At 58.7% G+C, this 57,028-nt stretch carries 52 protein-coding genes, 3 tRNA genes and 2 rRNA genes (1 of these 57 only partly in view); 28 read left to right on the top strand and 29 right to left on the bottom strand.

The window, feature by feature from the left end:
• Positions 1–33: 33 nt before the first annotated feature.
• The 3 genes from K3166_RS10110 to K3166_RS10100 are packed head-to-tail and all read right to left on the bottom strand — an operon-like array spanning position 34 to position 4,051.
• Positions 34–1,158, bottom strand: coding sequence for an aspartyl/asparaginyl beta-hydroxylase domain-containing protein (locus tag K3166_RS10110; protein WP_221422113.1), 1,125 nt, complete (start codon positions 1,156–1,158; stop codon positions 34–36).
• Complete coding sequence (locus tag K3166_RS10105; protein ID WP_221422112.1) at positions 1,146–2,423, bottom strand: glycosyltransferase family 4 protein; 1,278 nt, start codon at positions 2,421–2,423, stop codon at positions 1,146–1,148. Before K3166_RS10105 ends, K3166_RS10110 begins: the two co-directional genes overlap by 13 nt.
• Positions 2,420–4,051 carry a glucosamine inositolphosphorylceramide transferase family protein gene (locus K3166_RS10100; protein WP_221422111.1) on the bottom strand — a complete coding sequence of 544 codons (1,632 nt, stop codon included), beginning with the start codon at positions 4,049–4,051 and terminating at the stop codon, positions 2,420–2,422. Before K3166_RS10100 ends, K3166_RS10105 begins: the two co-directional genes overlap by 4 nt.
• 177 nt (positions 4,052–4,228) lie before the next feature.
• Between K3166_RS10100 and K3166_RS10095 the strand changes: the two genes are divergently transcribed.
• Positions 4,229–5,122, top strand: a complete 894-nt coding sequence (locus K3166_RS10095) for a glycosyltransferase family 2 protein (RefSeq protein WP_221422110.1) — start codon at positions 4,229–4,231, stop codon at positions 5,120–5,122.
• Here K3166_RS10095 and K3166_RS10090 read toward each other — a convergent pair.
• The 3 genes from K3166_RS10090 to K3166_RS10080 all read right to left on the bottom strand — a co-directional run bounded on the left by K3166_RS10090 (position 5,009) and on the right by K3166_RS10080 (position 8,464).
• Positions 5,009–6,328 carry a polysaccharide pyruvyl transferase family protein gene (locus tag K3166_RS10090; protein WP_221422109.1) on the bottom strand — a complete coding sequence of 440 codons (1,320 nt, stop codon included), beginning with the start codon at positions 6,326–6,328 and terminating at the stop codon, positions 5,009–5,011. The two genes, K3166_RS10095 and K3166_RS10090, sit on opposite strands and share 114 nt — an antisense overlap.
• A 76-nt stretch (positions 6,329–6,404) precedes the next feature.
• A complete protein-coding gene (locus tag K3166_RS10085) occupies positions 6,405–7,622 on the bottom strand; it encodes an acyltransferase family protein (RefSeq protein ID WP_221422108.1) in 1,218 nt (405 codons plus the stop codon).
• Complete coding sequence (locus K3166_RS10080; RefSeq protein WP_221422107.1) at positions 7,619–8,464, bottom strand: hypothetical protein; 846 nt, start codon at positions 8,462–8,464, stop codon at positions 7,619–7,621. Before K3166_RS10080 ends, K3166_RS10085 begins: the two co-directional genes overlap by 4 nt.
• A gap of 550 nt (positions 8,465–9,014) precedes the next feature.
• Here K3166_RS10080 and K3166_RS10075 point away from each other — a divergent pair.
• Genes K3166_RS10075 through K3166_RS10050 form a run of 6 tightly spaced genes read left to right on the top strand, consistent with a single transcriptional unit; the run spans position 9,015 to position 15,475 of the window.
• The gene (locus tag K3166_RS10075; protein ID WP_247714609.1) at positions 9,015–9,965 is read left to right on the top strand and encodes a glycosyltransferase family 2 protein; all 951 of its coding nucleotides are present in this window, start codon (positions 9,015–9,017) and stop codon (positions 9,963–9,965) included.
• A 3-nt stretch (positions 9,966–9,968) separates the two neighbouring features.
• Positions 9,969–10,850: a glucose-1-phosphate cytidylyltransferase gene (rfbF, locus tag K3166_RS10070; RefSeq protein ID WP_221422106.1), complete on the top strand. Its 882-nt coding sequence runs from the start codon at positions 9,969–9,971 to the stop codon at positions 10,848–10,850.
• The gene (locus tag K3166_RS10065; RefSeq protein ID WP_221422105.1) at positions 10,774–11,829 is read left to right on the top strand and encodes an NAD-dependent epimerase/dehydratase family protein; all 1,056 of its coding nucleotides are present in this window, start codon (positions 10,774–10,776) and stop codon (positions 11,827–11,829) included. The genes rfbF and K3166_RS10065 overlap by 77 nt, the downstream gene beginning before the upstream one ends.
• Before the next feature lie 10 nt (positions 11,830–11,839).
• Positions 11,840–13,105 (top strand): class I SAM-dependent methyltransferase, encoded by a 1,266-nt coding sequence (locus K3166_RS10060; protein ID WP_221422104.1) that lies wholly within the window; start codon positions 11,840–11,842, stop codon positions 13,103–13,105.
• The gene (locus tag K3166_RS10055; protein WP_221422103.1) at positions 13,102–14,334 is read left to right on the top strand and encodes a class I SAM-dependent methyltransferase; all 1,233 of its coding nucleotides are present in this window, start codon (positions 13,102–13,104) and stop codon (positions 14,332–14,334) included. Before K3166_RS10060 ends, K3166_RS10055 begins: the two co-directional genes overlap by 4 nt.
• Positions 14,335–14,374: 40 nt before the next feature.
• Complete coding sequence (locus K3166_RS10050) at positions 14,375–15,475, top strand: glycosyltransferase family 8 protein (RefSeq protein WP_221422102.1); 1,101 nt, start codon at positions 14,375–14,377, stop codon at positions 15,473–15,475.
• A gap of 63 nt (positions 15,476–15,538) precedes the next feature.
• Here the strand turns inward: K3166_RS10050 and K3166_RS10045 are convergent, their stop codons facing one another.
• From K3166_RS10045 to K3166_RS10020, 6 genes are all read right to left on the bottom strand, one after another.
• A complete protein-coding gene (locus tag K3166_RS10045) occupies positions 15,539–17,050 on the bottom strand; it encodes a lipopolysaccharide biosynthesis protein (protein ID WP_221422101.1) in 1,512 nt (503 codons plus the stop codon).
• On the bottom strand, positions 17,047–18,159 hold the full coding sequence (locus K3166_RS10040; RefSeq protein WP_221422100.1) for a GNAT family N-acetyltransferase: 1,113 nt from the start codon (positions 18,157–18,159) through the stop codon (positions 17,047–17,049). Before K3166_RS10040 ends, K3166_RS10045 begins: the two co-directional genes overlap by 4 nt.
• Positions 18,152–19,609 carry a glycoside hydrolase gene (locus K3166_RS10035; protein ID WP_221422099.1) on the bottom strand — a complete coding sequence of 486 codons (1,458 nt, stop codon included), beginning with the start codon at positions 19,607–19,609 and terminating at the stop codon, positions 18,152–18,154. The genes K3166_RS10040 and K3166_RS10035 overlap by 8 nt, the downstream gene beginning before the upstream one ends.
• A gap of 12 nt (positions 19,610–19,621) precedes the next feature.
• Positions 19,622–20,767 (bottom strand): glycosyltransferase, encoded by a 1,146-nt coding sequence (locus K3166_RS10030; protein ID WP_221422098.1) that lies wholly within the window; start codon positions 20,765–20,767, stop codon positions 19,622–19,624.
• Positions 20,760–22,895: a GumC family protein gene (locus tag K3166_RS10025; RefSeq protein WP_221422097.1), complete on the bottom strand. Its 2,136-nt coding sequence runs from the start codon at positions 22,893–22,895 to the stop codon at positions 20,760–20,762. The genes K3166_RS10030 and K3166_RS10025 overlap by 8 nt, the downstream gene beginning before the upstream one ends.
• Positions 22,896–22,964: 69 nt before the next feature.
• Positions 22,965–24,320, bottom strand: coding sequence for an outer membrane beta-barrel protein (locus K3166_RS10020; protein WP_221422096.1), 1,356 nt, complete (start codon positions 24,318–24,320; stop codon positions 22,965–22,967).
• A 40-nt stretch (positions 24,321–24,360) separates the two neighbouring features.
• Between K3166_RS10020 and K3166_RS10015 the strand changes: the two genes are divergently transcribed.
• Positions 24,361–24,642, top strand: a complete 282-nt coding sequence (locus K3166_RS10015) for a hypothetical protein (protein ID WP_221422095.1) — start codon at positions 24,361–24,363, stop codon at positions 24,640–24,642.
• A 19-nt stretch (positions 24,643–24,661) separates the two neighbouring features.
• Here K3166_RS10015 and K3166_RS10010 read toward each other — a convergent pair whose 3' ends face one another.
• The gene (locus tag K3166_RS10010; RefSeq protein ID WP_247714608.1) at positions 24,662–25,363 is read right to left on the bottom strand and encodes a sugar transferase; all 702 of its coding nucleotides are present in this window, start codon (positions 25,361–25,363) and stop codon (positions 24,662–24,664) included.
• A 332-nt stretch (positions 25,364–25,695) separates the two neighbouring features.
• Between K3166_RS10010 and K3166_RS10005 the strand changes: the two genes are divergently transcribed.
• From K3166_RS10005 to K3166_RS09995, 3 genes are all read left to right on the top strand, one after another.
• Positions 25,696–26,298, top strand: a complete 603-nt coding sequence (locus K3166_RS10005) for a polysaccharide biosynthesis/export family protein (protein WP_221422094.1) — start codon at positions 25,696–25,698, stop codon at positions 26,296–26,298.
• A 52-nt stretch (positions 26,299–26,350) separates the two neighbouring features.
• Positions 26,351–26,536 (top strand): hypothetical protein, encoded by a 186-nt coding sequence (locus tag K3166_RS10000; RefSeq protein WP_221422093.1) that lies wholly within the window; start codon positions 26,351–26,353, stop codon positions 26,534–26,536.
• Between the two features lie 73 nt (positions 26,537–26,609).
• On the top strand, positions 26,610–27,299 hold the full coding sequence (locus K3166_RS09995; RefSeq protein WP_221422092.1) for a LuxR C-terminal-related transcriptional regulator: 690 nt from the start codon (positions 26,610–26,612) through the stop codon (positions 27,297–27,299).
• Positions 27,300–27,332: 33 nt separating this feature from the next.
• Here the strand turns inward: K3166_RS09995 and K3166_RS09990 are convergent, their stop codons facing one another.
• The 4 genes from K3166_RS09990 to K3166_RS09975 all read right to left on the bottom strand — a co-directional run bounded on the left by K3166_RS09990 (position 27,333) and on the right by K3166_RS09975 (position 30,333).
• On the bottom strand, positions 27,333–28,475 hold the full coding sequence (locus K3166_RS09990; protein WP_221422091.1) for a cell wall hydrolase: 1,143 nt from the start codon (positions 28,473–28,475) through the stop codon (positions 27,333–27,335).
• A gap of 102 nt (positions 28,476–28,577) precedes the next feature.
• On the bottom strand, positions 28,578–28,994 hold the full coding sequence (locus K3166_RS09985; RefSeq protein WP_221422090.1) for a hypothetical protein: 417 nt from the start codon (positions 28,992–28,994) through the stop codon (positions 28,578–28,580).
• Positions 28,995–29,209: 215 nt separating this feature from the next.
• Positions 29,210–29,719 (bottom strand): PilZ domain-containing protein, encoded by a 510-nt coding sequence (locus K3166_RS09980; RefSeq protein WP_221422089.1) that lies wholly within the window; start codon positions 29,717–29,719, stop codon positions 29,210–29,212.
• A 522-nt stretch (positions 29,720–30,241) separates the two neighbouring features.
• A tRNA-Ser gene (locus tag K3166_RS09975) sits at positions 30,242–30,333 on the bottom strand.
• Positions 30,334–30,556: 223 nt separating this feature from the next.
• On the opposite strand from K3166_RS09975, the gene K3166_RS09970 reads away from it, so the two are divergent.
• The 4 genes from K3166_RS09970 to K3166_RS09955 all read left to right on the top strand — a co-directional run bounded on the left by K3166_RS09970 (position 30,557) and on the right by K3166_RS09955 (position 34,484).
• Positions 30,557–31,348, top strand: a complete 792-nt coding sequence (locus tag K3166_RS09970; protein ID WP_221422088.1) for a DUF1134 domain-containing protein — start codon at positions 30,557–30,559, stop codon at positions 31,346–31,348.
• An 87-nt stretch (positions 31,349–31,435) separates the two neighbouring features.
• Complete coding sequence (locus tag K3166_RS09965; RefSeq protein ID WP_221422087.1) at positions 31,436–32,617, top strand: amino acid aminotransferase; 1,182 nt, start codon at positions 31,436–31,438, stop codon at positions 32,615–32,617.
• A 6-nt stretch (positions 32,618–32,623) separates the two neighbouring features.
• A complete protein-coding gene (locus tag K3166_RS09960) occupies positions 32,624–33,163 on the top strand; it encodes a GNAT family N-acetyltransferase (protein ID WP_221422086.1) in 540 nt (179 codons plus the stop codon).
• A gap of 391 nt (positions 33,164–33,554) precedes the next feature.
• A complete protein-coding gene (locus K3166_RS09955) occupies positions 33,555–34,484 on the top strand; it encodes an OmpA family protein (RefSeq protein ID WP_221422085.1) in 930 nt (309 codons plus the stop codon).
• Between the two features lie 131 nt (positions 34,485–34,615).
• On the opposite strand, the gene K3166_RS09950 is transcribed toward K3166_RS09955, so the two are convergent.
• The 6 genes from K3166_RS09950 to K3166_RS09925 are packed head-to-tail and all read right to left on the bottom strand — an operon-like array spanning position 34,616 to position 38,453.
• The gene (locus K3166_RS09950; RefSeq protein WP_221422084.1) at positions 34,616–35,233 is read right to left on the bottom strand and encodes a riboflavin synthase; all 618 of its coding nucleotides are present in this window, start codon (positions 35,231–35,233) and stop codon (positions 34,616–34,618) included.
• A 3-nt stretch (positions 35,234–35,236) separates the two neighbouring features.
• Positions 35,237–36,232: a bifunctional diaminohydroxyphosphoribosylaminopyrimidine deaminase/5-amino-6-(5-phosphoribosylamino)uracil reductase RibD gene (gene ribD, locus K3166_RS09945; RefSeq protein ID WP_221422083.1), complete on the bottom strand. Its 996-nt coding sequence runs from the start codon at positions 36,230–36,232 to the stop codon at positions 35,237–35,239.
• Positions 36,204–36,674 carry a hypothetical protein gene (locus K3166_RS09940; RefSeq protein ID WP_221422082.1) on the bottom strand — a complete coding sequence of 157 codons (471 nt, stop codon included), beginning with the start codon at positions 36,672–36,674 and terminating at the stop codon, positions 36,204–36,206. The genes ribD and K3166_RS09940 overlap by 29 nt, the downstream gene beginning before the upstream one ends.
• Positions 36,675–36,706: 32 nt before the next feature.
• On the bottom strand, positions 36,707–37,429 hold the full coding sequence (locus K3166_RS09935; protein ID WP_221422081.1) for a M48 family metallopeptidase: 723 nt from the start codon (positions 37,427–37,429) through the stop codon (positions 36,707–36,709).
• Positions 37,426–37,884, bottom strand: coding sequence for a YcgN family cysteine cluster protein (locus K3166_RS09930; RefSeq protein WP_221422080.1), 459 nt, complete (start codon positions 37,882–37,884; stop codon positions 37,426–37,428). Before K3166_RS09930 ends, K3166_RS09935 begins: the two co-directional genes overlap by 4 nt.
• A complete protein-coding gene (locus K3166_RS09925; protein ID WP_247714607.1) occupies positions 37,872–38,453 on the bottom strand; it encodes an SCO family protein in 582 nt (193 codons plus the stop codon). The genes K3166_RS09930 and K3166_RS09925 overlap by 13 nt, the downstream gene beginning before the upstream one ends.
• 85 nt (positions 38,454–38,538) lie before the next feature.
• Here K3166_RS09925 and K3166_RS09920 point away from each other — a divergent pair, with 85 nt between their 5' ends.
• From K3166_RS09920 to ssb, 5 genes are all read left to right on the top strand, one after another.
• On the top strand, positions 38,539–39,150 hold the full coding sequence (locus K3166_RS09920; protein ID WP_247714606.1) for an ankyrin repeat domain-containing protein: 612 nt from the start codon (positions 38,539–38,541) through the stop codon (positions 39,148–39,150).
• Entirely contained in the window at positions 39,150–39,824 is a 675-nt protein-coding gene (locus K3166_RS09915; RefSeq protein WP_221422078.1) for a COQ9 family protein, read from the top strand. The genes K3166_RS09920 and K3166_RS09915 overlap by 1 nt, the downstream gene beginning before the upstream one ends.
• A 54-nt stretch (positions 39,825–39,878) precedes the next feature.
• A complete protein-coding gene (locus K3166_RS09910) occupies positions 39,879–40,118 on the top strand; it encodes a FeoA family protein (RefSeq protein WP_221422077.1) in 240 nt (79 codons plus the stop codon).
• Positions 40,115–41,962: a ferrous iron transporter B gene (gene feoB, locus K3166_RS09905; protein WP_221422076.1), complete on the top strand. Its 1,848-nt coding sequence runs from the start codon at positions 40,115–40,117 to the stop codon at positions 41,960–41,962. The genes K3166_RS09910 and feoB overlap by 4 nt, the downstream gene beginning before the upstream one ends.
• A gap of 88 nt (positions 41,963–42,050) precedes the next feature.
• The gene (gene ssb / locus K3166_RS09900) at positions 42,051–42,587 is read left to right on the top strand and encodes a single-stranded DNA-binding protein (RefSeq protein WP_221422075.1); all 537 of its coding nucleotides are present in this window, start codon (positions 42,051–42,053) and stop codon (positions 42,585–42,587) included.
• Positions 42,588–42,629: 42 nt separating this feature from the next.
• Here the strand turns inward: ssb and K3166_RS09895 are convergent, their stop codons facing one another.
• Positions 42,630–43,157: a YceD family protein gene (locus K3166_RS09895; protein ID WP_221422074.1), complete on the bottom strand. Its 528-nt coding sequence runs from the start codon at positions 43,155–43,157 to the stop codon at positions 42,630–42,632.
• Complete coding sequence (locus K3166_RS09890) at positions 43,154–43,672, bottom strand: ubiquinol-cytochrome C chaperone family protein (RefSeq protein WP_221422073.1); 519 nt, start codon at positions 43,670–43,672, stop codon at positions 43,154–43,156. Before K3166_RS09890 ends, K3166_RS09895 begins: the two co-directional genes overlap by 4 nt.
• A 172-nt stretch (positions 43,673–43,844) precedes the next feature.
• Here K3166_RS09890 and K3166_RS09885 point away from each other — a divergent pair, with 172 nt between their 5' ends.
• Genes K3166_RS09885 through K3166_RS09870 form a run of 4 tightly spaced genes read left to right on the top strand, consistent with a single transcriptional unit; the run spans position 43,845 to position 46,640 of the window.
• Positions 43,845–44,318 (top strand): outer membrane protein assembly factor BamE, encoded by a 474-nt coding sequence (locus K3166_RS09885; protein WP_221422072.1) that lies wholly within the window; start codon positions 43,845–43,847, stop codon positions 44,316–44,318.
• A 50-nt stretch (positions 44,319–44,368) separates the two neighbouring features.
• Positions 44,369–44,929, top strand: coding sequence for an ATP-dependent protease subunit HslV (hslV, locus tag K3166_RS09880; protein ID WP_282098798.1), 561 nt, complete (start codon positions 44,369–44,371; stop codon positions 44,927–44,929).
• An 8-nt stretch (positions 44,930–44,937) separates the two neighbouring features.
• Positions 44,938–46,236, top strand: a complete 1,299-nt coding sequence (gene hslU / locus K3166_RS09875) for an ATP-dependent protease ATPase subunit HslU (RefSeq protein ID WP_221422071.1) — start codon at positions 44,938–44,940, stop codon at positions 46,234–46,236.
• Entirely contained in the window at positions 46,233–46,640 is a 408-nt protein-coding gene (locus K3166_RS09870; protein ID WP_247714605.1) for an ACT domain-containing protein, read from the top strand. Before hslU ends, K3166_RS09870 begins: the two co-directional genes overlap by 4 nt.
• A 92-nt stretch (positions 46,641–46,732) precedes the next feature.
• On the opposite strand, the gene K3166_RS09865 is transcribed toward K3166_RS09870, so the two are convergent.
• From K3166_RS09865 to K3166_RS09850, 4 genes are all read right to left on the bottom strand, one after another.
• Complete coding sequence (locus K3166_RS09865; protein WP_221422070.1) at positions 46,733–47,092, bottom strand: hypothetical protein; 360 nt, start codon at positions 47,090–47,092, stop codon at positions 46,733–46,735.
• A gap of 84 nt (positions 47,093–47,176) precedes the next feature.
• Positions 47,177–48,682 (bottom strand): SulP family inorganic anion transporter, encoded by a 1,506-nt coding sequence (locus tag K3166_RS09860; RefSeq protein WP_221422069.1) that lies wholly within the window; start codon positions 48,680–48,682, stop codon positions 47,177–47,179.
• 113 nt (positions 48,683–48,795) lie between these two features.
• Entirely contained in the window at positions 48,796–50,610 is a 1,815-nt protein-coding gene (locus tag K3166_RS09855; RefSeq protein WP_221422068.1) for an ABCB family ABC transporter ATP-binding protein/permease, read from the bottom strand.
• A gap of 38 nt (positions 50,611–50,648) precedes the next feature.
• The gene (locus K3166_RS09850; RefSeq protein ID WP_247714604.1) at positions 50,649–51,761 is read right to left on the bottom strand and encodes an aspartyl protease family protein; all 1,113 of its coding nucleotides are present in this window, start codon (positions 51,759–51,761) and stop codon (positions 50,649–50,651) included.
• A gap of 588 nt (positions 51,762–52,349) precedes the next feature.
• On the opposite strand from K3166_RS09850, the gene K3166_RS09845 reads away from it, so the two are divergent.
• The 4 genes from K3166_RS09845 to K3166_RS09830 all read left to right on the top strand — a co-directional run.
• A 16S ribosomal RNA gene (locus tag K3166_RS09845) occupies positions 52,350–53,838 on the top strand.
• A gap of 205 nt (positions 53,839–54,043) precedes the next feature.
• Positions 54,044–54,120, top strand: a tRNA-Ile gene (locus tag K3166_RS09840).
• 17 nt (positions 54,121–54,137) lie between these two features.
• Positions 54,138–54,213 (top strand) — tRNA-Ala (locus tag K3166_RS09835).
• A 263-nt stretch (positions 54,214–54,476) separates the two neighbouring features.
• Positions 54,477–57,028, top strand: a 23S ribosomal RNA gene (locus K3166_RS09830); it runs 257 nt beyond the window's last position.
• Together the 16S and 23S rRNA genes with 2 tRNA genes alongside form the textbook arrangement of a ribosomal RNA operon.

The following is a 57,028-nucleotide window of genomic DNA, read 5'->3' as shown; positions in this document are numbered from 1 at the left end:
ATGCGCTTGCAGGTTGTCCTCCAGCTTCATCGGTTAGAGCCGCGAGGCGGTGACCCAGGCCGCCTCTTTTTCGGTCAGTTCCGGATGCAGGAAATCGACGAGCAGAACGACGCGGGGAGAATCCGCGTTATTCTGCGCCTGATGATGGTAGGAAGAATCGAAGATCATCGCTTCGCCCTTGCGCCATTCTTTTCGCAGGCCTGCGACCTCCATGAACCCGTTCCCCGGCACGATCAGGGGAAGGTGCATAGTAAGGAAAACGTTCGAAACGTCGCGGTGCGGTCTAATCACGCCTCCGCCATCTAGGATCGAAAACATGGCATCGCGGAACGAGGGGTAGTGAGGAATGGTCTTCAGGAGACTCGTCGTAATCGGGCAGAGTTCCGCGTTTTCCGTCAATTCCCTATGACGCGTTACGAACTGGAAACTCTTCCAGTGCCCGCCATCGAGACCTGCATATTTGTATTTCCGGATGCCTTCACGGTAGCGCGCGTTTACGCGCTCGAACTCCTCGGTAATCGCGTCTACTGAATTTTCGAACCCTGCAACCCAGTCGAAATCGGCTGCATCGTGCCAGGGTTTGGACGTCAAGCCTGCGAAAGTGAAACCTTGAGGGTTTGGACGGACGGTGGTTTCGCTTTCCCCAAGTTCGCTCGAGATTGACGCTTTTGCTCTCTGCAAACCAGCCGCAGAGCCTGCATTGGCGGTCATCATTCCTATGCCGTTTCGATAGGCCCTGAGGCGCCTTATGGCCGAAATGAGAAGCGCGCAGGAGATGGCGAAGGGAACGAGGAATGCGCCGACGGCGATCGTTTGCGCTACCGCGAGGGCCACTTCACTGCCTCCGCCAATTGCCAGTACTGCGGCGCAGACAAGGCATGCGATGGCACCGATGGTCAGGCTCGGATGCATCCATCGCTTGACCAGCAATTTGACGCTTGTGCCCCAGAACAGTTCGATGCTGCTCGATGCCATTGGCCAAGCCAGCCTGAGGATCATCAGGGTGAGGGCCCCGAACAACATCTCGGTGATTACAGGAAGCGATGCAGGCGCATGCCTCACAATCTCGAGCGCATGGAAGATCATTCCGGCGAGGAGCAATCCGGCCTGGGCAAGCAGGAACGCAAATATGCGCTTGAAGGCTCTTAATCCGTCCATCCCAGCTCCTGCTTGGGTGGAACCGGCTGGCGCGAGTAAGCCGCGTGCGAGGATATGAGCAGCTCTCCGTAAAGGGACAGCAATTGATCGCGCCATTGTTCCGGCGAGTTGGAAAGGTCGCGGGCCTGCGTAAACGCTACCTTGCTCGCCCGCTCAACGACATGATCCTCGTCCAATGCCCGGACAGCTGCCGCCAGTGCTTCTGGCCGTCTTTCGCTGGCGACGAATGCACAGCCCAAATCCGCTGCCTCGCGTGCCACAAAGGAATCCGCAAAGGCGATGAGCGGCACGCCGCTGTGTATTGCTTCGAGCGAGACCAGTCCGAATGGCTCAGGCAACCTGCTCGGCATGATCAAGCCCCTGGCATGAACGATAAGCTGGGCGATTTCGGCATGTGATCGCCATCCCTCCCAGACGCATTCCGGATATTGCGCCTCGAGCCGTTTCCGTTCCGACCCTTCGCCGATTACTCTGAGCCGCCGGCCTGCTGACCGTGCTGCTTGGGCCGCGAGTTCCGCGCCCTTTTCAGGCTCCAGTCGGCCGATGAAAAAGAGGTCGCTGTTCGCTTCGGCTTTTACGCGGTCAGTGCGGAAGGGCTGAACCGGATTGCGGACAACCCGAACCTGAGCATCATCAATCCCGGCGCGTGCCATCCAGTCTGTCATGAAAGGATGGATCACCGCGACCAGGGCCCGCGTATTGCCCATATCGAGAATTTGGTTCTTGATCAGCATCCTGACGGTACGAAAGGCTTTTTGCGAGGCGCTGCGCTTGTCGCAATTGGTCCTCAGGCACTGACTGCTGAGCGGCTTCAGATGGCACACTGATTCAGTTTGAAAATTGAAATAGGTTCCGTTCGGACACGCATGGAAGAAATCGTGCGCGTGAATGACGAGCCGGTCCTGGACCTTCCGCAATGGCGCCAGAATCGACGGGGAGAGCGTCTGGGCCCAGCCGTGCAGGTGATAGACCACATCGGGCGAATCCAGTTCGCTGATCACTCGGCTGACAAAGCGGCTGGCCTGGAGGTTATACAGGCCTTTGGGAATGCGCTGCCTCATGGGCAGATCAAGCAAACTCTTGCCGCCGAGCGCGGCCACATCAACCGTGTCCGGGAGGTTGTCGCGGGAGCCCTCGTCCCCGGTCACGAAGGTCACCTGGTGACCCGCGTCTGACAGGAGCTGTGCGGACTTCAGGGCCAGCGAGGTCGCCCCGCCCGTTGCATTGGTGCTGTCGTTGATGATGACGATACGGGCCGGTGTCATGATGCCCTCAAGGCTATCGGCCGCGCGCCCCAGCGGCGTGACCCGAACGCTCGCCGTGCGTCCAGGATGAACATATCATCATTGATATCGAGGTGGTGACACCCGATTGTCGCTTGCGATGCATCCGGTTCAATCCGCCTGATTTCCCTTTCGGAAAAGGCGTCCATCGAAAGCTCGGTAACCTCCATCAGGCGCAGGCCATATCCGTAGGTCCCATGGCTGTTCATTTGGGCAGGCCTGATGAGCCGGCCATCCCTTTCGAAAGGTCGGCCCGCATTGCGGGCGCTGGTCGTATCGAGCACCACCGGGTTGAGTGGGTGCGGTTCGATCAGTTCAAGGTCCGGACCATCGACCCTGTAAGCATGAAGTTCCATGCAATGCTCGATCACGCTTCCGGTGCAGAGATTGGTCAGCAACCACCACTGATCGCTGGACTTGAACATCACAGTGTCGGCGGGGGAGCGACCTTCCAGGCCTGTTGCGTGTAGCGTCCATCGTGCGGGGAATTCGGTGCACCGCCAAACTTCCACGCGCCTGTTGTGTGATGTTTCGGGGATCATGAAAATCTCGCCGTCTTCGGCGAAGACAAACGGGTACGACAGATGGCCGTCGCCAAGGTCGAGCTCGGTGATATCCACCAGCCGGTTTCCGTCGATGCGCCCAACGCAAATCTTGCCGCGACCATCGGAGTAATCGCATGACTCGAAGAACACGTAGGTCTGGCCGTCCTTCTGGAAGAGGAACGGGTCCGCCCGAAATTGCCCGTCGGGTTGCCGAAGCTCGGTGAGCTGGTCCAGCGGGGAGTTCAGGGCATCCCCTCTGCCGATCAAGAGCGACCAGGACCCCGGCCGCGCGCCGAAACGCCTGAGAACTTCGGCCGAGGTTCGGCGCAGAACCCTTCCTGCAAGTTGCACTACGTAGATGCTTAGCTCAATCAGGCTGGGCGGGCTCGCAGTGCGGGCATCATCCTGGGTAGCAGGACTTGTAACCGCCACCGGTGAAAGCCTGTGCTTGCGGTAGTGCACGAGTTCCCGCTCCGCGAACGCCGGCAGGATGGACTTGGCGAACATGGCAGTGAAAACAGCGCTGAATTTGGTCCCGATCTCGCAACTGCCGACCTCTCGGTAAGTGCCGCAGGGTAAATGCCCGAAGATTGCCATGCGCGTGACGGGCTTCTGCTCTTTGGTCTCGCGAAAGCCCAAAGCTTCCGGCATCGTCTGAGCGCCGCGATTGAAGCTGTACTCCCATACCTCGCTTGAAAGCTCTGCCCTGATCGCGCCGGGAAGACCCGGGACATGAGACAGGATCAGGTCAAGATCAGGGTGCAGCCTGTCGGCCTCGTTCCACGGTATATGCGGCACCGATCCGAGCACGTCGCTTGCCCTGCGTGAAACCCGTCCTGCGGCCATGCCGAAGATCATCGCCTCGATCGCAAGTACCGATTGCAGGGTGAAGCCGGGTTTCGCCAATCGCGATGCACCGCGGCAAACCAGAACCGCCTCAACAGATATGGCCGGATTGCCGATTAGCCGGTCGAAGAGGTCAATCTCCCATTGCTCGAAACCAAGCTCTTGGTCGATCATGAGACCAATTTTTACCAGCCTTGGTGAAGTTTCGGGTTTCGGCATCAGGGCATCTTCATACCGGTTCGAAGAGGCCGGATCATCGAATATTAAGTGGTACGATTGATGGTCAGGTCAAAACGGTTCCTGGTGACGCTATGGTAGTGTGAATAGCTTGGCTCTGACGGTTTTCCCGGGACAAAGAGGGGACGCTTCGGGAGACGGGGCCGGCTTGCAACACAGTTGTCGGAGATTATTTCGGTGCGGATTGCCGCCATTATTGCAACCTTGGGAAGGCGTGAAGCGGCACAGGACCTGGTGGGCGACCTGCGGGCGCAGACACGGCTTCCCGATCGCACGATCTTCGCGGTCACTACGCCTGATGACGCGCCGGACAGGGACCCTTTGCTCGCAAACGAAACGTTGATCTGCGACAGAAAAGGCAGCTGCGTGCAACGCAATCTGGCCATCGACATTGCTGCCGACGACTGTGACATCCTCGTATTCTTCGATGACGATTTCATACCCGATCAGCATTACCTCGAAAGATTGGAAGAGGCGTTCGAAGATGGTCCGGATATCGTCGGCGTCACGGGGTTGGTCGTGGCCGATGGTGTCAGCGGCGCCGGGATCGGTCGCGGGGAAGCTCTTCAGGCTATTCACCGACATGCGCAGGCTTACCCCGACGGTGATCCCGGGCGGGCTCAGCTCTTCGGCCTCTACGGTTGCAACATGGCAATCCGCACGTCTGCGCTGTGCCAACGCCGGTTTGATGAAAAGCTTCCGCTTTACGGATGGCTGGAGGATCTCGATTTGACCAACCAGCTGATGCAGGAAGGTCGCCTGGTACGCATAAACCGCCTGGTTGGCGCGCACCGCGGCATAAAGGCTGGGCGAACGTCGGGTGTTCGGCTGGGATATTCCCAAGTTGCAAACCCCATCTACCTGATCCGCAAAGGTACAGCGCCCAAGCGTCACATGTACGAAAACATCTTCAAATACGTCGCGGTCAATCTGCTGAAATCAGTGAGGCCCGAACCCTTTGTCGATCGCCGGGGAAGGCTGCGGGGTAACCTCGTGGGGCTGCTTGATATCCTGAGAGGCAAATCTAGCCCCGAACGCATACTCGACTTGTGATGCGGCAACCGTGTCGGAGGCAGCGAACAGGTCGCTTGCGCAGCGGGCGATTGCAGTCCTGGTCTCCGCAAGGACATCAGCGTGTGAAGCTTCGTCTATGCCTTCCTCAATCGATTGCTTGATAAGAGCCGCGACTTGACCCGGATCATGTGTGAGCGTGTCTGCTACGAATTGCGGCCTGCCCACCGACCCGAAGAATGCAGATACTTTCGGATCCCACGAAAGCCCTACGTGCGGCACCCGAAACGAATATGCGAGGATATTGGCATGGAGGCGGTGGGCGACGATGGCATCCATTCCGGACACGGTATCGGCAAGTTGCCGCGGCACCCTTGGACGCGGAGCCTTTTCAGTCATGGTATCCTGCAATTCGGCATGAACGCTATCGAGGAATTCCTCGTCATCGGCAGGCCCGTTCGTGAACAGCCTGATGCGGTATCCCATTGCCAGCAGCCTTCGGCAAAGCTGTTCCCAAAACTCGCGCGCTGCCTGGATAGAGCTTAACTCCACCTCCTCGGAATGCAGCGCGAGGGTCCTGGGGTCGACAATTCCGACCCCGATCATTGGCGGCGCGCCATCGCTGAGCCTTTCGGTCACGGTGTACAGTTCATGGGCCAGAAGTCCCGGGTCCCGGCAGGGCGCTGCATTGGGCAGATCATAGCCTGCGAAATGCCGATCCCAGCTGGCTATGGACGCATCGTCGCGGACAGCCACATGGACCGGCGGAGCAGCGCGGAAGGCCTTTTTAAATAACCGCTTAGCAGGGACAGAGAGCTGGTCTGATACTCCGACGCCGAACACTGCAAAGGAGGCATTCAGCCGCGCGACTTCTTGCAGGATCGCCTCGATCTTCAGCGGAAAATTCAGGTCTGCATCGGCAATCAGTTGCCCGCCGCCCAAGATTATTCCGGAAACGCCCCTCATCTGGCTTTGCCACCTTTTGCGATACCGCAATTCGATGAGTACCCTGAGAGCGGTGGCGGCTGCGATTGTCCGGGCTGGCCCGGGCAGGCTGTTCAAGATGCGAATTGCCCGTCCACGCGCTTTTTCAGGCCCGTTTCCAAAGCCGTCACGCCCGGCCAGATCGATCGAGGAGATGTCCCAATCAGGGTGCAGCCTCGCCAGTTCGTATTCGAGGCATTCAGCAATCACCCCGTCGCCCAGATTGGGGCTGTATTTCACATTGAGCAGCGCAATTCGGGTCATGATACGATCGCTGCGCGTCCCAACGAATATTGCGCGCAGGGAAAAACAGGGTGATCTGTAATTAGGAAACCCGTCATCAGCCCACTGCTTTCGCATCCTGAAGCGGGCGAGGCGGCTTGTCCTTCAGCATCACTTTTTTCAACCTGCTCTGGATCATGCGCTCAGGATATTGCGCCATGATCCAAGCGTTGGCGAGCAGCACGGCCAGCAGGACTGCTGCAAGTACAGCCGAGTTGGAAATCCACCAACCGAACACCGGCAACAGAGATTGGCCGAGGATGAAGTGATTGAGGTAAAGCGGGTAGGTCATCAACCCGATGGGGCGCATGATGTGGCGCACGTCCGTCTTGATAAGCCGGTCGCCATATTTCGCGCCAAAAAAAATGAGTGCAGCTGCTGAAGCCCAGATCATCACCGGCGCCAATGCGGTCCGATCATCAGGAACCTGATTGCCGATCTGTAGCATGCAGATCAGGCTGATACCGATCATCAACGCGGCATCCCGGCGCTCCGCACCGGCCTGCACTGCCTCGTACATCAGCATTCCCAAGGCGAAGAAAACGCCGTGGCGGAGCAGCGAAACATCGAACATGAAAGAGCTCAGCCTATCGGCTAACCCGGACGCAGCGAGTGTTTGCGACGCTCCGAGCGATGCCCAGAACACAACCGTGAATGCCGCGCTGGCACCTGCGAGCAGCAGCGCATACGTGCGCAGCGTGCGCTGTGTTCCGCCGAACCATGGAGCTACCAGTATCGCCGCAGTCGTTCCGAGGTAGAAGGCCGCTTCGACTACCAGGGTCCATACCACGCCATCGATGTATGGACCCTTGGGCGAAAGGACCAGAGTCTTCAGGAAGGCGGGGAGGAGCAGCTGTAGCGGTTCGCCCCATAACAACCTTGCGATCAGTGCGATTGTCGCTGCGATCCAGAGCGCCGGCAAAAGCCGGATTGCCCGCTTTCTAAGGAACGTGCCCGCGTTCGATCCGCGCGCGCTTGCGGCAATTACGAAACCGGAAAGAACAAAGAATATCTGCACGCCGACCCACCCCATCCAGGCAATGGGTGCAAGCCAACTGAAAGGAGCATCGCCTGGCTCGGCGGGCCAGAGGGGCGCATCACCGCCAAATGCAACAAAATGGAAAAGGACCACCATTAAGGCGGAACCGAACCTGACCAGATCAAGGCCCCAGAAATAGCGTGCAGGGCCCGAATTGGGCCGAGTTTGCGCAGTCGGATTGCCGCTCGACATGTCGGCCGACCAGAGATTTTCAGTCGCTGGGGCGGTGCCAGTCATAACTTCTTGTTTCGGATCACCATAACAGGCGAATCATCGGCGTCGTTCGGTACAATGGGCTTTTCGGGCATGATGGTTTCGACATGTACCGCGCTGCCGTTTGGAACGTGGCTGGTTTGCGCCTGCGCGCTAAGCTTGATCCAGTAATCGGAACCGGCAATTTCTTCCCAGTCGAAGCCGATCTTGCGCATGGCGACTTGAGCGGCCTGAACCGGTGTCAGAGACTTTCCATCCAGTTGCACCAAACCATTGCCGAGCGCGGTACATGAAATCGAAGGCTCGTTGGCAAAATAGAGGATCGTGCCGGGTTTGGCGTTCAGCGCCTGCATATTGAGGTCTTCGTTGGCTGCCCTGAGCTGGTCCATCTGCGCGCGTTTCTGCGGCGAGATGCCAAGTTCTTTGTCGCTCAGCTCGATGGCATTGATGACCGAGGGTTCGATCGCGGCTCTCAGGAGGTCGGGATTGATTGTCAGATATGCCTGATCATCGGCATCATAGTGCTTGGAAAACAGGAACCGAAGACTGCGCTCCAGCGCCTTCCAGTCCGCCACCTCGGCTGCAAAGTAGAGCCGGAACGGGACCGGTAGCGCAGATTTATTGGTTTTGGCGATCTTGGCGGCCGCATCGTCACCGGACGTAAATTCCAGCCGAACAAAGCGAGGCATGGCATCGTTCACCAAAATGAAGACGGTTCCACTGAGGTTGCTCATTCCATCAATCTCCGTAACTTCCTTGCAGGATCGAGAGCATGGTCGCGCGTGACCGCTCAAATGTTTCCGGATCGCACCCCAATGCAGCCAAGCATTTGCAATTCTTCGATGAATTCTTGTACGGCTGATCAATTCCCACAGCGAAGGTTATCTTGGACTAGTTCGATTTTGACTTCGGGCGACCGCCAGTTCGACCGCATCAAAGACCGCTGGAATGGACACCCGGGATGGCGCGTCTTTTTCTAAACATGTGAGGCGCCAAGCCGGCCTTTGCCCTCCGCATGCGGCCGCTTGGGATTTGATTTTTCGTGCTTCCGGCCAGCGTCCGCAGCGGCCTTCGGCTTGCCCCTCCCGCAGGCGCTGCGAGGCAATTTCGGGGGTTCGCGAACAGGTGCAAGCTGTCCCGAACGAGTTGGGATCATTCCCTCTCCGGCCAAATCATCGCCATTCGCGGAATAAATTTGCCCATTAGGATTAGCCGCTTGCCCCTTCGGTCTAAGCACAGTGCGCGTCTCCCTATCGCCTCGCCATGCAGGTAAACATTTGTTCAGCAGTGCCGGTTTTTCGATGCCGCACGGTTCTGGATCAGCGGTGGAAACCCAAGTGTCCGCGCAAGAGCCAGGCCAATGATCGAACCGGCAGGTGCGCAGTCCGAACGTGGAACCGCAAATAGGAAGAGATCTTGCCTCAGTCGAAACCCAAAGTGACCTTGGCGATGCCCGTCTACAATGGGTCGAATTACATCAGGGATGCGCTGGATTCGATACTGGCGCAAAGCTTCGAAGATTTTGAACTGATCGTCACCGACAACGCGTCGAGTGACGATACCTGCGCGATTATCAGGGAGTATGCGGCACGCGACAGCCGGATCGAACTGATCCGCAACCCGCGCAACATCGGAGCTTCGGCGAACTACAACCTGGGATACGAGCATGGCCGGGGCCAGTACCTGAAATGGTGCGCCCACGATGACACGCTGAGCCCGAACTTCCTGGAAGAGTGCGTCCGCGTGCTTGATGCAGATGCGAGTGTGGCACTGGCTTTCGGGTCGACCAAGGGGATCAGCCCCAGTGGCGCAATTATCGAACCGGTCGGAGAGGAAACGCCTTCGCTTGAAAGCGACGATCCGGCAGTCCGGTTCAAGCAGGCGATCGAGATGTCGGGCACGTGTTTCCCGATATTCGGCCTGTTCAGACGGAATAACCTGGCGCGCTCGACCCTTCACCGGCCCTATTACGGTTCAGATCGGGCTGTGCTCGCCGAAGCGGCATTGATGGGCAAATTCAGGCGCATCGAAGAGGCAGTCTTCTTCAACCGCGAACATGAGCAGCGTTCGATCAACATCGATGACAAGATCCAGCGCAGCCTGTGGCAGACCGGCACGAAAAGCCGCGGCGCTGCCGCAGAGCATTCGCAGCTTTCCCTGCATCTTTTCGAGATTGCATCCCGCCACGGTGATCTGGTGTCGCCGTGGCGTCTCCGCGCCATGCTGGTTTGGCGCAGTTTGAAGCCCATCCAATTGGGCCGTTACTGCCTCGAGCTTGCCAGCATGGTCTCCCCTTCGATCGCACGCGCAGCAAAACAGATTTTCATCCGACCGGTACGAAAACAGGAAACGAGCGAGGTGGTTTAGAACATGTCACGTTATGACCTTTCCGATGTCAAAGTGGGTATCCTCGCCGGCGGCCTGGGGTCTCGTCTTTCCGAAGAAACCGAGATGCGCCCGAAGCCGATGGTCGAAATCGGCGGGATGCCGATCCTGTGGCATATCATGAAGATATACGCGCATTACGGCTTCAACGATTTCAGCATCGCGCTGGGATACAAAGGCGAATACATCAAGCGCTGGTTCCGCGAATATTTCCGCGTTTCCGGGTCGATTTCGATCAGTACGCGCAAAGGCGAACTCGTCCGCCATTCCCCGGAATGCATCCCTGACTGGAATGTCGACCTGGTGGAAACGGGCACCAACGCCGGGACCGGTGGCCGGATCAAGAAACTCTCTAGCTGGCTGGGTGACCGCACCATGATGGTGACCTGGGGCGACGGCGTGGCCGACATCGACATCGGCGAACTGCTGGCCTTTCACAAGTCGCACGGAAAGCTTGCCACGCTCACCGCGGTTCGCCCGCCTGCGCGTTACGGCCATCTCCAATTCGACGGCGAGATGATCACGGATTTTACCGAGAAACCCCAGATCGGCGAAGGCTGGATCAACGGCGCATTCTTCGTGCTCGAACCGGGTGTGATGGATTACATCGACAACGAGGAAACCATGTTCGAACAGGCGCCGCTTTCACGGCTGGCCGAAGACGGACAGCTGATGGCGTATCGCCACAATTCCTTTTGGCAATGCATGGACACGATGCGCGAGAAGCAGATCCTCAACGAGTTCTGGTCGTCCGGGCACGCGCCGTGGAAATTATGGAAGGACGAAAGCAGTGAAAGTTCTATTGACTGGACATCGAGGCTACATCGGAACGGTGCTGGCGCCGCGCTTGCTCGAGCGCAATCATGATGTCGTAGGTCTCGACAGCAATCTTTTCGAAGACTGCAATTTCCTGCCCGACACTGCCGATATCCGCTCCATCGGAGGGGATGTACGGGAATTCGTGCGCGACCCTGCATCGAAAGAAAAGCTTGGCGGACTTGATGCTGTTATCCACCTTGCCGGACTTTCGAACGACCCGTTGGGCGACTACCGTCCGGGCCTGACGCAAGAGATCAACGCCCAGGCTTCGATCGATCTTGCGCGCCTTGCGAAATCCGCTGGCGTGAAACGGTTCGTCTATGCCTCTTCGTGTTCCAATTACGGGGCATCGGGCGATGATTTCATCGACGAAGGCGGTGATCTCAATCCTGTCACACCTTATGGCGTGTCGAAAGTCGAAGCCGAAAAAGCCATAACCGCGATCGCGGACGATGGCTTCAGTCCGACGTTCCTGCGAGCGTCCACGGCTTATGGCCTGTCGCCCATGCTGCGGTTTGATCTGGTTGTGAACAATTTGACGGCGTGGGCGTGCACCACTGGCGAAGTTCATCTCAAGAGCGACGGTTCGCCGTGGCGCCCGATCGTGCACGTCGAGGATATCGCACTGGCCTATATCGCGACGATCGAAGCCGATCGCAGCGACGTGCACCGAGAGGTCTTCAATGTCGGGCAGACCACGGAGAACTACCAGATCCGCGAGATCGCCGAGCTCGTGCGCGACGTCGTACCCGGTTCGAAAGTCGGGTTTTCCCACGATGCCAGCCCGGACGTGCGCAACTACCGGGTCGACTGCAATTACATCGCCCGCAAGCTCCATGGCTTCAAGCCGCAATGGACCTGCCGGCGCGGCATCGAGCAGCTGTATGAGGCATTCGTGCACAGCGGCCTGACCCTGGATGATTTCGAAGGGCCGCGCTTCAAGCGGATCGCTCACATCAAGCAGAACATCGAGGCAGGATCGGTCAGCGAAGACCTTTATCCCGTCCGCGAATTGGAAAACGCGTGAAAGGCAGAACATGAACCAGATCGTTCTTGAACAACCGGGCAAATACTCGCGCACTGAAACCTGCTGCAGATCATGCGAGGGCACTTCGCTCGAGCGGTTTCTCGATCTCGGCTATACGCCGCTTACCGACAGGCTGCTCACCACCGAAGGGCTCAGCGAGCCTGAGCTGGTTTTTCCGCTGGAGGTGGCATTCTGCCCGGATTGCTCGCTGGTACAAATCCTCGAAACAGTCTCGCCCGATGTGCTGTTTGCGGACGCCTATCCGTACTATTCTTCCTTCTCGCCCGCGCTGATGGAGCATTCGCGCAGGAACGTCCTTGCAAGGCTGGAAGAGCGCAATCTGGGTTCGGACAGCCTCGTGATCGAACTGGCGAGCAACGATGGCTATCTGCTGCGCAATTATGTCGAGAAGGGCATTCCGGTGCTGGGTATCGATCCGGCAGACGGGCCTGCCGCAGCAGCAAGAAAAGTCGGCGTCAAAACGATGTGCGGTTTCTTTACCGAGCAATTGGCCAGCGACCTGGCCGAAGCGCGCGGCAAAGCCGACATCATTCATGCCAACAACGTGCTCGCGCATGTCGCGGACACCAACGGCTTCGTTGCCGGCATCGCCACGATCCTCAAGCCCACGGGGGTGGCGGTGATCGAAATGCCGTACCTATTGCCGCTGATCGAACAGGCCGAGTTCGACACGATCTATCACGAGCACCTGTGCTATTTCTCGCTCACCGCGCTCGACAAGCTTTTCCGTCGCCATGGATTGTTCGTTAATCGGGTAGAGGAGCTTTCCATCCATGGCGGTTCGCTGCGAATTTTCGTGGAGCAAAGCGAAGCCGTCGATGCCAGCGTCACCGACATGCTCGCCAACGAACGCGCAATCGGGCTCGACCGGTCCGAGTTCTTTGCCGAGTTTTCTGCGCGGGTCGACACGCTGCGCAGTGAGCTGCTTGCTCTCATCAACGGCCTGAAAGCCAAGGGCCATTCGATTGCTGCATATGGCGCTGCTGCAAAGGGCGCGACGCTGCTCAATTACTGCGGCCTCGACACCACCCAGATCGACTTCGTGGTCGATCGCAACGTCAACAAGCAGGGCAAGTTCATGCCGGGCGCAAAGCTGCCGATCCTCGAACCGGAGGCGCTAGTCGAACGGCAGCCTGATTTCACCCTCATGCTTGCCTGGAATTTTGCCGAAGAGATCATTGCACAGCAGGAACAGTACCTCGCGCAAGGCGGCCGCTTCATCGTCCCGGTTCCCGAGCCGAGGATCGTGCAATGAACATGGTCGAGGCACCGCCGGTCGCAGATACCAAGATCGAACTCAACGATCTTGGCCACGTCACGACATGTCCGACCTGCGGTTCCGGGAAGACCAAGCTATTCTATGAGGTCGAGGACGTACCCACCAATTCGTGCATCCTGTTCGACACCCGCGAGGACGCGGTGGGATGCGACAAGGGTTCGATTGCGCTGCGTTTCTGTCAAACCTGCGGCTTCATTTACAACTCCGCATTCCGCCAGGATTTGACCGAATATTCCGGGCGTTACGAAGAAACTCAGGGATTCTCACCGACGTTCTCGAAGTTTCACCGCGATCTTGCCCAGCAGATGATCGATCGCCACGGACTGACCGGCAAGCGGGTGATGGAAATCGGCTGCGGCAAGGGTGAATTCCTACTGCTGCTTTCACAACTGGGCGAAAACGAGGGCGTGGGCATTGATCCCAGCGCGCTTCCCGAACGGCTGGAAGGTGTGGCCGGTGCGGAGCGGGTAACGTTGATCCCCGAATATTTCGAGCCGTATCACTGCGACGATCAGCCCGATTTCCTGTGCTGCAAGATGACGCTCGAGCATATCACGCAGACGTCTGACTTCATCTCGACGATCCGAGCGGGCCTTGATCCGGACAAGCAGACAGTGGTGTTTTTCCAGGTTCCCGAAGCGGACCGTATCATCAGGCACTGCGCCTTCGAGGATATCTACCACGAGCATTGTTCGTACTTCACCGAAAGCTCGCTGCGGCACCTGTTTTCGAGCAATGGCTTCAAGGTGACGCGCACGGCGATCGAATATGACGATCAATATCTGACGATCGAGGCGTTGCCGAACCGCAGCCCCGACGCGGTGCACGACGCAGAAGCCTTCGATGCACTCGCGCAGCTTGTCGAAACCTTCCCCGACCGGCTTGAAGAGCACAAGAAACACTGGCGCGGCACCGTCGCCAAGGCGAAGGCCGATGGAAAGACCGTGGTACTCTGGGGGTCGGGTTCAAAGGCCGTCTCGTTCCTGACTTTGCCTGATATCGCACAAGCCGTGGACTTTGTGACCGACATCAATCCCAATCGGCAGGGCCACTTCATGCCCGGGACCGGACACCCCATTATTGCTCCAGACCAGCTCAAGGACATCGATCCCGGCCTGGTGGTCGTGATGAACCGGATTTACGAAGACGAAATCTCGCAGTCCTTGGCCGACATGGGCATCGACTGCGCGGTGGAGTGCCTGTGACCCACGGAATTGCACCTGCCCTGTTGAAGGCCATGACGCCATGAAAACAGCAATAACGACAGCGACCGACAGCGGGTACTTGCCGGCTGCATGTTGCCAGCTGAAGTCCGTCGCGGACCATTTGCCCGGCGGCTACGACATCGATCTCTATCTGATTTGCTGCGATGTAAGCGACGAAGATCTGGAAGCTGCGCGCGCTTTCTTTGCCAGCAAAAAGGTCGATGTTCAGATCATCGTTCCCGACTTCGTTGAAGAGAAGATAAAGCCGATCAACGAACGTTGGCCGCGTGCTGCATATTTGCGCTTGTACTTCGACATGATCTTTGGGCCGGAGATCGATCGCCTGATCTATCTTGATGCCGATACGCGCATCATGGCTTCGGTCGAGCCGCTTGTTACCTTCGACCTCGAAGGACATCCTGCCGGGGCGGTGCATGATTTCGTCTATTATCTCAGCGGCAATATCCGCAGGCGGCGCAAGGACCTGTTCCTCTCGGAAGATGCCCCGTACTTGCAGTCCGGCGTGATGGTTTTCGACTGGCCCAAAATGCTCCAGCAAGGGGTGCTGGCCAAGGCGCGGCAATTCCTGGTCGAGCATCCCGAGGGCTGCATGGAAGCGCCCGATCAGGACGCGCTCAACCATGCGCTCGAAGACAGGTGGATTCCGCTCGACCCGCGCTGGAACCTGCACGAAACCTATCTCAATTTCGGGGGTTCGCTGACCCCGTATCTCGAACATTATACATCCACCAAGCCGTGGTCCCGCCGGCGGCCTCCGCGCTGGTCGAATGCGGCTGCGTGGTACCGGAGCGAGCTTAAGGACACGATCTGGGCGGATTTCATCCCGAGCCAGAATGCAAGCGACAAGGTCGGCGCACAGGTTGATTTCCTGCGCTTCCGATATGCCCCGAGGATCCGCAATGCTCTCGCATCCTACGCACCGTTCGTACTGGACCTGATGAAGGTCCCGCGGCAGCGGTCCGACAATGCGGAATTGCCTTGGGCTCCCCGGAGCCGCAAAGATGTCGAGGACATGGCGAAAGCGCTCGTTTCAGAAGCGCGCGGCGAACGCGAGTTCATCCGGCCGCCCGAAGCGGTGCTCGATGGCTATGGCAAAGGAAAGCCGATCGGCCTGGCTTGAGCCTGGTGCATTAGCCTCGCCGCCGTTCTGGCTTCACCCAATCTACCAACTTGATGCATGCCCCTATGGCTGCGGCCGTTCTACGGGCAGAGTGGTCGTGCGCCGGTTCTTGCGGCGATTAGCGAGACGCCCGATCGCGGTATGCAGTTCGGTCACGGGACCCTCGGGGCGCCCGAACGCAAGCCAGGCGAAAATGATTGCGATGGCGTAGGACACCCCTCCGGCCACCACCTTCAGAATCAGCTCGGCAAGGGTGCTCAGCGCAGCTTGGGCCAAGGCCGTATCCGCCACGTATACGCCGAGCGACATTGCCAGCAGGCCGCAAATCGTGAGCGCGTGGCGCCGAAGCTGTTCCGGCACCGAAACGCCGAGCAAATGGCGCAGGAAAAGGAATTCTATCATGACGGTAATCAGTTCGCTGGCGAAACGTCCGAGTGCTGCGCCAATCAGACCCCCGCTTAGCAAGCCGCCGATGATCAAAGGGACCTTCACAAACACCGCGATGACCTGGCGAATGAACAGCAATTTCGTTTTCGCCAGGGCCATCGCAACTGGCTGCAGTCCCACGGTGAAAGTCCCAAGCGCGTAATAGACTGCACAAATTTTCACAAAGGGGATGGCGGCCAGCCACTTGTCCCCCAAGGCAATTCGTACCGCAGGTTCAGCTACCAGTGCCAGGCCAATCCCAAGCGGCGCGATTGCCATCGCGATTGTCGATTGCGCGAGCAAATGCGAGCGGGTCAGCCTGCCAACATCATTAGAAAGATTGGCAAGGCCGGGGAACAGGGCATGCCTGATCGGCTGGATCGTTTCGCGGGTCGGGATGACCGCGATATTGTCAGCCATCGCATAGATGCCAAGCTGGCCCTTGGGTACGACCAATCCGATGATCAGCTGGTCGATCCGCCAGTTGATTGTTTCAAGCAGCTGGTTGAAAAACATCCAGCTGGAAAATGACCAGATTGCCCTGACGTGCTTCAATGAAATGCGCGGCCGGTAAGGGACCAGAATGTAGCTTAGCAGTGCAGCCGAAAAGGCACCCAGCGCATTGCCGGCGATGATTGCCCAGTATGACTGGAAAACCATCGCAATGCCGATGGCAAAGGGGATCGCAACCGCTTTCTGGGACAGCTGGACAAATGCTAGCGCCATGAAGTTCATGCTTTTGGTCGCCAGCCAGATCCGCGGATTTTGCAATCCGATCATGGCACCCGTCACGCCCGACACGATGAACACCAGTACCAGGTCGGGGTTGGAGTATATGAGCGATAGCGGCCAGGCGGCGAGAGCGAAGAACACGCAGATGATGCCGGACCGGATCAGCGCCATCGTCCACGCTGTGTCGATGTGGGTCTGATCGATATCATCGCGCTGGATAAGCGCGTTGTTGAGCGAAAGTTCAGTGCTCGACTGGACGATCGTGAGGATCGCGGTGGCAATGGCGACGATGCCAAAGTCCTCCGGCGTAAGCAGCCGCGCCAGGATCAGGATCGCCACCGCGCCCAAAAGGTTGGAAACAAGCCGCGCGCTGCCCAGCGACAAGGCGCCTTTCATGACGCCGCCCCGCAAGTTCATTGGGTGCTCCGCTCTGACAGGCTTTCCGTTATTTTTGGCAGGGTGACACCGGTCACGAATTTGGCAGCGGCGCGGCGCGGGTATGTCCGATATCGGCCAAGCGGCAGATGTTCCGCTGCCGCGACAAATGTGTGCGCTCCGCGCCTGACAAGATTGGCCAGACTTCCGGTGCGGGATATTGCGCCTTCGCACAGCTCGACATGGCGATCTGCGAACAGCAATTTGAATGCCCCATCGCCCCGGCCGAAGTCGATCAGCGAGATGCCTTGGTCCTTTGCTGCCATGGCGCATTGGTCGACCAGATTGATGCCCGGCCCCAATTTGTAGGCCGCCAGATCATAGGCAGGGAACCACCAATGCCATACATTCCGGGTCCTCAACCCGAAGTGCGATGCAAGCAGCCTGTCGCCGGCGTGGATCGTGGTCGTTACAGCCGCGAAGTCGGAATCATCGCTGTTGCGCAGGACGTCGAGCGTGCGGCCCAGCCAATCCGATTTCACCCGAAGCCGCGAACCGGCGCGGTCGAGCAGGGCATTCTTCATCTCCATATGACGCTGGAAAGTCGCGTCGCAGCGGTCATCGAAGGTGAACCGGATCGGCCCGATATCCTTCTCCGTCTTTCGGTAGCGCCTGCGAATCTCCCGCTTCGCCTTGGTCCAGCGCGACCCCTTGCGCGCGACAAAGGCATCGTAACCTTCGGACAGATCCATCTGCGGGGAGATCGAAAAACTGCGGGCTTCCCTTGCCAAACCCGTAAAAGCGACCGGAAGGTGATTGAAATCGTAAGACGAGATATCGGCAGCACCAAGGATCGCCTCCGGGGTGATTTTGGCTCCCGGCGCAAGGATCGGGCCCTGATAGTCGTTCAATTGACCACCGATTGGCTTTCCAATTCCGCTCTTGGTCAGATGAAATGGAAGGAACCCGGCGATCTCGCCGCGCTCCTCGAGGATCGCGATGCGCACGTCAGGCCGGACCTGCGCCACCGCTTGAGTGAAATGGGGCGAGTAGAATGGACTGGAATAGATCGGATCACGCCTGCAAAACTCTTGCCAGAGGGCAATCAGATCTGGCGACAGATCGCGCGCGTGGAGAACCCGTTTACGCATGCCGGCCCCGCAGCTGGTGCGGAGAAATTCGCCCGCGTGGCGCTTCGTTTGCCTGGCGGTCCGGGGTCGCCGATTGTGAGGCTGAAAGGCACCGTAATGCAATTGCTGCACTCGCCATGATCGAAAACAGCGCCGAGGGGACTGCATGCGGGGAAGAAATCGCGGCCGGCACCAGGCTGAACACGGCCGCAGTCCCAAGCGCGCCAGCGAGTGATTGCTCGAACGTGTACCCTGCGCCCCAGGCCGAACGCTTGGACCCCTCGAACACCTGCTTCAGATGTAATCCGAAGGTTATAAGTCCGATCAGCCCCATCGACCCCATGATGGCGGTGATGATGCTGGACGACCTGAAGCTGCCTGGGCCGACCCCCAAGCCATATGAACTCAGGAACGCGTGCCATCCCTGCATGGCCCAGAACAGGCGCTGCTGCCCGGAATCGCTCGCCGGCTTGCCGACGGTCATATCCATGATCAATTCGTAGACCGCGAATGGCAGGCGCGGGATGATCGCAAGGAGAATGCAAAGCGCGACGAGAATGCCAAAACCGAGAAACGCGGCCCTGAACAATTTGCCGCTCGGCGCTGCATTTGGAAACAGGATCGCCCGCATTAGGAAGAAAATGCCAAATGCTGCCAGCGCGACGTAGGCGGTCGAGGCCGTGCTGAAAAAAAGTATCAGCGCCAGCATGGAGGCCAGCAGGCCGGTCGCGCGCGGATTGATCGAGCGGTACCACATCTCCGCGTTCGCCACGAAAAGGGCGAAGCCAAGGCCCGCATATGAAGAGGCTTCGGGCAAAACGCCCCTGATCCGGACGAAACCGGCGATCGAATTGTCCAGCGCGCTGTAATTACTGTTGCGAAACACCGACAGCAGGCTTTCCATTCCGGTGCCGCGCGTGAGGATGTCAGCCAGTCCGGTGAGAATATGCAGCCAGCTTATCAGGACGAGCGCTTTCACCAGCGCTGCCGGAGCATTTGGCACACGGCAGAAAATGTAACTTGTGATTGCCAGCATGAATGCGCCGAACAGATAAAGCCCGGCAGTCAGGTTTTGCGGCGTCGGACTAAGGGGGACGGTGCCAAAAGGACCCAGCGACGGGTCGGGCTGCATGGGGAACACATTGATCGCGCCGCCGAACATGCGCGGCCCCAGATATGCCGTGGCCATGCCGTAGATAGCGAACAGGACGTACCACTTGTTGTCTGCAATGGCGGACGGGAGAAGGGCGACATACCCTCCTTTGGGCGCCAGAATCCTCAAGGTCGTGAAGAACAGTGCGAATTGCACCGGGGGAATTGATGAGCCGCCCAGTGATGGCAGGACGATCGCCGCCGAACCTTCGAAAAGAGCACTCACGAGCAAGAAGATGAGTGCGCTTCGGACACTGCCGAAAAACACCACGAGGATGCCGATTACGACCTGGATCATGCCGATGAAGGTCAGTTCCATCGTCCTGCCTCCTCAGATGGCCCGAACCAGGCGCATGATCTTCCGGTCAAAATGTTCGGGCGCGAAGAGTGCTGCCCGGTCGATCGAGCTGCGCGGATCGAACTCTTTCAGGAAGACTTCCATCCTCTCGACCGCTTCTATCAGGGATGCGGCATCCTGGGTGTCGAAGAACAGGCCCGTTTCGCCGGGAACCACGGTATCTTTTGCACCACCTCTTCCGAAGGCGATGACCGGGCGACCTGATGCCATGCATTCGACTGGAGTGATCCCGAAGTCCTCTTCCGCCGTCATCACAAATGCGCGGCACCGCGCATAGGCGCGTTTGAGCGATGCGAAATCGAGGTGCGAAATGAAAGTAATGTTCGGTTTGGCAATCGAGCGTAGTTTCTTCAGCATGCTTCCCGTGCCGACCATGGTGAGCGGCAGTCCGTTCGCATTGAAAGCTTCCACGGCAAGGTCTGGCCGTTTGTAGGGGACCATCTGGCCCACCCAGAGATAGTTTTCGTCAATCTCGGCAGACTGTTTGAAGAGCGCGCAATCGACAGGGGGGTGGATCACTTCGGATTCGCGACGCCAGAACTTGCGGATGCGCTGCTCGATAAAAGTGGAATTGGCGATGAATTGGTCGACCCGGGCGCTCGAGGAAACGTCCCACATCCGCAGTTGGTGATACATCAGTGACATCGCGCCCCGCGCCAGTGGCGGAGCCTCCGAGCGATATTGATGATAGTGATCCCACAGGTAACGCATGGGCGAATGGCAATAACAGAAATGCGCCGCATCCGGCCTGGTGATGACGCCCTTCGCTGGTCCGGATTCGCTGCTGATCACCAGATCGTACTGACTGAGATCCAGCCCCTCCAATGCCATCGGCATCATCGGGAGGTAATATTGGTAGAGGCGGTTTGCGAAGGGCAACCGGTCGACGAAACCCGCCCTGACGTTCGCATTGTTGATCGCCGCCGAAGTGCGCGCGGGATCATATACGTTGGTGAAGATATCCGCATCGGGGAATAGCCGGAGCAGGCGTTCCACCACGCGCTCTCCGCCTCTCATTCCAACAAGCCAGTAATGTACAATCGCGACCCGAGGTTCGGAAAATGCGGGGCGTGACGCAGGGTGCTGCCGTATTGTCGCGACCGGCGCAGGGCTATGCATAATAGGATTCGTATTTCGAATAATAGAAATACGGATCGTGGGGGTCGAGGAACGAGCGTTTGTTCATGTCGACCCCGCTCAACACGATTCCCAGCACGTTGACCTGCTCGGGTGGCAGACGCCTGAGCGCCGCTCTCACCGCGAACTTCGACGTGTCGCGCCACTTCGTCGCAAAGATCGTCGCATCGGCCCTGCTAGCGAGAATTCTCGTCGCGGCAATTGGAAGAACCGGGGGCAGGTCCAGAATGATCCTGTCGAAATGCCCGCGGAGCTTGTCGAGCAGGTCGACGAACTCCTGGCCTCTCAAAAGATGTTCAGGTTCCTCCCGGTTGGGCGAAAGGGGCAGGACGCAAAAGACGTTGTCGTCGTCGTATTGCTCCAGATCGAGCGGAGCTGTGCCGTTGAGCACGTCGACGAGGCCCTTCTGGCCGGCCTGCATATTAAGCAGCCGGCTAATGCCTTGTCGGCGCAAGTCGCAATCGACAAGCATCGTCCTTTGCCCGCCAGTAGCCAGGACGCTGGCAAGGCAGCACGACATGACCGTCTTGCCTTCATTAGGCAGGGCCGATGTCACCGCGATAACCTGGGCCTGGCCTTGCGTCGCAATGTCGATGGCTGCCCCCAGCGAACGGAACGACTCGGTAAATGCGGATTTCGGAGAATCCTGGATGGCTGTAGCCGGGTGGTCGCTCCCTTTGTCGATCGAGGACAGGAGCGGAACCGACGCCAGACAGGGCAGGCCCAGGTCGTGCTCGGCTTCATCTGGCGTCGAGATGCCGTGGAAAAGCGATTCCTTGATGTATGCCGCGAGAACACCAATCCCGAGCCCGATGATCAGCGCGAGTGCCATGTTCAGAGGGATATTCGGGGAATGCGGGAATAGGGGTGCCTCCGCATTGGTCAGGATGCGGGCATTGGGCTTCTCGCTTCCTTCGGCCGCGATCAGTTCCTTGAAGCGGTTGAGATACGTCTCGTAGATACCCTGCGAAGCCTCGGCCGCCCGCTCGACTTCGCTAAGTCCGACCATGGCATCGTTATTCTGGGACAGCTTTGCGCGTGCGCCCGCAAGGCTGGTGTTGAGCGATGCGAGACGCTGGGCCGAAACTGCCTGTTTCGCTCTCAGGTTCGAGATTACCCGGCCGATCTCGTCCTGGATGCGGCGCTGAACTTCGGCAAGCTGGCTGCGCGAGCGAATGAGCTGCGGGTGGTTAGGGCCGTATTTGGCTGAAAGATCGGCTACCTCTGTCGCCACTACCGCCTCTTGGGATCGGAGCGAGGTAATCACTGGCGAGCCTAGTGCTTCGCCCACGTCATCACCAACCGAGCCGGATCTCAGCTGTGCCAGAGCAGTGTTGAGCCGCGCCTGATCTTCTGCCGCTGCCGCGCGTGCTGTCGTCACCTCCTGATTGTAGGTCGAAATTTCCTGCTCGGTCAGCGATGCGCCCGACGTGCTGAGGAGGTTATTGCGAATGCGGTATTCCTGCAGCGCGCGCGTGTCGGATTGCGCCTGATCGCGCAGTTCCGCCAGCCTCTCCTCCACGATTGCCCGCGCATCAGCATTTCGCGCCTGATCGGCGTTCAGCTCCCAATTGACGAATTGGCGAGCAAACTCGTTTGCAATTTGTGCCGCTTCTGCGGCTTTCTCCGCTTGGTACGAGATGGTCAGCGCATAGCTTTCACCAGCACGGCCGGCAGCCACGTTCGAGCGCAATTCCTCAACAATCTCGCGTTGTTCCTCGCCAGTAAGGCCCGAGGTAAGACCCAGCGAATTCCCAACCATCTGCGCCATTTCCTGCGAGGTGATGATCTGCATCTGGGTGTCGACGAATTCGCTGCTTATCGGCGTTTGAGGCAGGCCGGCGGAGGTGGACTGGGCAATGATAACGGCATCATTGGTCAGCATCACCGTCGCTTCCGCGCGGTAGGTCCTGCCCACCAGCAGGGATATGATGATCCCGGCCACAACTGCGAGCGCCGTGACCCCCAGAATAAGCTTGAGGTGCCGGCGGAAGAAGCTGGCGCTTTCGGACAGGTCCATTCGATCAACCGGGGCGGGCGGATATGCGCCATACGCCGCAATCGAGGAATTGGATCTTTCAACTCTCACGAGATTTCTGGCTTCGTTCATGGTCGATCTCCGCGTGCCTTGGATAAGACACGCCCTCTTCTTGCTCGGTGCCCCTGGTTCATCGCGCCCTCACCATGACGCTCTCACGCCTATCGAAGCTGCAAAGCCGTCGTAGCTCCGGCCAAAGTCGCCGCCGGACTGATCACGATATCCAGCCGATGCGAACACACCGACTTGATCGGTGAGGCGGTAAATTGCCGATCCGGAAACGAAGGCCAGCTTGTCCTGCCGGGGCGAGGCGCGGTAGCTCTCTTCGAGATATCCGGCCTCGGCGCCGAGCAGCAGACGGTCGCCCACGGCGCGTTCGACCTCGAGTTTGAATTCGCTGGCGATGATTGCCGGAGATTCCTGCACACGGCTCGGATCGACGCTGCGCGTGGCGCTCGCCGTCAAACGCCAGACCGGTTTCGGAGTCCAGCTGGCCGAGAAACGATAATTGAATTCGTTGGCCGGGCTCAGACCCGGCTCGTCAAATTCCTGACGGATGTAACCGACACCGGCCTCGACTTCGACCAATGCGCTCAATTCATGGGTCACCCCGACAAGTGCCGAATACCCGTGGGAATCGCGCCGAGGTGTGGTCGAAATTTCATAATCGATATCGTTGGCACCAACCTCGACAAAGAGTTCGGTCTTGTCGCTGACACCTAGATCTGCCCGCATTCTGCCAGTGAGGATCTTCACGTCCCTGAATTCGAGGTCGATGGGGACACCTCCAAGGCTCGTATCCTGGTAATCCCTCTTCAGAACATCCGCTGCAGCGCTGAGGCGCAGTTTCGTGCCGGCCCTTGAAAGTTCGAATCCGGCAGTCTTGTCATGGAACACCACCGGCTGGTCGCTCAGAAAGGCGTCTCCGGCTGTCCCGCGCCTTTCGATGCCCCGCGAGAAGCCTGCGTAAGATTCAAAGTCGATCGCATTTCCCAGCTCAAGTAGCGCCGAGCCTCTGACGCGATACTGCTCGCTGTTCTCGTCCTGAATGTCGAAATAGCGGCGAATTTCGCCTCCGGCTTCGAAGCGCAGGCCGTGGCGCGCAAAGTCCGATGCAAGGACAAGGCTCGGCCTTACGGAAACGAAGACGTCGTCGATCTCGTTATCTTGCCGGTTGAAGATATTGGTGTCGTAGGTGAATTCTGTTGTCGCTTGCGGGTAGAGGATGAAGCCGGGTGCAATCCTCACGCCATCGCCGGAATCGGGATCGAACATTTCAATCGGTGTCAGCACTTCGGCAGGCTGAGCAGTGGCAACACGCGGCCCCAGCAGGGCCAGGCTGAGCGATCCCGCAAGCCGCAGAGGCCAACGATTGCGCCTTCTGGCGCGGCGACGTGACCTTGCGGCGATAACGCGCCTCGCCTTGGGTGCCTTTGCCCCACCCGGTGCGGCCAGCAGCCAGAGAATATAGAATGCATCCCGGAATCCGGAGATCAACGCGCTGCGTGCTCGGCGAGAACGACGTGCCGCTAAGGGATTGTTGCTGCTGTGGTTTATGCCGAAATTGCCCGAGATGGACCCGCGTGAAGCGGTCGTGCGCAGCATGACACCCGTGCTGAGCGCTTGTTTTTTACTATCCAAAGGGAGTAGATCGCTAATCATTATGAATAGGGCGAGCAAACCGAAAGGGACTTCTGCTTCACCAGAGGTTTTCAAGCCGATCGAGGAATCGGCGCGCTGGCCAAGCTTTGCCCGCGGCTTCCTGCTTGCGCTTCCAGTAGCCCTGGCGCTGTGGGCGCTGGCTTTCTGGTTGATCTGACGGGACCCGGTCAGAACCATCAGCAAGACCCCCGGCCTGTCAACACCGCTGGGACGGTCAATGCGATAATTTTCATGTCGAGCCACAGGCTGTGTGAACGCGCGTAAATAACGTCCGCCGCCACTCTTCTCGCATAGGTGGAATCGTTGCGGCCCGTCACCTGCCAGATCCCGGTAAGCCCAGGCTTGACCGAAAAATAGCTGAGGATGTGGCGGCCGTATTTCGGCACCTCGGAGGGCACGATCGGGCGCGGCCCAACCAGGCTCATATCGCCGCGGATGACGTTGATGAGCTGCGGCAATTCATCGATGCTGGAAATGCGAAGAAACGCCCCCAGTCTCGTTATGCGCGGATCACGTTGCAGCTTCTGGTTGCATTCCCATTCGCGCAGGAGTTCGGGCCGTTCCTTGAACAAGGTGATGAGCCGGTGCTCGGCATCAACGCGCATGCTGCGAAACTTCAGGCACGCGAAGCTGCGGCCCCTGCATCCTACGCGTTCTTGCTTGAAGAGGATCGGGCCAGGACTGGTGATCGCCACCGCAAGTGCTGTGAGCAGCATGACCGGGAGCATCAGGATAAGCATGAATGTTGCCAGGCTGATGTCGAGTACCCGCTTGGCCAGCTTTCCTTCGCTGGACGGTTTTTGGGCCAGGACGGACGCGACCGTGATGAGATCCTGATCCGAAAGCGCGGGAGCCATTGTAAATACAGTCCGATCCACGGCGCCTTTCGGCTCCTTCAGGGCGCTGTCCTGTTTCGTGGTTCGCATCGGTTCGCTTGCTCGATCAATGGTTCGGTCGCCGCCCTCCAAGCACTCTGAAGCCCGAGTGAAGCTGACCGCGTGACTGACCAAAGTTTCGACCAGAACGGCCGTGCGAACAATCGCGCATCGGGTGTAAGCCGAATCCAGCCAAAGGGGCTAAGGAGGTATGCAAAGAAGCGCGCCGGCACCCCCCAAATGGTAATATTATCTGCGCCCGCCTTGGCATATTCTCTCGTGGATCAAGGACGCCTCGCTGGCAGTCCGGGGAATACCAAGCCGAGGAAATAGCGATGTTCAAAATAACGAACAGGAGTGGGATCGACGCTTTCAGGGCAGTAGTACTCGCCGCACTATGCGGGCTCGCCGCTGCCTGTGCATCAAGCGACCTTCCCCTGATCAGCGCAGCGCAGGCCAATAGCGAATTGACTTCCGGCTACCGCATCGATGCTGGCGAGAAGCTCAAGGTCACGGTCTTTGATGAAGAAACGCTGACCGGTGAATATGACGTCGGCTTCGGCGGCGTCCTATCGCTCCCGCTGCTCGAACCGATTGTGGTGAAGGATAAGGATACCACCGAGGTCGCACGGCTGATCGAGGCGCGCCTGGCGGATGGCGGCTATGTCCTTGATCCCAGAGTGTCGATCGAGATTGTCGACCATCGTTCGTTCTTCATTCTCGGCGAGGTCACGACCCCGGGAGAATATGCGCACAACGGCGAACTCACCCTTGAACAGGCGGTGGCGAAGGCTGGAGGCTTCACCCCAAGGGCTGACAAACACAAGGTCATCCTCAAGCGCCAGACATGGGAAGCGGGACGACTAATTGATTTGGATCAGATGGCCCTGCAAGTGGCGCCTGGCGATACAATTACAATACGCGAGTCGTTCTTCTAAGTATCGGTTCCAAAAGAAATAACTGGCTACCATTCGAAAAGAATGGATGGCCGTGGATCGACTGATCCAAGATGTGCATCGCTACGCCAAGGCCGAGCGCTTTGGTATTGGTAACATGGCCCTTTTCGGGCATTTAAAAACAACGCTGGCCACGGTTAAAAAAGATCGTTGCTTTATCGTTAATAGTGAAGCATCATTCGCTCAGCCGTTCGGAGTCGCTGCCACGGCAACAAACTGACAGAAAATCGGTGCTGTGGTCGTCATCAACTTAACGACAGCACTGTATCTGTCGGTCTGTACTGGAACTCGTAATGAGCAGCGACATTTGCCTGATTAGTCAAAATGACATCTCCCGCGAGGGGCTGCACCACATCCTTTCCGCCGACAATTTCAACGTGATCATGTCGTGTGGACATGCGAAACGGGTCGCGGAATCGACTCTGGATGCAGACTTCTCGGCGGTGATTGATCTCCCGGATCAAGCTGCCCGAATGGAGGCCATCGACGAGATCGCTCTCGCATATCCCTCCGCGAAGACTGTGGTTCTGGTAGATGAATTCGACATGGCCAGGTTGGTCGAATGTTTCGATGCCGGCGTGGACGGTTACATCGTCAAATCGATGAATTCACAGCCGCTGATTGCAGCGCTACGCCTTGTCACACTGGGACAGAAAGTGCTCCCGTCCGAACTGGCCGACGTCCTGAGCAAGGTCAATCTGGACCACGCAGTGCCAAGCGGCGATCTCGAACACGAGATGGAAGACGCAAAGCTATCTTCACGCGAGAGAGACGTGCTCTGCTGCTTGATGGCGGGCTGCTCGAACAAGGTCATCGCGCGCGAACTCGACGTCTGCGAAGCGACCGTGAAAGTCCACGTAAAGGCCATTCTGCGGAAGCTGGATGTCAGCAACCGGACGCAGGCCGCAATGTGGGCCAGCACCCGCGGCTTCTCCAATTACCACCTCTCGTTGCAGCAGCATGCCGATCATGCCGACGCCTGACGGGTCCGGCAGTTCAAGATTGTGATTGCGGTGCTACTCGGCCGTTGTCCGATCCCGCATCAATCTGGATACGGCTGCCGCGCTATCGGGAAGGCACTGACTTGCCCTGTCGCGCTGGACTGATTGGCAGTCCCAGAGCGCCAATTCCATACCTGATGCGGGGTCTCTCACGAACATGAACAGTGGCCTGGCACGCTGGTTTGCAGCAGCTGCCCTGTTGTCTTCGGCGGCTGCTTTGCTTCCGTAAGCCACGACCTGGCAGGCTCCGCGCCCCTTGCACGTTTGCATGGCACTTAGCGCCCAGCGACCGCTTGGCTGCGAGGTCTCGACCGCAACGAAGAACAAGTTGGGCGATTGCGGTGGGCGAGCGGCGATTGCGGGAGCAGAAGAAACCCCGGCCGCAACCGAAAGCTCCGCCGAGGGTGTCGCAACAGAAGCATTACCCGGAACAGTGCCATGAGAATTGGATCCGCGCACTAAGTCGGCGTAATCGGCTTCCGCGCCCAGGCTGACACGGTTCCGCAGTCCGCCTGCTCCGCGCCACTTGTAGAAGATGTGCGGCCCCACCGCAGTGAGCCGCTCAAGCTTGCTGCTCCACCAAGGAACTACGTAGTTGGCATGATAATGGGTCGCCTCGCCGATACTTTGATCGACGTTCCCGTTTAATGCCTCCCGGGCGAGCTTGAGCGCGCGCTCACGCGCAGCCGTCGACGGTCGGCGGCGCTGCAATGAACCGTCGCAGGTGAAGGTAAACTGGCAACCGGTCGATCGATGCGAGCCTTCGAACACAACGCCGCAGACCGAGTCGGGAAAGGCGGGATGCTTGACCCGGTTGATGACGGTTTGAATGACCGCACTTTGTCCCACTGGATCGTCGCCCGCTTCGTACCATGCGGCAGCAGCGAGACATTCAGCTGCGCGTCCAGTCTGGGAAGCATCACCTGAGTAATGGAACGGTGCCGAGGAAACCAAGGACATCGCGAGGATATGTTCGCCCGTTGCCGCCTGGAGATCGCGGTTTCCCTCGAAAGGCCCACTTGCGAAATCACGCGGCTGTCCACTGGCGCCAGTATCCTGTGCGCCGGCCGAACTGGCGGACGGGGGCGCGAAGCTGGCAAGCGGTAGGATCGCAGCAAAGCCGCCCAATATCGCAATGGCGGCATAGGCTGGCTTCATGTTGCAGACCTACCGAGCGGACACGGCTCGATGCCGGTCCCGAAGGCCTCATCATGGCGGGACATTCCCGTTAGTGGTTTAATTGCAGGCACCGGGCCCACACTAATTTCTGGGACTGGCGACAACCTTGAGGACCGGATCGCTGGCGTCACTTTCCCTCAAGCGATCGAACCCCCTTGCTGCAGCCTTTGCGGTCGATCCCGAGGTCAGGTTCTCGCTAGACAGCGCCGCCTTGGACCCTCGGGCTAGGATATCTCTTGAATTCAGTTCCAACGGCTGTTCACTGGCTGCAGGACCGGAATTCCAGTGGGTGCCCGGGATACTGTATTGCCGCAATTGACCAACCGCATGGTCCATTTCCGACTGATGCCTGTTGATTGCCTCGATGGCAGCACGCCGATCATTCTCCGCCTCGATGTAGCGTGCGTCAGCATCGGCATACGCCTGCTCGGCTTCGCGAAGATCGCTTTCGATCCCGGCAAGACAACGTCCGTTTCGCGCCGTAATTCCTTCAGTCATGGCTGTCACCTCAATGGTTACGGTGGTCGCGGCAGCGCAGGATCAAACAGATAGGCGCCGCATCGGACCGAATAGGTCTGTAACGATGGTCAATTGACCAACGCGCAAAGACTACCACGACCGAGCAGCGCGTTGATATAATCCAAAAGAGTTGGTGCGTAGGGGATTTGGCTAACCGCCAGAGCCAACCCATCGGCCGGCGGCAAAAATCCCCGTCAGTTGACCCTGTTCACGATTGCGATCGTCACACCTTCAGCGGTCTGCCGAAAACCAACCAGGGTATAACCCTTCTTGCCCTTCGTCTGCTCGAACCCGACTTTCCACTCGGTGATCGCTTCGAGACTTGGATTTACCCCTATAGGAATTTCTTCGACCGCGGCATCCGGATTTGGCTCGCCGCCATCACCGTAGGAGCGCAATAACGCAGCGCTCAGGATGTCTTGTGAAACAGGCTCGAGGAACTGGCAGCCGTAGAAGTCATCCTCATGCCAGATAATCCGTGCCTCCATCATTCCGATGAATGGCAGGTCGACATTCACCAAGTCCGATACTTCGAGCCTCGCAACCGTCTCGAACCGCAAACCTGTTTCCGACAGATCATGGATGAGCACGTTTTGAGATTCTGACTTGGTAGAAGCGCTTGCACTCAGGCGCAGGATCGAGCGCCCGGCGTAGCGGCTATCCGATTGGAACTCAGCATGCAGTGGCCTTTTGAATTTTCCCATTGCGATGAGGGATCCCGTTCCGCTGAAATGACTCAGGCGTAAAGTTTTGCATGGCCACTATGTCATCTGCAAACCCCTGCGAGGGAGCTTGCCGCTTCGATGGCACATTTTGTCACTCAGCAGTGGACAGAGCAACGATCCTTAAGAGTGATAGCAGCGAGAAATTTTGGCGATCGTTTCTTAAATTTCCCCGAACTAATTACCTCAATGCACCAATTTTTACCGCCGAAGGCGAGCGTTTCGAGAGACGGACTGGCCAGAAGGCTAGCTAGCGATGGAAAAAGAGGCGATGTCGGTGCGGCAATTGTGGGGAGGCGCAGGAAATCCGGCCAAGCCATCGCAATCGCCCGGAGCCGCTCCAGATTCGGTATGGAGCCTTCGCTTATTCTGGCCAGTTCCAAACTGGTGACGGGGACGAAAGGCTGAGGCCTGACCGGGGACGGGATGTCGACACCGGACGCATCTCGCTGCCCAATCTGAGCGAGGGCCTGAAGCATTCCCGGGAAAGCCCGGAAAGCAAAATGGCGGAGACGGAGGGATTCGAACCCTCGATACCCGTTACCAGGTATGGCTCCTTAGCAGGGAGCTGGTTTCAGCCACTCACCCACGTCTCCGCATCGCAACCCTCGGCTGCGAGGGGCGCGCTATAGCTACGGGTTGGGTTGCCATCAAGGGTGAATCACTCACGATCTGTCCACCGCGCGATGGACTCACTTCGCCGCGAATCGGATTCGGTTCATCGCCGTTTCATTGCCCTGCTGCTTCAAAGCGATTCTCCTGCCGCGTGCAGCCCTGCGGGCGCCGATTAGCGAGCAGGGCATTAGAAGGAATTTCGCGATGAATACCGCACGCAGCATCCTCGTCAGCCTTGCGGCTGGACTTGGCCTCTTGGCATCGCCTCTTGCCGCACAGGTCGAGACGGTCGATCCGGACGATGCATACTCAGCGCCTATCGATGGTGATCTTGAAGAAGTTCCAAGCGAACTCCCGGCGGCGGGCGAAATGGCTCAGCAGCCGACCATCGTGTTGCCGGAATTCGAAGAAGAAGACGCTGCCCAAGACGGGGCACCTCCGGTCTGGTCGGAACAGAGCGCCGAGGCTGCGGCATCAGCAGCGGTTGATAGTGCCAATGTCGACGACCCGGCCACAACCTACCGAGAAGATGACCTGATCGGTGCCGCAGAAGGCGTGTTTGGCAAAGGCGCCGAGGGCGTCGCCCAGATGATTCAGAACTTGCTGAAGGAGCAAGGCGAACCGAACGGCTATATTGTCGGACGCGAAGCCGGCGGCGCCTTCGTGGTCGGCGCGCGCTATGGTTCGGGCACGCTGTTTCACAAGGTGGAAGGCGAGATGCCGGTCTATTGGACGGGGCCATCCATCGGCTTTGATGCGGGCGCGAATGCAGGCAGTACCTTTGTGCTCGTCTACAATCTCTATGACACCGAAGAGCTGTATGAACGCTTCCCGGCAGCAGAGGGCCAGGCCTATATCGTCGGCGGACTGACTGCGAGCTACGTCCGCAAGGGCGATGTTGTCCTCATTCCCATTCGCATGGGTGCCGGGCTGCGGCTTGGAGTCAACGCCGGCTATCTGCGCTTTTCCAAGAAACAGCGCTGGCTTCCGTTCTAGGCCTAATCGCACTGGCTTAGGGCAACTTGATGTGCTGCAACCGTATTTCGGTTGCGGCCCTTCGCTTGTTGCGCGAAAGGGTTCGCCATGCTCGACAAACTAGAAGCCCAGCCGGCAGATGCCCTCCTCGCCCTGATCAAGATGTACGCCGCCGACGAGCGTGCGGACAAGATCGACCTCGGGGTCGGCGTCTACCGCACGAACGACGGCGCAACGCCTGTTTTCCGCGCAATCAAGCAGGCCGAACAGCGGCTGATCGATGAGCAGGACAGCAAGTCTTACCTCGGTCCCGAAGGCGACACTGGCTTTGTCGAAGTTCTCCAGCCCTATATCTTCGGCGAGAGCAGCCCGTTGCTGCCGCGGATCGAAGGGATGCAGACCCCCGGCGGCACCGGTGCAGTACGGCTCGCCGTGGCCCTGGCGGCCAAGGCAGGCGTGACGCGTATTCATCTCGGTACGCCAAGCTGGCCCAACCATGCCCAGATCCTGGGCGATGTGGGGGTCGAGACGGTCACCTTCAGTCACGCGACCAGCGGCGGCGAGGCCGATATCGATGCCGTGCTGGGTGCTATTCGAAGCGCCGGCCCGAGCGATGCAGTTCTGCTGCACGGCTGCTGTCACAACCCAACCGGTATCGATTACACTGCGGATCAGTGGAATGCGATCGCAGCCGCCTTTGCGGAAACCGGTGTCCTGCCGATCCTCGATATCGCATATCAGGGGCTTGGATTGGGGATGGACGAAGACGTGGCCGGTGTGCGCAACGTCCTCGAGGCCGTTCCCGAAGCGTTGATCGCCTATAGCTGTGACAAGAACTTCGGCCTCTACCGCGACCGCGTGGGCGCATTCTACATGATGGCGAAAGAACCCGGCCAGCTCGGCGCGATTGCCTCGAATGCCAATGCCCTGGCCCGCGCCAACTGGTCCATGCCGCCCGATCACGGCGGTGCTGCCGTTCGGATCGCATTGTCGGATGAAGGCATGACCAAGGTCTGGCAGGACGAGCTCGATGATATGCGCTCGCGTATGCGCCGTGTTCGCGATCGGTTGGCGGCTGCCGACAATGAGGCGCCTGGCCTGGGGCTGTCGGCTCTGGCCAGTCAGAACGGTCTGTTCGCGATGCTTCCGCTCAGCAAGGAACAGATCGTGAGCCTGCGCGAAGACCATGCAATCTACATGGCCGGTTCGGGCCGCATCAATGTGGCTGGACTGCACGCGGGCAATACTGAAAAGTTCATCGCCGCATTGGCAGATGTGACCAAAGGCTGAGGCCGCATGGACCGTCAGCCGACCCTCGAGACCGAGCGGTTGCTGGTGCGGCCGCTGAAGGAAGACGATCGCGAAGCGCTCTATGAAGTAGCCTCCGATCCGATGGTCTGGGAGCAGCATCCCATCCATGACCGGTGGCGGCGCGAGGTGTTCGACCCCTTTTTCGATGAAGGGCTAGCCAGCGGCGGCGCCCTTGCGGTGATCCGCAAGGACCAGGACCGCATCGTGGGATCGACCCGCTATGACAAGTACGATCCGCAAGAAGGCGGCGTCGTCGAAATCGGCTGGACCTTTCTGGAGCGGGCGTGCTGGGGGAAGGGCTACAATACCGAACTAAAGCGCGCGGCGCTTGCTCATGCATTCGATCAGGTCGCCCTGGTGGAATTCCGCGTGGGCGACACGAATTACCGTTCCCGCAATGCTCTGGAAGCCATCGGTGCGGTGCGTTCGGAACGATACGAACTGGAGCGCTATCAAGGCAAGCGCGTGGTCCATCTTGTTTACGAAATCACCCGCGAAGGCTTCACGCAGGGGCCGCTTACATAACGTTTGAAGCCGCGGCGCAGGCGGACTTCAGGCACCCGCAAGGCAGGTTGCAGCCGAGTCGCAAGGGTTACAATTGGCGCTTTTCGGCCATTTTTGACCGCCGGTTTCCGACGCGTTTACGTGATCTGTAAGCGCCAAATTAAACGGTTCATCGCACCCTCTGACCGAATTGCCCCCTCCTGCTGGGGACTCGCCCGCAATGTTCACCTGACAGAAAGGTGCTGCTGAACAGTGGGCTACATCCATGGCGTTGACGGGCGGCACAATGACCGCGCAACGTGTACATCGAAATAAATGGATTTCCGATAGCCGGGAACGCCACAACCGGGGCGCACGGACGATATGTGGTGATCGCGCGGGGCCGGCTATTTAAGTTTGAAGGAGTACTAAAATGACTACCATTTCCAAGCAGCCCAAAGGTCTGTTAATTCTTGCTGCGTTGTCGATGACTACGTCCGGCAGCCTTTCGGCTCAGGAACTGCGTCCGGTTGGGGAAGCCCCCGAGCAGGCAGCAGAAGAAGATGTCCTGACCACCGTCGTCGGCGCCGCGCCGAGCGATTTCTCGGAAATGCCTGAAGGCCCGGAACTCGAAGGCTTCATTTCGGCCCGTAACGGCAACCGTATGCAGGTTACCACGGTCGACGGGTCCAACACCGTTGTTGTCGTAAGCCCGGGCACGGAAATCCGCAGCACTGGCGGCTTTCTTGGTCTGAGCAGCAAGGAACTGGGTGCGGAATCGCTCCTGAACGGTCTGCCGGTAACGGTCGAGACGGTCCAGTGGGGTAACCGCGGTCTTCTGGCGACGGACATCAAGCTGAAGAGCAAGAACCTCGAAACCGCCGCGATGATCCGCAACGGAACCTCGCAGCAGTTCGCCGAACAGCGCACCGATATCGATGCCAACGCAGAACTCGCAGAATCTCTGCGCGGCCGCATGGGCGATATCGACAAGTACAACATCAAGGGCACCACGAACGTCTATTTCGACACTGCCAAGTGGAACCTCTCGCCGTCTGCAGAGCGTGAACTGTGCGAAGCGGCGAGCGATGCCAACGCGATGGACAACGCCCTTCTGCTGGTTGTCGGTTACACCGATTCCGACGGCAGCCAGGATTACAACCAGACGCTGAGCGAAAAGCGTGCTGGCCGCGTGGTCAACTTCCTCCAGCAGCAGTGCAAGTGGGAACCGTGGCGTATGCTGACCCCGACGGGTATGGCCGAATCTGATCCGCTGGCAGACAACAGCACCGCTGCAGGCAAGGCACAGAACCGCCGCGTGTCGGTCAATATCCTCGTCAGCAAGAGCGTCGACGGCATCTAAGACCAGCCGCACGACGGGAGAATTGAAAGCGGGGCGGGCCGAAGGGCCTGCCCCGCTTTTTTTGTTGTATGTATCCGGGAGAGCGAGCGGGCTCCCAGCTTAGCTGAGTTGATCTCGCGTTTGCGCTGGCCTTAGCCCTGCAGGCTCTGCATGCGCTTGAGATAGCGTGCCAGCACATCGATCTCGAGATTGACGGTGTCGCCTTCTTTCAGGCTGCCCAGCGTTGTCACCTCGCCCGTGTGTGGGATGATGTTGAGCGCGAAGTCGCACGAACCGTCAGTGCGGTCGCGCACATCGTTGACCGTGAGCGAAACACCGTCGACCGTAATCGAGCCCTTTTCGGCCACGAACGGAGCAAATTCGCGCGAGATGCGGATAGCGAGCATGGTGGATCCGCCGACATTGCGAGCAGCTACGACTTCTCCGACCGTATCGACGTGCCCTGTCACGAGATGCCCGCCAAGTTCGTCGCCGAGGCGCAGGGCTGGTTCCAGGTTGAGCCTGCGCCCCTCGCTCCACATGGCTCGCACCGTGCGCTGGAGGGTTTCGTCCGAGACGTCGAACCCAATGCGCGCCGCGCCAGCTTCCCCCGCCAGCTCCACGACAGTGAGGCACACGCCGGAGCAAGCGATCGAGGCGCCAATATCGATCCCGTCAGGGTCGAATGGGCAGGCCACAGTGACCCGCGTATCCTGCCGCTTCTCGACATTCTCGATGGTCCCGATGGCCGTGACGATACCGGTGAACATGCCTTATCCTTCTTCGTTTCGCGTGCGGCGATAGGCGGTGAAGCGGTCGCTGCCAAGTTGGCGGTTTTCCACCTCTTCCCAGCGCCCGTGAGCGCGGGCCAGCGATGCCAGGCCGATGTCGCCGAGAGCCGGCTTTCCGCCGCCAATCACGATGGGCGCCCGGTAAATCTCGAGCCGGTCGACAAGGTCATCGGAAAGGAAGCTGGCCGCGGTCTGTGCGCCGCCTTCGACATAGAGGTACTGGAGGTCGTCGAAGCGAGAGATTTGAGACGGCTGATTGATGATGGTCACGCCGTCCGGGGCAACGCCGCGGGTCAGGACGATGCGGCGCGGGCTGCGATTCTCAAGCCCCGGTAACCTGACGTCGAGGCGGGGCTGATCCGCTCTCCAGGTGCCTCCGCCGACAAGGATTGCGTCCTGCATCGCGCGGCGTGAATGGACGTGCGCGCGTGCTTCTTCGCCGGTGATCCATTGGCTCTCACCATTGGCCAGCGCGATGCATCCATCCAGCGAAAGCGCCAGCTTGAGCGTTACGAATGGCCGGGAATAACGAGCGCGGGTCAGGTACCCGATCAGGCTCGCATCGACCTCTTTCGAAGCCAGCACTTGCGTCTCAATGCCGGCTGATTTGAGCCGTTCGATGCCGCTGCCGGCAGTTCGCGGATCGGGGTCTTGGCTGCCGATAACGACGCGCGCAATTTTCGCCCCGACCAGCAAGTCAGCACATGATGGGCCCCGCGGCGAGGTGTGTGCACATGGCTCGAGCGTCACATAGGCGGTGGCGCCCCTGGCGCGCTCACCCGCCTGGACCAAAGCGGCTGCCTCGGCATGCGGCCTCCCGCCCACATCGGTCCAGCCGCGCCCGACGACCACACCGTCTTTCACGATGATGCAGCCGACCGCAGGGTTGGGGCGCGACATCGGCCTGCCCCGCGCAGCGAGGCGCGCTGCGGCAGCGAGCCAGTCCGCGTCAGTCGGCCTGGCTTGCAACCGGACCATCCGTTGATTGGGCCTGTTCGCCGAAGAGGCGTTCCAGCCGCTCCCGCTCTGCCTGTTCGGCAGCGGCGCGCTCGGCTTCGGCCTCGGCTTCGGCCGCGCTCGTGTCGATGCCTGTCGCAGCACCTACCCGGCGGTACAGGTCGCGCTTATCCTGCTCGAATTTCTCGATTATCGCCTGGCGCTCTTCCTTGCGGCGCTGGTTCTCGATGTTGGACTGGCGAATTTCTTCGTCCGTCCGGTCTTCGGGAAATGTACGGATGTATTCGACTTCAGGCGGTTCGGGCGTGGTGAAACCCTGCTCATGCGTCAGGATCGAAATCAGCCCCACGCACGACAAGATCGACGCTGCGAGAAATGCGAAGCGATAGGGCTGGGGCTGGCGGATATAGTCCCAGAAATCGGAAATCCCGCCAACCGGGTTTACTCGTCGGAAATAGCGCATGGGCAAGAGATAGTAGCGGGCGCGGCTTTGCGCTAGCCGAAGCTGGCGTAAAGTGTTCGGCCATGCTGCGAAAGCCAGCGGTTCGGCCTGCCGATATCGCCTTCGTACAAGCGATCCAGCAGATCGTGGAAGGCCGGGCTATGGTCGAAATGGACCAGATGCGCGACTTCGTGGGCGACAACCGATCGGCGGACGAAATCGGGTGCCATGATCAGACGCCAGTTGAGGCGCAGGACGCCCTCGCTCGAACAACTCCCCCATCTCCGCTTGGCCCGGGTGAGCTTGACGGAAGCTGCGGGCAAGCGGGCACGCTCACAATAGAATGCCGCATCACCTTCGAAGTGCTGCTGAGCCTCGTTTTCCAGCCAACGGATCAGACGCTTTTCAAGAGTGTCCTGCGGGCCGCCGATTGTCAGGGTATCTGCTGCGAGTTTTGGCTTGCGCGGGGCATCCTCGCGCCAGTCGATCGCAAGGTCTCTGCCGAGAAATGGCAGCTCTCCGCTGGTGACGGGGTTCCGGATCTGCGGGACCTTGGCGAGCTGGGCCTCGAGCCAGGCAGTGCGCGTGTGCGCAAATGCGATCGCTTCTTTCGTGGCGGACCATTTCGGCATTGTGATGCGCACGGCGCTGCCGTCTGGGGCAAGGCGCAGCGTCAGCCGCTTGGCTTTCGGGTGCCGCTTGACCTCGATCGGAACCGGACGTCCGGACAGTTCGATTTGCGGCGACTGTGCTTCCTTGCGCAGCCATTCAATCACGCCGGTTCCTCCTCGCCGTCGCTCCAGTCGACGATGTGGTGTTCCAGAGGGCCTGCATCGTCTTCGCTTATGACGCGGCCTGCGACCGACACACCAGCGTGGATCACTGCTTCGCGGTCACCTGATATGAGGTAATGCCAATCCCGGAGCGGCTGCCCTTCGGCGCGGAGGCGGTAGGCGCAGCTGTCCGGAAGCCATGGCACCGTATCGACCAGCTTGAGCGTCAGACGCAGGCAGTCAGGCACGAAAGCTTTGCGGTTTTTGTAATCGCGGCATTGCGCGGTCTGGCAATCGAGCAATGTGCAGGCGACATTCGTTTCTTCGATATCGCCGGTATCTTCATACTCGACCTTGTGCAGGCAGCACCTGCCGCATCCGTCGCACAGCGCTTCCCATTCTTCCTGCTTCAGCTTCGCGAGGGGAAGCTCCCAGAATCGGTCCCTCAGCGAACCCATTTTTCCAGTTCCGCCTCGACGGCTTCTGGCCCCTGATCGGTGGGCAGCATCGCCAGTGGCTGGCCATCGGGGGCGAAGAGGAAGGTGATATTGGTGTGATCCATCAGATAGCCGCCCGCCTCGCTATCTTCTCCGCGCGAGAAGTAGACTGCGAACTTGTCAGCAACCGCTTTGACGTCTTCTTCCGAGCCGGTGAGCCCGATCAGGCGCGGATGAAACGCATCTGTAAATTCGCCCACGACTTCAGGTGTGTCGCGTGCCGGGTCAATGGTGACAAACAGCGGCTGGATCTTCGCCGCCAACTCGGGAGCGCTTTGTTCAAAGAGTTTCAGGCCGGCCATCGCGCGCTGGACATCTGTCGGGCAAACGTCGGGGCAGAACGCATAGCCGAAATATATCGTGCGATATTGCCCATCGAAATCGCTCCAGCTGACCTTGGTATTATCTTCGCTGGTGAGGGTAAATTCGCCTCCGATTGCCGCGCCTGCCAGTGGCGGTTGCTCCGCCGGGCCAGGGTCACAGGCAGTCAAAAGGAGGGCAGCCATCAAGGCGGAAATTTTGTAGGGCATGACAGAGCGGTTCATGGTCTGCTAAGCGCCTGCATTCAAGGGCAGTCAGACTGTTCTCAGACGAATTTTCGGGAGTTCTCCAAAGGTGCGTGTAAATCCGGTCGCTCGTTTCCTGACCCTCGCCATGGGTATCGCGGCAATGCTGGCAAGCCCGCTTGCCGCTCAGCAGCAATCCGACGGCTGGAAGTTCATCAAGGCCGTGCGCGACCGTGATGGCGATGTCGCGACAAAGCTTTTGGATGAGCCGGGCAGCACTATCGTCAATGCGCGCGATATCGGTACCGGCGAAACTGCACTGCACGCCGTGGTTCAGCGCCGCGATATCACCTGGGTGCGGTTCCTGCTGCAGCGCGGCGCGAATCCGAACATTGCGGACAAGAACGGTACCACGCCACTTCAGATCGCCTCGCAGCTCGGATTTATCGAAGGTGTCGAACGCCTGATCAAGGCCGGCGCGGAGATCGACGTTTCGAATGTGGCAGGCGAAACGCCGCTGATGAGCGCGATCCACCGCCGCGACCTGGCGATGATCGAACTCTTCGTCGAAAACGGCGCCAATCTGGAAAAGACTGATAACTCGGGCCGGACCGCGCGCGATTACGCGATGCTCATGGGGCCTGATAGCAAGGTGATGGCCGCCATCGAAAAGGCCGAGAGCGCCAAGGCCGATGAGCCAGAAACATACGGGCCCAGCTGATGGCTGATGCCGTGGCACCCGATATCGCTGACCTGACGCTCGACGAATTGCGGCTCGCGCTTGCGCCCGCGATTGCGGATGCTGCGATCTTCGACGGGTGGAGCGATGCGGCGCTGGAAATGGCGGCCGACCAGATGGGCGCAGATATCGACGTGGCGCGGCTGGCATTCAAAGGCGGCGCCCTCGACATGGTGTTCGCCTGGATCGAGGCAGTCGACATGGCCATGGCAGCGGCTTTCCCGGAAGAGAAAGTAGCGCAGATGAAAATCCGCGAACGGATCCGCAGCCTGGTCCAGTTCCGGCTCGATGCAGTCGCCGGCCAGGAAGAAGCTCTGCGCCGGGCCATTGCGATCATGGCAATGCCGCAAAACGCGCCTTCTTCGGCCAAGCGCGGTTGGCAGACTGCGGATTTGATGTGGCGGCTCGCCGGGGATACGGCGACCGACTATAATCACTATACCAAGCGCGCCATACTCGCTTCGCTATACGGGGCGACTTTGGCGGTTTTCGTGGAAGACGAAAGCGAGGGCAAGGCGGAAACCCGGGCCTTCCTCGACCGGCGAATCGAAGGCGTCATGAAGTTCGAGAAGGTGAAGGCCAAATGGCTGAACCCCGACCGAGAAACTTTCAGCGTGTCGCGCTTCCTTGGCCGATTGCGTTACCCTGCACGCTAAAACGCTATTGATAACCAGTTGCAATTAGCTGTTTGCTCTGACAGGGCTGGCAGCATGACTTTGGACGCCTTTGACAGCGGAAAACCGGCGCGTATTCTCGCCGTGGATTGGGACAGTCTTGCCGAAGATGAAGGCAAGCGGCTGAAGGCCCTTGGCGTGGACGAGGGCGCTGAAATCGCCGTCATCCACCGCGGTGTGTTCGGCGGACGCGACCCACTTGCCCTGCGGCTTGGCGCGATGACAATCGCCCTGCGGCGCGTTCATGCCCGCGCGATCGAGGTTGAGGCGCTATGAGCCGGAAGCGGACTGCAGCGCTCGTCGGTAATCCCAATTCGGGTAAATCCGCACTGTTCAACGCACTGACCGGCGCGCGTCAGAAGATCGCGAATTACGCCGGTGTCACGGTAGAGCGAAAAGCTGGCCGCTTGACCTTGCCCAACGGCGAGCCTGTCGAACTGCTCGATCTTCCGGGCTCTTACAGCTTCGACGCTGCCAGCCCTGACGAAGCGGTCACCCGCGACGTCGTGCAGGGTGCGTTCGAAAGTGAAGACGCGCCCGACGTCCTGATCCTCGTGCTGGACGCTGCCAATCTGGAGCAGCACCTGGTCTTCGCGCAGGAAGTGCTCGAACTCGGGCGGCCTACGGTAGTTGCTCTCAACATGATCGATCTGGCCGAGCGTGATGGATTGACGCTTGATCCGGAGGCGCTTTCCGAAGCGCTTGGCGTGCCGGTGGTTCCGACGGTGGCTGTGCGGCGCCGGGGCCTTGTGGAATTGAGCGAGGCGATCGCCGAAGCTGAAACCCATGCCGATGAAGAAACGCGTAAGCGCTGGCATCTGACGCTGCCCGAACGCCGTCTGACTGCCAAGCACATCACACGCGGGGCAGTATTGTCGAAATCGACGCGCCACACGGTCGAGAACGGTGTCGACCGCGTACTTCTCAATCCGTGGATCGGGCCGATTATCCTGTTCGGCTTGCTGTTCATCGTATTTCAGGCCGTGTTTGCATGGGCCACTCCCTTCGCTGATGCGCTGGAGGGCGGCGTTGCTGTACTTTCGCAAGGCGTCGCTGACACCTTGCCCGCTGGATTGCTTAGGGACTTCCTTACCGAAGGCGTCCTTGCGGGCGTTGGATCGGTGGTCGTGTTCCTCCCGCAAATCGTGATCCTGTTCTTCTTCATCCTGGTGATGGAGGCGAGCGGATATATGGCACGCGCCGCGTTCCTGATGGACCGCCTGATGGCGCTGGTCGGGCTTTCGGGCCGCAGCTTCATCCCTCTGCTGTCGAGCTTCGCGTGTGCCATTCCCGGCATCATGGCGACCCGCTCGATTTCCGATCCCAAGGACAGGCTGACGACGATCCTGATCGCGCCCCTGATGACCTGTTCGGCCCGCCTTCCGGTCTATGCGGTCGTTATCGCTGCGGTCATCCCCCAGACCAGTGTCGGCCCAGGCATTGGCTTGCAAGGCCTCGTCCTCTTTGCGCTCTATGTTGCGGGCATCGTGGGGGCCATGGTCGTCGCACTGGTGCTGCGCAGCACGGTGACGAAGGGTGCGGCGTCGGGCTTCATCATGGAGCTGCCGCGCTACCAATTGCCGCGTATCAAGGATCTGGCCATCGGCCTGTGGCAGCGCGCATGGGTGTTCCTGCGCCGCGCCGGTACGATCATTTTCGTCGCCACCATCGCCCTTTGGGTCCTGCTGTCCTTTCCCACGGCGGAACCAGGTGAAAGCCAGCTCGATGCAAGTCTCGCTGGCGCAGTTGCGGATACGCTACATCCGGTTCTCGAACCGGTCGGTTTCAACCGCGAAATGAGCCTTGCGATCATCCCGGCTCTCGCCGCTCGTGAAGTCGCGGTTTCGGCGCTGGCAACCACCTATGCCGTCGATGCCGAGGACGAAGATCTCGCGGCCGAGGGTGTCACTGCCAAAATCGCCGCATTGTGGAGTTTGCCGACTGCATTGGCCTTCCTCGCGTGGTTCGTGTTTGCGCCTCAGTGCCTTTCGACCATCGCAGTCGCCCGACGAGAGACCAATGGATGGAAATGGCCCATCGTAATGGTCGTCTATCTCTTCGCGCTGGCATGGATATCAGCCGGGCTGACCTATTGGATTGCAGTTTCGGCCGGACTCTAGTTACGCGTGTGGACACGGATGGTTATCCTCTGGAACGCCTCGCGCCCATCCGATAGGCCACCTGCAACACTTACTAAGGAACGATTCGATGGCCGGTAGCCTCAATAAAGTCATGTTGATCGGAAACCTGGGCGCAGACCCTGAAATCCGCAGCTTCCAGAACGGCGGCAAGGTCGCAAACCTGCGCATCGCCACGAGCGAAACGTGGAAAGACAAGAACACGGGTGAACGCCAGGAGCGTACCGAATGGCACACGGTCGCCATTTTCTCGGAAGGCCTCGTAGGCGTCGTTGAACGCTTCCTGCGCAAGGGTTCGAAAGTCTACGTCGAAGGCCAGCTCCAGACCCGTAAATGGCAGGACCAGTCCGGCAATGACCGCTATTCGACCGAAGTCGTGATCCGCGGCATGAACGGCTCGCTCACCATGCTCGACGGCGCATCAGGCGGCGGCGGCGGTGGCGGCGGAAATCGCGGCGGCGGAAGCTATGACCAAAGCGGCGGTGCGTCCGGTGGATCAGGCGGCGGAGGCGGCTGGAACCAGGGCGGCGGTTCATCGTCAGGCGGCGCTTCGCAAGGCGGCGGCGGATCCAACTATGACGATCTCGACGACGATATCCCGTTCTGATCGGAACATCTCCAACCACAAAGGGCCGCCATTGAGCGGCCCTTATTTTTTGAGCTTCGCCAACGCCTCGGCCAGCGGCCCGCTCGGCGCTTGTTCTTCGTCGCTTTCGATACTCTTCTCTGCGCGGATGCGATCTGCATTGGGGCCTTCACGATAGGGGTCGACTGCCAGGCCGAGGGTCTGGGCAATGGCCTCGCCGATATCGAACGCGTCGCCGTCGTATTCAATTGTGTCGAGGTCTTCGAGGCTCAGCTCGAATTCTTCGTCCGGCGCGTGCACGGTCTCTGGACCTTCCGGCACGAAGCGCAGATCAAATTCTTCGTGAGCTTCATAGGTGATATCGTCACGGCTCACGGCGCATGGCTGTTCGATGACAGCATCGAGGTGGCCCTTGGCGACAACCGCGCCCTCTTTTTCGCCAAATGAAACACTGGCAGTGAGGGAAGGCAGGGAAGTCACTCCGAAACGCTTCGCCAGTGCCTCGCGTTCGGTTTCACTAGCCTCGATAAGCAACGGGCCAGTCGGAAGCGCCTTGGGCTTGATCATGCGTGACAGTTCGGGCGCGCTCATCCTTCGAATTCTCCGGCACGCAGCTGATCCGCGCTCGTGCGCGAAAGGCGTTTGTCGAGCCTGATCATCCGTTCTCCCAAGGCTTCGGCCTCATCTTCCTGCGCCATGGTGACATTGCGCTTCAGGGCAGCAGCCAACGCGACGCGGTCTTCATCGGCGAGGGCTGAGCGATAGGCACCCAGCCGGCCGCCCATGGTGCTCATGAGGTTGCCGATTTTCTTGCCGACAGTGGGATCGCCGATGCCTGCTTCGCGCAGTTGGCCTTCCATATCCTCGACGAAAAGCTCGGTCAGCAAGGCTGTGTCGGGGGCTAGCTCTTCGTCCTTTTCCATGCGCAGAAGGACAAGGCTGAGCATAAGGGTGACCATATCGAACCGCCCTTCAACTGTGTCGGCGACGCCGCACATCCGGTACCAGTCGGGATCGCGCGCTTCTTCCACTATGCGGTGCCAGAGGGATCGCCACTCTTCTCGCGGGTCTTGCTGGGTGCCGAACAGGCGGGAGAAAAAGGACATGGATCAGGGCGCTTTCTTTATTGTTGTTCAGCGGCAATTAAAGCCGCCATCCCCACCGCTTCGCGACACGCACGTTGCAAGGCAGGCTTTGCCGGTTTAGGGCGTGGACCGCATATAGGATGCGCTGGCGAAGAGGCCAAGCGCGCCGCAAGGATGGAGACACGCTGTTCCCATGAACAGGTCCAAGATTTTCGGTATCGCTGCAATCCTCGCAGCGGGCCTTTCAACCACTGCCTGCACCTCGATTCGGGAGCCGCGGGGGTACATCGTCGACAATATCCTGCTGAACACGGTCCAGCCGGGCATAGATAACGAGCGCAGCGTTGCCGCAACGCTGGGCCGTCCGACTTTCACCAGCCAATTCGGTGATCCGACGTGGTATTACGTGTCGAGCACGAGCGGCCGCAAGCCGTTCGTGCGCCCGCGCATCCAGGAACACCAGGTGCTCGCGGTCAAATTCGATGCTTCGGGCAATGTGGTCTCTGCTGATCGCAGCGGTCTTGACCAGGTGGTCTACCTGACCCCCGATGGTGACGAAACGCCCACCTTGGGCCGGGAGCGCAGCTTCCTCGAAGACCTGTTCGGCAATATCGGAACCGTCGGACAGCCAGGCCTTGGCGGGCAGGGCGGCGGTCCCGGCGGCTAGGGTCTCGGCACCGGCTTGATCCGCCAGTAGCACACCCCATATCGCGCCGTATGAGTGATCAAGATAATCGCCACGGCCTGGTCCAGTGGCACGGCACCACCATTATCGGCGTCCGCAAGGCCGGCCGCACCGTAATTGCCGGGGACGGCCAAGTCTCCATGGGCAATACGGTGATGAAACCCAATGCACGGAAGGTTCGCCGGATCGGCGAAGGCGGCAAGGTCGTTGCCGGGTTCGCCGGTGCAACGGCCGATGCCTTCACCCTGTTCGAGCGGCTCGAAAAGAAGCTTGAACAGTATAACGGCCAATTGCTACGCGCCGCGGTCGAACTGACCAAGGATTGGCGCACCGACAAATATCTGCGCAACCTCGAAGCCCTGATGATCGTCGCCGATGAAGAGAACCTGTTGGTGCTCACTGGGAATGGTGACGTGCTGGAACCCGAAGGCGGCATCACGGCGATCGGGTCGGGCGGCAATTACGCACTGGCTGCTGCCAAGGCGATCGCGGAATATGAAGAAGACCCCGAAGTAATCGCGCGCAAAGCCATGCAGGTGGCCGCGGACATCTGTGTCTTCACCAATGGTAATGTAACCGTCGAGACGGTTTGAGAGAGTTCATGGACAATTTGACCCCCAAGGCGATCGTCGCGTCGCTCGACGAGCACATCATCGGCCAGAAAGATGCCAAGCGCGCGGTTGCCGTAGCCTTGCGCAATCGCTGGCGCCGCCAGCGGCTCGACGCGGATCTGCGTGACGAGGTCACGCCCAAGAATATCCTAATGATCGGCCCCACGGGGTGCGGTAAGACCGAAATCAGCCGCCGCCTGGCGAAGCTGGCAGAGGCCCCGTTCGTGAAGATCGAGGCGACCAAGTTCACCGAAGTCGGCTATGTTGGCCGCGATGTGGAACAGATCGCGCGCGACCTGGTGGAAGAAGCAATCCGGTTGGAGAAAGAGCGCCGCCGCGAGGCTGTGCGCGAAACGGCCAGCCAAGCCGCGATGGACCGGCTGCTCAATGCGCTTGTCGGAGAAAACGCAAGCGAAGCGACGCGCGAGGCTTTCCGCGAGCGGATCGTCCAGAATGCGATGAACGACACCGAAGTCGAAATCGACGTGAAGGACCAGCCGACCAGCAATATGGAAATTCCCGGGATGCCGGGCAATGTCGGCATGATCGACCTGTCCGATATGCTGGGCAAGGCGATGGGCAGGGCCCCGACCAAACGCCGCAAGCTCAAGGTTCCCGACGCTTGGGACAAGCTGGTCGAAGAAGAAGCCGAACGACGCATGGACCAGGACGACGTGAACCGCGTTGCGCTGGAAAATGCCGAAACCAATGGCATCGTATTCCTCGACGAGATCGACAAGATCGCAGTCAGCGATGTTCGCGGCGGGTCAGTCAGCCGTGAAGGCGTGCAGCGCGATTTGCTGCCGCTGATCGAAGGCACCACCATTGCGACCAAATACGGTCCGATGAAAACCGATCACGTGCTCTTCATCGCGAGCGGCGCGTTCCATGTCGCCAAGCCGTCCGACATGCTCCCCGAACTGCAGGGCCGCCTGCCGATCCGCGTCGAGTTGCGCGCCCTGACCGAAGAAGACTTCGTGCGCATCCTCACCGAAACCCGCGCCAACCTTGTACAGCAGTACAAGGCGCTGATTGGGACCGAGGACGTCACACTCGACATCACTGATGATGCCATCAGGCAGGTCGCGAAGATCGCGGCGCAGGTGAACGAGAGTGTCGAGAATATCGGCGCCCGCCGCCTGCAGACCGTGATGGAGCGCTTGCTCGAAGACATCAGCTTCGAGGCGGAAGACCATAAAGGTGAGACGATTACCGTGGATGCCGCCTATGTCAGCGAACGCCTCGACGATCTGGCGGGCGACAGCGACCTCAGCAAGTATATCCTGTGAGCCGTGATACGGTCCGTGACCTGGCCGCGATGCTTGAACAGCTATCGCCGCGGCTGGACCCGGACCGGTATCGCTATGTGCAGATAGAGCCTTCGAACGCGCCGCAATTGCTTGGCGCGGCGATAGCGACATTCCGGGAAGACGAGGGCGTGTCGGCCATTGTCCCTGCGGCAATTGCCGATCAGGCCGATGTCGGCGGCCCCGATATGGCCCGCATTACCCTCGAGGTTTATTCCGACCTGGAAGGGGTAGGGCTGACCGCCGCCGTGGCAAGTGCGCTGGCCGAGGCCGGTATCGCCTGCAACATGGTCGCCGCCTTGCACCACGACCACGCCTTCGTGCCTGCCAGGAAGGGTGAGGAGGCGCTTGATGTCTTGCAAGAGCTTTCGGCGTCCGCGACTTGACTTGCGAGAATCAGTCGTCTCCCAAAAGCGGACATTAGTGTACGGCGGCTAACGACCCGATTGCGGACATTCAACGACCGCACCTCCGAGATTTAAGCATACCCCAAGTCCATCATAACTTTGCGCAAACTGGCGTCTGGGTCGTTGGCCCAGTCAACATCGTCAAGAGCCAAGTAGATACGATCAAATTCCGCCGGTGCTGTCTTTGCGTCGCTCTCGCACCATGCCGCGTATAGGTTGTTCACTGCCCAACTGAAAAAGTCTGCATCTTCCAAACCGGATAGAAAGGCGCCGACCAAACCCTCTCCCAACTGATCTAGGAAATCGATCTGACCTAGGCCGAAATCGTTGCGCCAGAACTCGACAAATTCTTTACCTGGATCGCCTCCCCAACCACACTTCGAGAACTCGAAGCGATACATCGCCTGAAGGTCTTCTATGACTTTCTTCATCGTAGTGACTGTAGCCATCGCTACGTCGGAGGGAATAGCAAATTCTAGAGTTGTCAGCTTTCCACCCAAAAGCTGCCTGTCCGCTTACGGATGAGGCGCGAGCCCGATTTCGACGCCGGTTTTGTCGGTCAGCGCGAACTTGTCGACCAAGTCGCTGCTCGCCCGATTGAGCCCGCGCACCTGCACGCTGCGGCCATTGCGGCGCATCCGCTCCACAACCTTGTCCAAAGCAGCGATGGCCGAGATATCCCAGAAATGCGCCTTGCGGACATCGATGATCACATGATCAGCCGGGTCGGGCATAATGCTTTCAGGGCCAAGTGCCGCCTCGAAACGTTCGACACTGGCGTAGAAGATCTGGCCCTTGGCGCGGTATACCGCAGTATCGCCTTTGCGCTCGCGGACCACTTCGAACATGTTCATCACCTTGTGAGTGAAGAAGGCGCCCGAAAGGATCACTCCGGCCAGCACGCCCAGCGCGAGATTATGTGTTGCCACCACGACGACGACGGTCGCGAGCATGACAACGCTCGACTGCCAGGGATGCTTCCCAATGTTGGGAATCGAGTTCCATGAGAAGGTGCCGATCGAGACCATGATCATGATCGCCACCAGCGCCGGCATCGGTACCTGACCAACCAGATCGCCAAGCGCGGCCAGCAGGATCAGCAGGGAAAGGCCAGCCGTAAAGGTCGAAAGCCGTCCGCGCCCGCCGCTGGTCACGTTGATGACCGACTGGCCGATCATCGCACAGCCGCCCATGCCGCCAAACATCGCGGCAACCACATTGGCAATGCCTTGGCCCGCACTTTCGCGGCGCTTGTTCGAACCGGTGTGCGTCATGTCGTCCACGATCTGCGCAGTCAGCAGCGATTCCAGCAGGCCGACCGCTGCCATGGTGGCGGCATAGGGCGCAATGATCCGCAAAGTTTCCCACGTCAGCGGCACATCGGGCAGCACGAAGTAGGGCAGGCCTTCGGGTAGCTCGCCCATATCGGAAACAGTGTTCACCGGCGCATCCAGCCAGATTGTCAGGATGGTCAGCACGATGATTGCGATCAGCGGGCTCGGGATGGCGGTAGTGAACCTTGGAATGATGTAGATCATCGCCAAACCGGCAATGACCATGGCATAGGTCATCCAGCCGATGCCGGCTGCAGTCGGATCGAGCTGAGGCAGCTGCGCCATGAAGATCAGGATCGCCAGTGCATTAACGAAACCGGTGATGACCGAGCGCGAGACAAATTGCATCAGCAGGTCGAGGCGAAGGAGTGCAGCGATGCCCTGGAAAATCCCCATGAGGATCGTTGCGGCAAACAGGTATTCGACACCGTGATCGCGTACCAATGGCACCACGACGACAGCAACTGCAGCTGTGGCCGCAGAGATCATGCCCGGACGTCCGCCGGTAAAGGCAATGACCATCGCGATGGCAACCGAGGCATAGAGGCCGACACGCGGGTCTACACCTGCGATGATCGAAAATCCGATCGCTTCAGGGATAAGGGCCAGCGCCACGACGATCCCGGCTAGGATGTCGGCGCGGATGTTGGAGAACCAGTCGCGTTTGATGGCGCTGCGGTCGAGCATGCGGTCTATCCGTTCTTAGAATGGAAAAGGCACAAGAACGCTCGCGCCTCAGATTTGCCTCTTCCATTGGCCCATGCTGCAATGCAACACAACCCCTCCGCCCTGACTGGTGATTAGGCGGGCGCTTCTTCCTGTCGCTCCTCAGCCTGCCGCGCCCACATTTCTGCGTAGAGCCCCCTGGCTGCCTGCAATTCGCTATGTGTCCCGCTTTCCGCCAGCTGGCCGTGATCGAGGACCAGGATCTGGTCGGCCTTGGCGATGGTCGAGAGGCGATGCGCAATTGCCAGCGTCGTGCGGTCCTTGCTCACCCGGTTGAGTGTGCGAAGGATATCCTGTTCGGTGCGGGTATCAAGCGCACTGGTCGCCTCGTCGAGCAGCAGGATCGGCGGGTTCTTTACCAGCGTGCGTGCAATGGCGACCCGCTGCTTCTCGCCTCCCGAAAGCTTGAGCCCGCGCTCACCGACTTCGGTGTCAAAGCCGTCGGGCAAGCGCTTGATGAAGGGAAGGATCGCCGAATCCCTGGCGGCTTCCAGAATTTCCTCTTCGCTCGCACCTTCGCGGCCATAGGAGATGTTGTAGCCAATGGTGTCGTTGAACAGCACGCTGTCTTGCGGGACGATACCGATCTTAGCGCGCAGACTTTCCTGGGTGACCTCGGCAATATCCTGGCCGTCGATCAGGATGCGGCCACCTTGGGGATCATAGAAACGGAACAGCAATCTTGCGATCGTACTCTTGCCTGCTCCGGATGGACCGACGATCGCGACATGACTTCCGGCGGGAACCTCGAACGACAGATTGCGCAGGATAGTGCGCTCCTTGTCGTATCCGAAATCGACATTCTCGAAGACGATGGAGGGGCGGTCCACGATCAACGCCGGCGCGCCCGGTTTGTCCGCTACCTCTACATTGGTGTCGATCAGATCGAACATGGCGGCCATGTCGACCAGGCCCTGCCGGATCGTGCGGTAGACCCAGCCCAACAGATCGAGCGGACGGAAGAGCTGCATCAGATAGGTGTTCACGAACACCAGATCGCCCACCGTCAGCTCGCCTTTGCTCCAACCCCATACTGTATAGGCCATCGCGCCGGCCATCAGCGCATTCGTAATGAAGGACTGCGCGATATTGAGCATGCCTAGCGAACCGTCGGACTTGATGGCGGCTTCGCTATATGCGCGTGCAGCCTTGGCATAGCGCGCTTCTTCGCGGCGCTCTGCGCCGAAGTATTTGACGGTTTCGTAATTCAGCAGGCTGTCGACCGCGCGGGACAGGGCAAGGCCGTCGAGATCGTTCATGTCGCGGCGCAGCTTCGTGCGCCATTCGGTGATCTGGCGCGTCACCACTATATAGGCAACGACGGTGAAGGCCGTTGCGGCGACGAGCCCCCATCCGAAATTGATGTAGAAGATGATCCCGACCGCGATCAGTTCGAGCACTGTCGGAGCAATGTTGAAGAGCAAGAAATAGAGCATGGAATCGATGCTCTTGGTTCCGCGCTCGATAATTTTGGTTACCTCGCCCGTGCGGCGCGACAGGTGGAAGCGCAGAGACAGGCGGTGCAGGCGGCGGAAGACATCTTCGGCCAAGTGACGGGTGGCTTCCTGACCGACGCGCTCGAAAACGATATTGCGAAGATTGTCGAAGGCAGTGCCGGCAAATCGTCCCAGACCATAAGCCAGCACAAGTGCCATAGCGACCATCGCCGCCTCGTTGGCCGGGCTGGACATTGCATCCACGGCGTTCTTGTAAGCGAAGGGGAGGGCTAACACCGTGCCCTTGGCCAGCAGCACCAGAAACATTGCGATCACGATCCGGCGCCGGAGCAGCGGATTATTCTTCGGCCATAAATAGGGGAGGAAACGCTTGAGCGTCGCCCAGCTATCGGCGTCCTGCTTCTGGTCGGATGTAATCGTGTCGGGAGGCATGGCGCGTTATGTGGTGCGCGCCATGCCTCTCGGCAAGCTTAGCCTCCGAAGCGGGACGGGAAGAAACGCTTCTGCAATAACGAGCTGGAGCTGGCGTCGGGTGGCAGATCGAACAGGATACGCCTGCTGGAAAAATCGATCGCGACCCGCTCGAACAACGACAGGTTTTGCATACCGAGGATCAGGGCAGGCTTATCGGTATACCCCAGCGCATGAAACGCGGGGCTGTCGGCAAAGCCGATCTGGGCCTCGGTTATGGTTGCACCGCCGATCACGATCTCGCGAGCGCGTGACAGGTTGCTGCGCATCATCTGCCCATGCACGTCAGATGTGAGTAGCTCGTTACGGTCACGCATCCGCAGACGTCGCTCCATACGTTTGAGAAGAGCGGGGTTGCCGAACGAGTACTGAGCGCCAGTATCGATGATGACCGCCGTCCGGATGCCATCGACTTTCGCATCGGCGATAATCATGCGGCCCAGCTTGTTCCGTGCCCGTACGATAATGTCGTAGCCCTTGTTACCGCCCAGCGCCTCTGCGTCGGCGACCGCGATCCGGTCTTCCTTGAAGTCCATGGCAACCCGCAAATCCTGCAAGCTGTCGAGACCGAGAATTCCATCGGCCCCTATATGCTGGCTTCGAAGCAGGGGTGTCACGAGGCCGTTGAAGGACCTGTCTGCAAACTCGAGCCCATCGAGTTCGACAGTTTCCACTGTGCGGCTGGAGCCCATCGCTACCAATGTCGCGCTGCCATTGGGTTTAAGCTGCAGCGCATCAGTCACCGAGTTCGTAACAACCGTGGATTGCGAGCCGGTATCTATGAAGAAGCGGAACGGCCCCTTGCCATCGATCATGACCGCGACGGTCAGCCGTTCATAGCGATCGCGGTCGAGCTGGAATTCATCGACCGGGATTTCCTCGCTGTCTGGGGCATCCGGCGCAGGCGCTTCGGTGAACTGCAATCCCTGATCGGCTTGCAGCGGTGAAGCGCCCGCCAGAAGCAGGGCTGAGGGTAGGGCGAAGTATCCGGCCATGGCCAATCTCCATTTCAGACATATCTTTACCACGCGCGAGCGGATGGACCAAAGTCGCTGGTAGATATCGCCCGACTTCCAGGCAGGATCAGAATCGCCGGTCATGCGATCACGCATGGATGACTCCCGGCATGCACCGGAAAGCAGGCCTGATTTTGCCGTGGGATAGGCAGTCCTCGCCTGGCTTTGCCAAGCCGCCCTTGAATTCACCTCCCTGAGCCCCATATTCAGTTCAGCTGATGAAGCGTGGAAGCCCGCAGATTTACGCCGTTTTGCAAAGAACTTGAAATAAAATTGCAAAAGGGTGTTGACCGAATCTCGGCCTCCGCCTATTTGGCCCTCACCGACGCGGCGATGACGGCATTCACCGTCAGCTGCATTGGTCGCCAACATAAACGGACAGCCGGTTCCCTCGGTGTAAATCGGGGAACCAATCGCTGTCCGCTAAGACTGTCTGGTGGTTCTTTGACATTGTTAGTTTTTGATGAAGGGACATGTGGGCGACGGCGCCCGGTCCGGGGACCTCAAGGCTCCGGATACCGGTTAATTTATGCCGATTGCCACATCTTTGTCGGGCACCACGCCTGGCATTGGTGATGCATGTTCATTCGTATCCATTACGTTTGACAGCAGGTTATCGGCTCCTTGAAGCTCATGCCAAGCAGGTCAGCGGGGTTTTCCCCGTGCTTGTTTAGTATGTGACACAAACTTGAGAGTTTGATCCTGGCTCAGAACGAACGCTGGCGGCATGCCTAACACATGCAAGTCGAACGAACCCTTCGGGGTTAGTGGCGCACGGGTGCGTAACGCGTGGGAACCTGCCTTTAGGTTCGGAATAACAGTTAGAAATGACTGCTAATACCGGATAATGTCTTCGGACCAAAGATTTATCGCCTTTAGATGGGCCCGCGTTAGATTAGATAGTTGGTGGGGTAATGGCCTACCAAGTCGACGATCTATAGCTGGTCTGAGAGGATGATCAGCCACACTGGGACTGAGACACGGCCCAGACTCCTACGGGAGGCAGCAGTGGGGAATATTGGACAATGGGCGAAAGCCTGATCCAGCAATGCCGCGTGAGTGATGAAGGCCTTAGGGTTGTAAAGCTCTTTTACCAGGGATGATAATGACAGTACCTGGAGAATAAGCTCCGGCTAACTCCGTGCCAGCAGCCGCGGTAATACGGAGGGAGCTAGCGTTGTTCGGAATTACTGGGCGTAAAGCGCGCGTAGGCGGCTTTTTAAGTCAGAGGTGAAATCCCAGGGCTCAACCCTGGAACTGCCTTTGAAACTGGAAAGCTAGAATATTGGAGAGGTAAGTGGAATTCCGAGTGTAGAGGTGAAATTCGTAGATATTCGGAAGAACACCAGTGGCGAAGGCGACTTACTGGACAATTATTGACGCTGAGGTGCGAAAGCGTGGGGAGCAAACAGGATTAGATACCCTGGTAGTCCACGCCGTAAACGATGATAACTAGCTGTCCGGGCTCATAGAGCTTGGGTGGCGCAGCTAACGCATTAAGTTATCCGCCTGGGGAGTACGGTCGCAAGATTAAAACTCAAAGGAATTGACGGGGGCCTGCACAAGCGGTGGAGCATGTGGTTTAATTCGAAGCAACGCGCAGAACCTTACCAGCCTTTGACATCCTAGGACGACTTCTGGAGACAGATTTCTTCCCTTCGGGGACCTAGTGACAGGTGCTGCATGGCTGTCGTCAGCTCGTGTCGTGAGATGTTGGGTTAAGTCCCGCAACGAGCGCAACCCTCATCCTTAGTTGCCATCATTTAGTTGGGCACTTTAAGGAAACTGCCGGTGATAAGCCGGAGGAAGGTGGGGATGACGTCAAGTCCTCATGGCCCTTACAGGCTGGGCTACACACGTGCTACAATGGTATCTACAGTGAGCAGCGATCCCGCGAGGGTTAGCTAATCTCCAAAAGATATCTCAGTTCGGATTGTTCTCTGCAACTCGAGAGCATGAAGGCGGAATCGCTAGTAATCGCGGATCAGCATGCCGCGGTGAATACGTTCCCAGGCCTTGTACACACCGCCCGTCACACCATGGGAGTTGGATTCACCCGAAGGTGGTGCGCTAACCAGTTTACTGGAGGCAGCCAACCACGGTGGGTTCAGCGACTGGGGTGAAGTCGTAACAAGGTAGCCGTAGGGGAACCTGCGGCTGGATCACCTCCTTTCTAAGGATTGGTACGAAAGCGCCAGCGCTAGCCGTTGGAATGCTTCGCACCTTTTCAAAGAACACTGCCGTCGTCCTCATGTCCTTTCATCAATCGGATACAGCCTCACAGGCTAGTCTTGTGAGTTGCTGTTTGCCTGAGCTGGCTTACGCCGCCCGCGGCCGTGCCTTTTCTTTATTGGGAAAGGAGGCCCGCGCTGGCGCATAGGCCCGTAGCTCAGTTGGTTAGAGCGCACCCCTGATAAGGGTGAGGTCGGTGGTTCAAATCCACTCGGGCCTACCATGTTTACCTGGTCTTACGGGGCCTTAGCTCAGCTGGGAGAGCACCTGCTTTGCAAGCAGGGGGTCATCGGTTCGATCCCGATAGGCTCCACCAGGTATAAGCAATCCGATAGATGAAACGAAAACGAATACCGCGTTTGGCGGTTAGGTGACTTCGGTCGCCGCTCTTTGACATTGTGAATGGGTTTTTAAATCGATGCCGTGGCGCATGGATTGCAAGGTTTGCCTTCGGGCAGATCAGCGCGATTTATGCATCACAACAAGATCAATCAAAATGATTATCTGGCTGAGATATCTTCCTCACTATCGTTAGACTTCAAACTTTTATGCAGGTTTGTCGTTGATGGTGTGGATTCTCAAGCGTGAGGTAAGAGCATTTGGTGGATGCCTTGGCATGTGCAGGCGATGAAGGACGTGGCACGCTGCGATAAGCGTCGGGGAGATGTGAGCAATCTTTGATCCGGCGATTTCCGAATGGGGAAACCCACCCTCACCATTTCCTTTCGTATCAGCCCAATCTTCGGATTGGACCTGGTTCGGAAAGAGGTGGATAGGGTATCACCGAGTTGAATAAAATAGACTTGGTGAAGCGAACCCGGGGAACTGAAACATCTCAGTACCCGGAGGAAAAGACATCAACAGAGATTCCCGTAGTAGTGGCGAGCGAACCGGGACCAGGCCAGTGCTTCTTCGTAAATTAGCGGAACACTTTGGAAAGAGTGGCCATAGCGGGTGACAGCCCCGTACGTAAAAATGATCGAAGAAGACTTGAGTAGGGCGGGACACGTGAAATCCTGTCTGAACATGGGGGGACCACCCTCCAAGCCTAAATACTCGCACATGACCGATAGCGAACACAGTACCGTGAGGGAAAGGTGAAAAGCACCCCGATTAGGGGAGTGAAACAGTACCTGAAACCGGATGCTTACAAGCAGTTGGAGCCCCATAGGGGGTGACAGCGTACCTCTTGCATAATGGGTCAGTGACTTAATCTACCATGCAAGCTTAAGCCGTTAGGTGTAGGCGCAGCGAAAGCGAGTCTGAATAGGGCGACTGAGTATGATGGATTAGACCCGAACCCCGGCGATCTAGGCATGGCCAGGTTGAAGGTGCAGTAACATGCACTGGAGGACCGAACCGGTGAATGTTGAAAAATTCTCGGATGAGCTGTGTTTAGGGGTGAAAGGCCAATCAAGCCGGGAAATAGCTGGTTCTCCGCGAAATCTATTGAGGTAGAGCGTTGGATGTATGCCGATGGGGGTAGAGCACTGGATGGGCTAGGGCTGCGCGAGCGGTACCAAACCTAACCAAACTCCGAATACCATCGAGTCTTGTCCAGCAGACAGACGGCGGGTGCTAAGGTCCGTCGTCAAAAGGGAAACAGCCCTAACCTACAGCTAAGGTCCCCAAGTCATATCTAAGTGGGAAAGCATGTGGGAATCCCAAAACAACCAGGAGGTTGGCTTAGAAGCAGCCATCCTTTAAAGAAAGCGTAACAGCTCACTGGTCTAAATAAGGGTTCCTGCGGCGAAGATGTAACGGGGCTAAAGATATGCACCGAAGCTTAGGGTTCAGAATTTATTCTGAGCGGTAGCGGAGCGTTCCGTAAGCGAGTGAAGGAGAAGGGTAACCGACTCTGGACGTATCGGAAGTGCGAATGCTGACATGAGTAGCGACAAACAGGGTGAGATACCCTGTCGCCGAAAGACCAAGGGTTCCTACGCAATGCTAATCAGCGTAGGGTTAGCCGGCCCCTAAGACGAGCCCGAAGGGGGTAGTCGATGGGAACCACGTAAATATTCGTGGGCCTGAAGATGTGTGACGGATGGTGGAAGTTGTTCTCTCTTATTGGATTGAGAGGGCAGCCAAGCTGTTCCAGGAAATAGCCTCTTCAATATAGACCGTACCCGAAACCGACACAGGTGGTCAGGTAGAGTATACCAAGGCGCTTGAGAGAAGTATCCTGAAGGAACTCGGCAAATTGCCTCCGTACCTTCGGAAGAAGGAGGCCCTCTCATTACGCAAGTAGTGTGGAGGGGGCACAGGCCAGGGGGTAGCGACTGTTTAGCAAAAACACAGCACTCTGCTAAGTCGGCTTCAAGACGACGTATAGGGTGTGACGCCTGCCCGGTGCTCGAAGGTTAAGAGGAGGAGTGCAAGCTCCGAATTGAAGCCCGAGTAAACGGCGGCCGTAACTATAACGGTCCTAAGGTAGCGAAATTCCTTGTCGGGTAAGTTCCGACCTGCACGAATGGCGTAACGACTTCCCCACTGTCTCCAGGATATGCTCAGCGAAATTGAATTCTCCGTGAAGATGCGGAGTACCCGCGGTTAGACGGAAAGACCCCGTGCACCTTTACTGCAGCTTTAGAGTGGCATTAGGAAAGAATTGTGTAGAATAGGTGGGAGGCTTTGAAACTTGGGCGCCAGTCCTTGTGGAGCCAACCTGTGAAATACCACCCTGTTGTTTTCTGATGTCTAACCTAGATCCGTTATCCGGATCAGGGACCCTCTATGGCGGGTAGTTTGACTGGGGCGGTCGCCTCCTAAAGAGTAACGGAGGCGCGCGATGGTATGCTCAGGACGGTTGGAAACCGTCTGCAAGAGTGCAATGGCATAAGCATGCCTGACTGCGAGACTGACGAGTCGAGCAGAGACGAAAGTCGGTCATAGTGATCCGGTGGTCCCTCGTGGAAGGGCCATCGCTCAACGGATAAAAGGTACGCCGGGGATAACAGGCTGATGATTCCCAAGAGCTCATATCGACGGAATCGTTTGGCACCTCGATGTCGGCTCATCACATCCTGGGGCTGGAGCAGGTCCCAAGGGTTTGGCTGTTCGCCAATTAAAGTGGTACGTGAGCTGGGTTCAGAACGTCGCGAGACAGTTTGGTCCCTATCTGCCGTGGG

Origin of the sequence: Qipengyuania psychrotolerans (assembly GCF_019711355.1) — a bacterium.
In the GTDB taxonomy this organism is placed as follows: domain Bacteria; phylum Pseudomonadota; class Alphaproteobacteria; order Sphingomonadales; family Sphingomonadaceae; genus Qipengyuania; species Qipengyuania psychrotolerans.
Note: the sequence above shows the minus strand (reverse complement) of the source record. Positions and strands in the feature narration are given on the sequence as shown.

Coding starts and splice junctions, on each gene's coding strand:
- rfbF (WP_221422106.1), top strand. CDS start 9,969: ATGTCACGTTATGACCTTTCCGATGTCAAAGTGGGTATCCTCGCCGGC.
- K3166_RS09915 (WP_221422078.1), top strand. CDS start 39,150: ATGGCTGATGCCGTGGCACCCGATATCGCTGACCTGACGCTCGACGAA.
- K3166_RS10035 (WP_221422099.1), bottom strand. CDS start 19,609: ATGGAACTGACCTTCATCGGCATGATCCAGGTCGTAATCGGCATCCTC.
- K3166_RS09960 (WP_221422086.1), top strand. CDS start 32,624: ATGGACCGTCAGCCGACCCTCGAGACCGAGCGGTTGCTGGTGCGGCCG.
- K3166_RS10060 (WP_221422104.1), top strand. CDS start 11,840: ATGAACCAGATCGTTCTTGAACAACCGGGCAAATACTCGCGCACTGAA.
- K3166_RS09980 (WP_221422089.1), bottom strand. CDS start 29,719: ATGGGAAAATTCAAAAGGCCACTGCATGCTGAGTTCCAATCGGATAGC.
- K3166_RS10005 (WP_221422094.1), top strand. CDS start 25,696: ATGTTCAAAATAACGAACAGGAGTGGGATCGACGCTTTCAGGGCAGTA.
- K3166_RS09955 (WP_221422085.1), top strand. CDS start 33,555: ATGACTACCATTTCCAAGCAGCCCAAAGGTCTGTTAATTCTTGCTGCG.
- K3166_RS10030 (WP_221422098.1), bottom strand. CDS start 20,767: ATGCATAGCCCTGCGCCGGTCGCGACAATACGGCAGCACCCTGCGTCA.
- K3166_RS10050 (WP_221422102.1), top strand. CDS start 14,375: ATGAAAACAGCAATAACGACAGCGACCGACAGCGGGTACTTGCCGGCT.
- K3166_RS09990 (WP_221422091.1), bottom strand. CDS start 28,475: ATGAAGCCAGCCTATGCCGCCATTGCGATATTGGGCGGCTTTGCTGCG.
- K3166_RS09855 (WP_221422068.1), bottom strand. CDS start 50,610: ATGCCTCCCGACACGATTACATCCGACCAGAAGCAGGACGCCGATAGC.
- K3166_RS09850 (WP_247714604.1), bottom strand. CDS start 51,761: ATGCGTGATCGCATGACCGGCGATTCTGATCCTGCCTGGAAGTCGGGC.
- ssb (WP_221422075.1), top strand. CDS start 42,051: ATGGCCGGTAGCCTCAATAAAGTCATGTTGATCGGAAACCTGGGCGCA.
- K3166_RS10040 (WP_221422100.1), bottom strand. CDS start 18,159: ATGCGTAAACGGGTTCTCCACGCGCGCGATCTGTCGCCAGATCTGATT.
- K3166_RS10110 (WP_221422113.1), bottom strand. CDS start 1,158: ATGGACGGATTAAGAGCCTTCAAGCGCATATTTGCGTTCCTGCTTGCC.
- K3166_RS09995 (WP_221422092.1), top strand. CDS start 26,610: ATGAGCAGCGACATTTGCCTGATTAGTCAAAATGACATCTCCCGCGAG.
- K3166_RS09910 (WP_221422077.1), top strand. CDS start 39,879: ATGACTTTGGACGCCTTTGACAGCGGAAAACCGGCGCGTATTCTCGCC.
- hslU (WP_221422071.1), top strand. CDS start 44,938: ATGGACAATTTGACCCCCAAGGCGATCGTCGCGTCGCTCGACGAGCAC.
- K3166_RS09965 (WP_221422087.1), top strand. CDS start 31,436: ATGCTCGACAAACTAGAAGCCCAGCCGGCAGATGCCCTCCTCGCCCTG.
- K3166_RS09895 (WP_221422074.1), bottom strand. CDS start 43,157: ATGAGCGCGCCCGAACTGTCACGCATGATCAAGCCCAAGGCGCTTCCG.
- K3166_RS10100 (WP_221422111.1), bottom strand. CDS start 4,051: ATGCCGAAACCCGAAACTTCACCAAGGCTGGTAAAAATTGGTCTCATG.
- K3166_RS09925 (WP_247714607.1), bottom strand. CDS start 38,453: ATGCCCTACAAAATTTCCGCCTTGATGGCTGCCCTCCTTTTGACTGCC.
- K3166_RS09970 (WP_221422088.1), top strand. CDS start 30,557: ATGAATACCGCACGCAGCATCCTCGTCAGCCTTGCGGCTGGACTTGGC.
- K3166_RS10085 (WP_221422108.1), bottom strand. CDS start 7,622: ATGACTGGCACCGCCCCAGCGACTGAAAATCTCTGGTCGGCCGACATG.
- K3166_RS09885 (WP_221422072.1), top strand. CDS start 43,845: ATGAACAGGTCCAAGATTTTCGGTATCGCTGCAATCCTCGCAGCGGGC.
- K3166_RS10105 (WP_221422112.1), bottom strand. CDS start 2,423: ATGACACCGGCCCGTATCGTCATCATCAACGACAGCACCAATGCAACG.
- K3166_RS09985 (WP_221422090.1), bottom strand. CDS start 28,994: ATGACTGAAGGAATTACGGCGCGAAACGGACGTTGTCTTGCCGGGATC.
- ribD (WP_221422083.1), bottom strand. CDS start 36,232: ATGGTCCGGTTGCAAGCCAGGCCGACTGACGCGGACTGGCTCGCTGCC.
- hslV (WP_282098798.1), top strand. CDS start 44,369: ATGAGTGATCAAGATAATCGCCACGGCCTGGTCCAGTGGCACGGCACC.
- feoB (WP_221422076.1), top strand. CDS start 40,115: ATGAGCCGGAAGCGGACTGCAGCGCTCGTCGGTAATCCCAATTCGGGT.
- K3166_RS09940 (WP_221422082.1), bottom strand. CDS start 36,674: ATGCGCTATTTCCGACGAGTAAACCCGGTTGGCGGGATTTCCGATTTC.
- K3166_RS09860 (WP_221422069.1), bottom strand. CDS start 48,682: ATGCTCGACCGCAGCGCCATCAAACGCGACTGGTTCTCCAACATCCGC.
- K3166_RS10090 (WP_221422109.1), bottom strand. CDS start 6,328: ATGACCCGAATTGCGCTGCTCAATGTGAAATACAGCCCCAATCTGGGC.
- K3166_RS09865 (WP_221422070.1), bottom strand. CDS start 47,092: ATGAAGAAAGTCATAGAAGACCTTCAGGCGATGTATCGCTTCGAGTTC.
- K3166_RS09950 (WP_221422084.1), bottom strand. CDS start 35,233: ATGTTCACCGGTATCGTCACGGCCATCGGGACCATCGAGAATGTCGAG.
- K3166_RS10025 (WP_221422097.1), bottom strand. CDS start 22,895: ATGAACGAAGCCAGAAATCTCGTGAGAGTTGAAAGATCCAATTCCTCG.
- K3166_RS09890 (WP_221422073.1), bottom strand. CDS start 43,672: ATGTCCTTTTTCTCCCGCCTGTTCGGCACCCAGCAAGACCCGCGAGAA.
- K3166_RS10055 (WP_221422103.1), top strand. CDS start 13,102: ATGAACATGGTCGAGGCACCGCCGGTCGCAGATACCAAGATCGAACTC.
- K3166_RS09930 (WP_221422080.1), bottom strand. CDS start 37,884: ATGGGTTCGCTGAGGGACCGATTCTGGGAGCTTCCCCTCGCGAAGCTG.
- K3166_RS10045 (WP_221422101.1), bottom strand. CDS start 17,050: ATGAACTTGCGGGGCGGCGTCATGAAAGGCGCCTTGTCGCTGGGCAGC.